This window comes from Pararhizobium polonicum, from assembly GCF_001687365.1.
Classification (GTDB): domain Bacteria; phylum Pseudomonadota; class Alphaproteobacteria; order Rhizobiales; family Rhizobiaceae; genus Pararhizobium; species Pararhizobium polonicum.
In genome coordinates this window covers 54,377-107,573 of sequence record NZ_LGLV01000005.1, presented here as the reverse complement: position 1 = coordinate 107,573, position 53,197 = coordinate 54,377, and the positions used below count along the sequence as shown (strand labels likewise).

Sequence of the window (53,197 nt, the reverse complement as noted above, 5' to 3'; positions counted from 1 at the left end):
CCCTTGTCGGCCGAAAAAAGCCGATCCGCCCGCCGGCTGCGGAAAGAACCTGTGCAAAAGCGGCTTGTATCACCGCGAAACACATCCTGGCTGCCCGGGTAAACGGATTGTTAACCACGTCGCCCTACTCTGACATGATCATTCAGCCATGATCGGCAGGGTCGACATCGCCATCGCCGGTACCAATGTTTTCAGCGCTTTAGCGCTCCTGACAGCGGCGCCATCAGCGGCGTTCGGCGATGTGCCCTCCGAGCTTTGCCTGAAATTTCGATACCCCTTCGGATGACCGGTACAACCCGGGTGTCCGAAATCGGGAATGTGGGCGTTTTGCGTGTGAGTGGGTGTATCCGTGGCGGACCGGTTTCGTGAGTTGGAAAGACCGCAGACAGGGCGGCTGAAGGATGTCGTCCTGATGGCGACCGTCACCGGTTTCGAAGGTTTGCGCCATCCCCGCAAAACCGACCTCAAGCAATTTTCCGAACTGTTCGAACCGCTGTTTTCCGCCTCCAGCGACGAGGCCCGCCGGCAGGCCGCCGCCGCCCTTTCCCAGTGTCAGCATGTGCCGCAATCGGTGGCGCTGCGGATCGGCGAGGCGCCGATCTCGATTGCCGCGATTTTCCTCACCCGCTCGGCCGCGATCGACGACGCAACGCTGCTGCAGATCATCCGCACCCAGAGCCCCGCGCACGCCACTGCCATTGCCCGGCGCGAAAACCTGTCCGTGCATCTGGTCGATGCGCTTGTCGAGCGCCGCCAGACGGCCGTCGCACCGGAAAAGGCCGCCCTGCCCGCGCCAGTAGCGCCCGCCCCGCAACAGCGCCCGACCGAGACCGCCGCCGAGGACATGACCACCGCCAAGCTGCTGCGCGAGGAAAAACTGCGCAGCGATCTGAAATCGCTGGCCCGCACCTCCCGACAGGTGCCGCCGGCCGGTCAGGCGCCACCGGCCGAACCGGTCATCGAGCCCGTCCATGCGCTGCATGCGGCGCTTCTGGTCCGCTTTGCCCGGTCCGGCGAGGCCAATCTCTTCGCCGCCAGCCTTGCCGCCGCCCTCTCCTCCAGCCTCGAGCTTGGCGAGCGCATCCTGCTCGACATTTCCGGCCAGCAGCTGGCCACGGCGCTGACGGCGATGGAGATGCCGCCGGCCGACAGCCTCTTCATCCTTTCGGCGCTCTATCCCGACCTTGCCGAACGCCTCGGCGGCGCCACGCGCGGCGATGCGCTGCTGGCCGCCCTCACCCCGCAGGCAAGCCGCGCCCGCGTTCAGTCCTGGCTGCAGGCGGAACAGGACGACAAGGCCGGCACGCGCACGCACCAGCCCTATCTGGCCCCGGATCGCAGCAACGATCCACGCCAGAGCCCCCAGCGGCAGGAGACGGCACGCAGCGCCAAGGATATCACGCAGAAACCGGCTTACGGCCGGACACACTGAGATCTGAAAGACTTAGCTGTCTTTTTCGGCCGCGACCTCGAACAGATCGCCGCGGGCATCGACCTCGATCTCCACCACCCAGCAATCCGGATCGAAGCGGATTTCGCGGGCAACCGCCTGATCGACCGCTTCGCCATCGACACCTTCGAGCCGGATCTCGAACAGCCGGCCGGGCGCCGGATCGTCGAAGAAACTCTGCGGCGCCGGGGCATAGAAGGTTTCGGTGCCGAGCCGCGAGCGCTGGCGAATGAAGATGGCGCCGGCCTCTTCGGCCCCCTTGCGCAGCACGGCCGCATAACCGCCCAGGCCAAAGACCCGGCGAACGAGGGCGGAAACGAAGATATCGGATTTCAGGCGCATGAACGGCTGATACACCGGGCGGGGCCGGGGCGCAAATCGCAAGCGGGAGGCAGGTATCGGACAGTCTTGTGACGATCGCCTCGGTCTAGGCCGACAAGGCGACATCAATCCCCATTCCCGGCCCGTCAGGTCACTTGCATACCGTATTGCAGGTCGGGCATATTGCTGAAGGGGAAATCTGTCCAACCCGTTGTGATCTACGCACTTCCTAAACAGATGAAAAGAATTGCAACTGGCTGAATTGAAATAAAAGGATACCCGCTTGAAAATAATTCGCTTTATATATTTTTCATTCGGGCTTTTGATATTTTATCTGGCCGCAACGACGGATCTTTACAAATACGGTATAGCTACGGCAATTCTCTTCTCAATCGGAATTGTAATCCTCAATATTCTGATCGCAAGAAGACGTTGAGGAGAATGAGCTTTGACATAGCCGTTGGGCTATCCCAAAGCATTGAGTGAGACGCCAAACCGGCCCAGCCCATTGCGATCTCCAGTCGCCTAAGAAAACAAGCAGAATCACAACTGGCTGACTTCACTCAACTCTTTTTCGGTCGGGCTCTCAGAGCGCGCCGATTTCCTTCATCTTCTTCAGCACCTTGTCGCTCGGCTGGCCGGTTTCGGGCAGGCGGTAGTGCTTTTCGAAATGGCGGATGGCCGAGCGGGTCTGTTCGCCGGCCACGCCGTCGATCGACACGTCACTATAGGCCAGATTGCTCAGCCCCTTCTGGATGTTCATCACCAGTTCGCTGGAGGCGGGAATATCGGCTTTCGGGATGTACTGTGGATCGATCTCGGCGTTGCGGATCGCCGCCGCCACCGGGTCGAGTTCGCCCTTGCCGCCCTTGATGTTTTCATAGGGCCGCTGGGCGGGCTTTGCCGCGGCCAGCGTGCCGGTCCGCTGATTGTTGCCCTGCTGGCTATTGCCCTGCGGCCTTGCCGTACCCTGCAGGGCGGCCAGCAGCGCATCGCTCGGCGATCCGGTTTCCGGCCGGCCCGCCTGTTTTTCGAAGCGCAGGATCGCGGCCGATGTCTTCGGGCCGGTCTTGCCGTCGGCGGGGCCGTCATAGAGGCCGCGCCGCGCCAGTTCCTTCTGGATGCCGGTCACCAGGGCCGTGCCCGTCACCGGCGGCGTTGCCGGCTGGCTTTCGGCCAGTTCGGGCACCGGTTGTGCTTCTGGCTGCTCGGTGCTTGCCGTCTGCGCCTCCGGCTCCTGCTCCTCCTCGCGCTGGATGACGAAGGTCGTCACCTTGCGCGGCGACAGGCTGTCGGCCTCCTCGGCGGCACCGAGCCGGGCGGCTTGCGGATCGGTAAACGGCAGGCGGGTGCGCAGGAACGGCGACGGATGCGCGCCATGCTGATACCACATGGCATTTCCCGCGACGAAGCTGAAAACGACGGCAAACGCAACCGAGCCGCCGAAGCTGCGCGGGTTGCGCGACGCGATACGGCCGGCAAAGGCAAGACCGCGCATCGCAAGGCCGACGGTCACAAGACCGGGGCCGCGCTGCGCTTTCTTTTTCTTCTCAGGCTGTTTTCGCTTGCGAGCCGTCATGGCCTGCACCCCCGTTCATTCCACTGGTGTTCGCCCGGCCCGTCTCCGCATGGGCCTGATCGTTTGTCTTTTCCCGAGTACGCTCCTTCAGGCGCGGAGGAAACTCCACCATTGTCTGTTCCACTGATTCCTGCTCGCCGGCAGCACGGATGCCCGAGCCGTCGAGCGGGATCGTCACCGTAATGACCGTTCCCTCGCCGGCGCGGCTGCGGATCTCGAACCGGCCGCCATGCAGCGCCACCAACCCCTTGACCAGCGACAGGCCGAGACCGGTCCCCTCGTATTTGCGGGTATAGTCGTTGTGGATCTGCACGAAAGGCTCGCCCAGCGTCGCCAGCTTGTTTTCGGCGATGCCGATGCCGGTATCGCTGATGATCAAGTCGAGATCGTGGCCTGTCACTTCCGCATCGATGGTCACCAGCCCGCCCGGATCGGTGAACTTGATGGCATTGCCGACGAGGTTGATCAGGATCTGCTGGATGGCGCGCTGATCGGCATTGACCTCGCCGACAGTGCGCATGATCCGGCTGGTCAGCTGCACGCCCTTTTCGCGCGCCTGCAGGCTCAGCATCGCTTCGCAGGCATTGACCACATCGGCCACCCGGAACGGCTCCGGGATCAGCTCGTAGCGGCCGGCCTCAATCTTGCTCATGTCCAGCATGGTGTTGACCACCGACAGAAGATGGGCGCCCGACTGGTTGATCAGCGAGACATATTCGCGCTGGCGGTCGTTTTCGAGCTTGCCGAAATATTCGCCGGAGAGGATGTCAGAAAAGCCGAGAATGGCGTTGAGCGGCGTGCGCAGCTCATGGCTGACGGCGGCGAGAAACCGGGTCTTGGCATCGTTGGCCGATTCGGCCAGCTTCGTCTTGTAGGCGGCTTCCGCGCGCAACCGCGCCTCTTCCGAAACATCGCGCGACTGGACGAGAATGGAAAGTTCTCCGTCGATTTCGCCAAGCGCGGTCATCTCGCAGCGCATATGGACGAACTGCTCGCCTTCGGCAAAGACGTTGGGCCGTTCCATGCGGATATCGATGGTTGCCTGGCGGCTGCCCTGCCGCAGAAGGTCGATCGCCTGCAGGAAGAGGATGCGGTCGGACACGTGGATCTGCTCGATGAAGCCGCGGCCGCCCGGATTGCGCATCCAGCCGAGATAGGATTCCGCATCGCGGCCGTAAACGGCGGTGACCGAGCCCCTGATGTCATGGAGGGTGACCAGACCGGCGAAGCAATCATAATGGCGCGCGCCGTTGCCGTCAGAAACTGCCGGGGCGCCTGCGACGGGCAAAACCGTCTTGCGGTTGCGCATATAGGCAATGCCGCCGACCGTCGTCATCAGCGCGGCAGCGGCGACAAGGGCGGCACCGACCGGCAGCGCCAGCGACACCGGCAAGGCAAGGGAAAGAGCCAGAGGCACCGTCGGGAAGGCAACCAGGGCCGTGGCGGCGACGGCGCGCACGACGGCGAACTCGCGGCTTGCCTCCGGCTCGCCCGCCACCGGGCGGGGCAACCACAGGCGCGCGACGTCATCCACGCGGGACGCCATCCTGCCAGCCATGTTACGCAATACGCTCAACGCTTAACCCTGTACGCTCGTTCTTTTTCCAGAACCCGTCATGGTCCCGCCTTTATATGGAAGCGCCTATCCAGAGGGCCAAGCAGGCCTTTTTGGGACAAGTGCGTCGCATATCCGAATTTCGCACCGGCGGCTTAATGAAAGGATAAATGAAATTGCCACAAATCCGGTGAAACCGTCCGAAAATCCCATTCCGGGACAAATCCCCGGGGCTTTGTCTTTTGTGGTTAATGGGGCGTAAGCGACGGATTTCAGGCGGTTTTTGCCGGCGCGTTAACCTTTGTGGCAGCGCCACCCCACTCCGAAACCCGCGTTTGCGGCCCCGCCGCGTCCCGGTCTGCCTTGAACCTTAATGGCATCCGTTAAAATACGCTGCAAATGCCATTCAAATGCCGATAATTCCAATTTTATGAAAAGACAGTGCAAATGCCATCGGTTTTGGCAAAGGCATGTTCCGAATCCGCGTCTAAGGTGTGATGACAAGGCGCCAAGGGAGCGAACCCGGCAGAGACCGGACGCAGGTTTGAGCGCCTGACCAAAGGATGGGCAAGACAATGTGGTTTCTGATCAAGGGAACATTCTGGTTTTCGCTGGTGCTGGTGCTCTTGCCGTTTCTCGATCCGTCGAGCAGCTCGACACTCGAAAAAGGCCCGAAAGTCGATGTCGGCGACACCGTGTCGGCCGCGACCGAGGCCTTCGGCTATATCAGCGCCCTCTGCACCGAGAAGCCGGATGTCTGCATCAAGGGCACGGAGACCTTCGTGGCACTTGGCCACCGGGCCCGTGAAGGCGCCCGCATCGCCTATCTGTTTCTCGACCAGCAGTTCGCCGAACCGAGCGACGCCGTAACGACCGGAACGGTCGCTGCCACGGAGCAGCCCGCCGTCGACGTCACGGCTGCCGAGCAGGTTTCTGCACAGGCCGAACCGCTCTTCAACAAGATCCCCGTACCGGAAAAACGCCTCGAGCCGAAGGCCGCGGTTGCGCGATAGACGGTTGATGGAATGCAAGACCGGCCGGAGCCCATCCGCCGCTAATTTTCCACAGCTTCGAAATCGAAGTCATCATCGAGCCGATCCGGCGGGCGCTGGCGCCCATGGCGAACAGCGAGAACCTCGATCACATCGCCCCTGATTTCGTAGTCGATCAGATAATCACCCATCACGAACCTGAAAACACCGGGGACCGGCAGTTCGTCGCTCGCCTGCCCAAGTTTGGGAAACCGGGCCAGATTGAGTTTCAGACGTTTCAGGTTGTCGCTGAAGCTTTGCGCCGCCAGAACGCTTCGCTCTCGCAGATAGGACGCCTCGGACTTTACATAGGACCGGGCATCGGGCGAGAACCGAATCCTCAAGCAGCAGCACCCTTGACGATGGCCTCGACCTCGGCGGCGACGTCATCCAGGTCAAAAGCGTCCCCTGCGGCCATCTCCTTGCGTGCTTTTGCAATGTCGAGAATTTCCTTGCCTTCCGCGGCAAGATACGATTTCAGCGCCCGCACAAACACCCAGCTGCGCGACCGCTCGCAAACCGCGGCAATTTCCTCGATTTCGACTAGGACATCCAAGGGCAGCCGCATTGTGAGAGGATCCGATAGATCTCGCTGACTGGGCATGATTTTCTCCTGAATTTGTAATACAGATTAATTCAGTACGCCGCGAACGTCAAACCATTGCCCAAACCACAATACACTTGCCCCCCCCCAACCTCGCCGGACAGAAACGTCTTCCAATCCCTTCCCGACCATCGATACGGCAAGGTTTTGTTGGAAAACCGCTTCACACCTTTCGGCATCGCGCCTATATGAACGCCATGAACCAGACCCACACACCGGCGATCACGCCGCTTGCCGAGATCATCGACAATTGCGCCTATCTGGACGATTGGCAGGACCGGATGAGCTATGTCATCGAGCTTGGCCGCAAGCTGCCGGACATGCCGGAAGACAAGCGCACATCGGAAAACAAGGTGCAGGGATGCGCCAGCCAGGTCTGGCTGGTTACCCATACGAGCGATGCCGTGAGCGACCCGATCCTCACCTTCGAGGGCGAATCGGATGCCCATATCGTGCGCGGCCTCGTTGCCATCGTGCTGTCGATCTTTTCCGGCCAGCACGCCTCCGACATCATCAAGACCGATGCGATCGACCTGTTCGACCGGATGGGCCTGATCGAATACCTGACCGCCCAGCGGGCCAACGGCCTGCGCTCGATGGTCAAGCGCATCAAGGACGAGGCTGCCCGGCAGCTGTCGGAATAGCCGTCGTCACCAGACCGCTGCCATCCGGCCGGTAACCTTCCGCTCCCCAGGCATGGCTTTGCCGCGTTGCCCCGCGCGGCGGCGGCGCATAGTGGCGGGCCAGCGCCATCAGGGCGGTGCGCAGCATCAGCTTGGCGGAGCGCGCCGGCCATTGCCGCTCCCGCTCGACAATCTCCAGTCCCTTCTGAAAGCAGCAGACGTCGAGCGCGACGCCGCAGAGTTCCGGCCCGATCGCCTCCATCGCTTTGCCGACCCGCAGGCGCGCGGCAAGCGCCGTGTCGCAGAGATCGGCGGTGCCGCCCGCCCTGCCCTTCGTTTTCGCCGACAGGCGCGGCTCGTAGCTCATGGTGAGGCGCGGCTGCAAGTGCGCCCGGGTGAAATCCGCATGCAGCCGTTCGCCGGCCGCAATCGCCTCGGGCGGCAGGAGGGCTGCGCCGGACTTCTCCTTCAGGCGGGCAGCAGCACCCAGCGGCGATTCCAGCCGGTTGACCCGGACGGTTTCGCGGATGCCCTCGACGACGACGGTACGGTTTTCGATATCACGGTGCTGCGCCTGAAACGCCTCTTCGGGTGCCAGAAGGGCGCGGCGCAGGAAGGCCGGCGCCTGCGCCGTTGCCCGAACGCCGCCCGCATCCGAAACGACGAGCCCCAGCGAGCAGGCCCGCTCGAACGTGCCCTGCGCGACCTGCCGCGATGGCCCGACCCCGCCGGGGCACAGAAGCACACCCGTTTGCGCCAGTTGCAGCCGGACCGGGGCATGGCTGGCGACATAGCGGACAAGACGGACGATGTCCTTATGGGCGGCATTCCCCGCCGCGTTACCTGTCATCGCCGCGTCACGCATGCTCGCGCCCTCCCGGTGCCCCGAAGACGGAGGTGACGACGCGCTCGAGCGAGGTGAGGAAATCGTCGAAGGCCGGATCGTCGCGGCGGTCCTCGACGACATTGCAGGCGTGGCCGACGGTCGTGCGGTCGCGGCCGAAGGAATAGCCGATATCGGTCAGCGAAATCTGCAGGACCACATGGCAGACATACATGGAGATCTGCCTGACATGGCAGTTGATACGGCGGCGGTCGCGCCGGAGCGGCACGCGCTCTCCCACCAGCATCACCATTTCCGCCGTGACCTGGCGCACGACACGGCAGCGCAGATGGGCGGCCACCGGCAGGACCGGCCCCCACGGCTCGTCCGGGCTGCCGGAGGCGAGTGGCGGTTTGGGCGGCAGCACGGACTTTGGCCGCCGCCCGCGGGCAGCGGGCGGCCGGGGCTTTTTCCGGGACGAATGCAGATACAATGTTCTGATGATTTGCATGAACACACTCCTTAAAATAGGAATTAATTCATACACCCTAGTGCAAATGCGGGGATAAAGAAAAGGCCGGCCTCGCAACCTTTCCTTGTTTTCTCGGCGTTTTTGCGAATTCTCCGGAATAAAATAGGTATATTTTCCTCATTCCGGAAACGGCATCAATTCCGGCAACGGGCATCGGACAACAAAAAACCGGCCTGACAATGCCAGGCCGGTTTTGATGTTTCATAGCTGGAACCCAGCCGTAGCTTATACCAAATCCCGGTATTACTTGGCGCGGCGCTTGCGGCGCTGGCCGAGGCCCATTTCCTTGGCCAGGCGCGAACGCGCTTCGGCATAGGCCGGAGCCACCATCGGATAGTCGGACGGCAGGTCCCACTTCTCGCGATAATCTTCCGGCGACAGGCTGTGATGTGTCATCAGGTGGCGCTTCAGCGACTTGAAGGTACCGCCGCATTCCAAACAGGTGATCTGGTCATCCTGGACCGACTTGCGGACAGAAACGGCCGGCTTCGGCTTTTCAACCACGACAGCGACCGGAGCCGGGCTGCTGGTATTGTTCAAGGCAGCATGGACGTCGCCGATCAGCGTCGAGAGTTCGGCAACCGGGACGACGTGATTGCTGACATAGGCAGCGACAATCTCTGCGGTGAGTTCAACCAGAAGATCGTGGCCCGAGCCAAGCGGTAGATCCGTCATTCTTTCTTTCTCCTATCGGAATTCGTCAAACATGCCCGCGACGGGTTTATCGCGAGCACAACCAAGACATGCTGAGAAAGTGTCCGAAAACCGTGGTTTAACGCCGAACCTGAAGGATTTACCCCCGATCACAACCGAAAACCGCGACAACCTTGTAATACTCCCAATTCCAGGGCCGGAATCTGTTGCCAAAGCGCTGGACGGATCCGGCACTTCAAAGCAACAATCAACAATCACAACCCATGCTGGAATCTCAGATCGAAGTAAAATAGAAACGGACACTTTGCCTTTACTCGATTAACATTGATCGAACAAAAGTCCAATAATATTTTATGCGAGATCTAGCCTATTGATCTTGATAGGCGGGGGAAACCGCCGTGTCGGCGGAAACATTACGATACGTCTACCGGAAAACGCTGCACTGCGCTGGAAGTCGGCGACAGTCTACTTCGAACATCCGGAAATGCTTCCGCAAACAGAAGCATCGAGCCTTCAACAGTACGCTTCCTGCCGTCTCACGACAGCTGGCCGGTTTCGTGCGAACCGCTCGGCGGCATGCTTTACGGCAGAATGCGTTCGATTAAAGGCACGGCGCGCTAAATATTGCCGGATTTCTGCTTTGACTGTGGCAATTGGTCGGTGACGGACAGATTGCTGAGCTTGTAGCCCGCCTGATGCGCGGCCTTGGCAAGGAGATGGGCCGAAATCGGCGCCGTCAGCACGAAGAAGGCAAAACCGGCCAGCGCCCGCAGCAGGATGGCCCCATCGAGCGCATGGAGACCGGCGGCGAGCAGCAGCAGGCCCGAGCCGATCGTGCCCGCCTTGGAGGCCGCATGCATGCGCGTGTAGAGATCGGGAAAGCGCAGGATCCCGAGCGCTGCCAGCAGGCTGAAGAGCGAGCCGAGCACCAGGAGGACGCTGACGGCAATGGCGGTGAGCATATCGACATCATCGGCCATCACCGGGCTCCCTTGTGCTTGCGGCGTGCAGGCTTGTCGCGGCTAGGCTTGCCGCGATTGGGCTTTGGCGCTGCCGGCACATCCTGTCCTGCCCCCTTCTGCGTTTCCGGCGACAGTCCGCGCGCCAGAATGAAGCGGGCGAAGGCGACGGTTGCCAGAAAACCGACGAGGCCGAGCGCGATGGCGATATCAATATAGAGGGTGTAGCCGCTGCGGATGGCGATGACGGCGATGAAGCCGATGGCGACAGCCACCAGCATGTCGAGACCGAGCACCCGGTCGGGCAACGTTGGGCCGCGCAGTATCCGCACGACCGTCAACAGCAGGCCGAGCGACAGGACAATCAGCGCGAAGGCGGTGGAAAACGAGAGAAGGACGGATGCGCTCATAGCGGAAAAGCCTCGCGGATGCGGCGCTCGAAGCCGCTGGAGATCGCCCGCTTTTCGGCGGCCGGATCATGGCAGTCGAGCGCGTGCACGTAGAGCGTCTTGCGATCCTCCGACACATCGACCGACAGCGTGCCCGGCGTCAGCGTGATCAGGTTGGCCAGAAGCGTGATCTCGAAATCGCGCGTCAGCGTCAGCGGAAAAGCGAAGATGCCGGGCTTCAGCCGCATGTCTGGCTTGAGAACCATGATCGCCACCTTGATCGCCGAGAGCGCGAGTTCCTTGACGAACAGGCCCACCAGCAACAGAAGCTTGACCGGGCGGACCCGGTGCAGGCTGGCCGGGAGGTGTTCGCGCACCAGCCACAGCGACAGTGCCCCGGCGGCAAAACCGAGCAGGAGATTGTGGATGCTGAAGCTGCCGGAAACGGCGGCCCAGATCAGGGTCAGCATCAGGTTGACGGCAATGAACGTCATGGCGCGCTCCCCGCCGGAAAGACGGAATTCAGATAGGCCGACGGCGCATCGAGCGTCAAGGCGGCGGTCTTGATCAGGGCCAGCAGGGTTTCGGGGAAAAGACCGATGAGGACGCTCAGCGCCGTCATTACCAGCAGCGGCAACAGGGCCGTGACCGGCAAGGCCGCCTGCTGCACGGCTTGACCTTCCGGCGCGGGCCGCCAGTAGGCGAGCAGGAACACCCGGCCGGTGGCGATCATCGTCAGGAAGCCGGTGAGCAGCAGGGCGCCCGCCAGCCAGCCGGCACCGCTGTCGAGCGCTGCCTTGACCAGCATCACCTTCGGCCAGAAGCCGGAGAACGGCGGCAGGCCGGAGACCGAGAAGAACAGCATCAGCGACAGCGCGGCAAACAGCGCATGCCCCCGGTAAAGCCCGCCGAGGGTGCTCAGCGAAAAACCGCCACCGAGCCGGGCGGCAAGCCCGACCGCCAGATAGAGCGCGGTCATCACCAGCATGGAATGCAGCGCATAGAAGATCGCGCCGCCGATGGCATCCGCCCCGCCGATGGCAATACCGGCCAGCATGGCGCCGATGCCGGAGATGACGAGATAGCCGAGCAGGCGGCGGGTATCGGTCTGCGCCAGGCTCCCAAGTGCGCCGGTCAGCATGGTCAGTGCGGCAACGATGGCGATGACGAGGCTCAACTGCTCGCGCGCAAACGGAAACAGCATGACGCAGACGCGGATCAGCGCATAGATGCCGACCTTGGTGAGCAGGCCGGCAAACAGCGCGGAGACGACGATGCGCGGCGTGTGATAGGAGGCGGGCAGCCAGAAATTCACCGGGAAGGCCGCCGCCTTCATCGCGAAGGCGAGAATGTAGAGGCCCGTCAGCGTCACCAGCGGCGCGGTGTCGCGCAGGCCCGGTGCCTTGCGGGCGATATCGGCCATGTTGAGCGTGCCGAAGATGCCGTAGAGATAGCCGGTGGCGATCAGGAACAGCGTGGTGGCGACCAGGTTGAGGAAGCCGTATTTCACCGCCCCGTCGATCTGCTCGCGCTCGCTGCCGAGCACCAGCAGCCCGAAGGACGAGATCAGCAGCACCTCGAACCAGACATAGAGATTGAAGATATCGCCGGTCAGGAAGGCGCCGCTGACGCCCGCCATCAACAGCATCAGGAAGGGATAGAAGCCATAGCGCCGGCCGCTGGCATTGATATCGTCGATGGCAGCGACAGCGCCTGCGAGCGCCACGACCGCGGCGGTGAGAGCAAACAGCGCGCCGGTCAGGTCGACCGTGAAGGCGATGCCGAAGGGCGGCAGCCAGCGGCCCATGACCATCGTCACCGGGCCGTTTCCGGCCACATGCCACAACAGCGCGGCATCGAGCCCGACGAGAACGGCAAGGGCGGCCACGGCGATCAGCGGGTGGAGCCATCCCCTGTGGCGGACCATCATCAGCACGGCGCCAATGCCGATGCACCACGCGACCGGCAGGATCACCAGCCAGTCGAGTGCTGCCACCGGCTGGAGGACCAGCGCTGCGGAGAGATCGGCGGGAGAGGAGGAAGCGGCCATGTCTGTCAGTATCCAAGCGGCGGCAGCCGGGCATCGTCCGGCTCGGCCACGCGCATCGCGTCGGTGTTGTCGGTTCCAAGGCCGCTATAGGCCCGCCAGGAGAGCACCAGCAGGAAGGCGAAGAACGAGAAGGAAATGACGATTGCCGTCAGGATCAGTGCCTGCGGCAGCGGATTGGCGGTCGGCCCGGCGGGCACGTCGAGCCCGGCACCGATGACCGGCGGCACCTCGCGCAGGATGCGGCCGCTGGTGAAGATCAGCAGATTGACGGCATTGCCGAGAATGGCGACGCCGAGCAGCATGCGGATGATGAATTTCGACAGCAGCAGATAGACGGCGACCGCGAGGAAAATACCGGTGAGAACGGCGAAAACCGGTTCCATCAATCCTCTCCCCTTTCCTCGAGCGACAGGGCGATGGAGGTGACCGCGCCGACGACGACCAGATAGACGCCGATATCGAAGGTCATGACGCTCGACAGCGGCACCTCCTCGCCCAGAATCACCGGATAGGCCCAGAGCCCGGACATGAACGGCACATGGAACAGCATCGACAGCAGGCCCGACAGCGTTGCCAGCAGCAGCCCCGCCCCCGATATCGCCAGCGGATGAAAGACGATCGCCCGGCGCACGGTTTCGACGCCAAAGGCAATGCCGTAGATCGACAAGGCGGCAACGGCGATCAGCCCGCCGATGAAGCCGCCGCCCGGCTCGTTATGGCCGCGCAGAAGCACGAAGATCGAAAACAGCAGCATGACGCCGACGATCGGCGGGGCGGCGGTGCGCAAGATCAGCGATTTCATCGGCCGGCCTCCTCCGTGTCCGGATCATTGTCGGCGATGCGCCGCATCGAGCCAGCCCGCAGCCGCACCAGCGACAGCACGGCGAGGCCTGCGATCATCACCACGGCGATCTCGCCCAGCGTATCGGTGCCGCGGAAATCGACGATGATGACGTTCACGACATTGCCGCCATGGGCGATGGTCTTCGAATACTGGTTGAAGAAATCGGTGAGCGCGGTGTTGAACGGCCCTTGCGTCACCTTGAGCAGCAGCAACGTGACGCCGAGCCCGCAGGCAAGCGCGATGGCCGCATCCGGCAGGGTCTGGCGCAGCGGGCGGCGGTCGGACGGCGACAGCCGCAGCCGCGTCATCACCAGCGCCAGGATGACGACGGCCAGCGTTTCGATCATGAACTGGGTGAAGGCGAGGTCCGGTGCCCCATAGAGCAGGAAGATGACCGCGACCGAGAAACCCTGGATACCCAGCGAGACGATCGCCGTCAGCCGGTCCTTGGCGAGAAGAACCGCGACAAGCCCGATCACCGCAATGGCCATGATGGCGAGTTCATGCAGCGGAATGGACGGGAAGATCGGCGGCCGGGCCAGCTCGCCGAACAGGAACGGCGGCACCAGCAGGACGACGGCCACCATCACGAAGGTCATGGTCATATAGGTGTCGAGCCTGCCGTTCTGCAGCCGCCGCGTCACGGCAAAGGACAGGCGAAGCAGGCCGCGGATTGCTTGGTCGAAACCACGATCCGGCCCCCAGCCGATGGCCGTGAGAACCGCTGCGATACCGGCCCGAAGGCGCGCAAGACCGAGATAGAAACCGATACCGGCAGCGACGGTGAGCGCCGAGAGGGCGAGCGGCACGCCGAGATGCGGTTCGAGCGATAGGGTGACGGTGCGCGCTTCGCCGGCAATCGCCGAAGCCATCGGCGACGAGATCAGCGCATGGACGGTGCCCGACAGCACGGCGGCGGCAAGTCCGGCAAGCGCCAGCACGGCGGGGCCAAGCCAGAGCAGCAGCGGCGCTTCATGCGCATGCTTCGGGGTCGCGACGGGTTGTCCGATAAACGGCTTCAGCGCCACGGCAAAGGCGATGGCGAACATCAGGGCATTGCCGATAACGGCAAGCGCTGCAAAGGCGATCGAACGCGGATCGAAGACCGAGAGTGCGGCATAAACCTCCTCCTTGGCGAGGAAGCCGAAGAACGGCGGCAGGCCGCCCATCGAGATTGCGGCGGCCTGCGCGATCGCGAAGGTCAGCGGCATCGCCGAGCGCAGGCCACCCAGCCGGGTGACGTCGCGCGTGCCCGTTTCGTGATCGATGACGCCGGCGACCATGAACAGCGCGCCCTTGAACAGCGAATGCGCCACGAGATAAAGCACCGCCGCCTCGATCGCGTAAGGCGCGCCAAAGCCGGTCAGCATTACCAGAAGGCCGAGCGACGACATCGTCGTATAGGCGAGCATCAGCTTGAGGTCGGTCTGGCGCACCGCCAGCAGCGCACCGATGAGAAGGGTTGCCGCGCCGAACACCGGCAGGATGATCTGCCATTCCACCGTTCCGCCGAGCACGGGGTTGAGCCGCATCAGCAGGTAGACGCCGGCCTTCACCATGGTGGCCGAATGCAGATAGGCGGACACCGGCGTCGGCGCTTCCATGGCGTTCGGCAGCCAGAAATGGAATGGGAACTGCGCCGATTTGGTAAAGGCGCCGCCAAGCACGAGGATCAGGGCGGCAAGATAGAGCGGGCTGGCCTTGACCAGCGGGCCGAGCGACGCCAGGCCTGAAAACTGGGCGACGCCGGAGATATTCCACAGCACGATCAGACCGGCGAGCAGGAACAGGCCGCCGCCGCCGGTGACGACCAACGCCTGGAACGCCGCACGGCGGGCCGCTTCACGCTGATGATCGAAGCCGATCAGCAGGAAGGAGGTGATCGAGGTCAGCTCCCAGAAGACGAACAGCATCAGGAAACTGTCGGAAGCCACCAGCCCGAGCATCGAGCCCATGAACATCAGCAGGAACGAGAAGAACCGGCCCTGATGCGGATGGCCCTTGAGGTAACCGCCGGCATAAAGCACGATCAGCGCGCCGATGCCGGAAATCAACAGGATGAAGGTCAACGACAGCCCGTCGATCAGCCAGGAAAAGCGGACATCGAAAGACGGCACCCAGGCATAGCCGCCGGTGACGGTGCCGCCGTTGGCGATCTCAGCCGAAAACCCGGTAAAATGCAGGAAGACCGCAACGGGAATGAGGGCCAGCACCCAGGCGGCGTTGTGGCCGAGCGCCCGTGTCAGCCAGGGGGCGACAAGCGCGCCCAGGAAAGGAAGGCAGAGGGCCAGAAATGTCAGATCGGTGACATTCATCGGTCCGGTCGTTCCTTTCTCATGTTGCAGCAGCGCAAAACGGGCCTGCCAGCGGCCGATGCCGTGGCTGTTCTTCGGGATAAGCCAAGCGACAGGTAAACTCAAGGTTGGGCAAGGATATACAGATTATAGGGAGCCATCCCAGGCTCAGGACGGCGGCTTCCGCCACGACAGGCTAATTTGATATCGAAAGGCTCCGGGGCTCAAACGGCGATTGCCGGATGCCGAACTCCTTCCTATATCTGCTGAAACTCGAGGAGAGACCGATGAACGACACCAGCACCTTGAAAGTGATCAAGACCGATGCGGAATGGCGCGAACAGCTGACGCCGGACCAGTACCGCATCACCCGCCAGCACGGCACCGAGCGCGCCTTTTCCAGCCCGGATTTCGATCTCAGCAAGAAGGGTGTCTATCACTGCGTCTGCTGCAACCGGCCGCTCTATCGCTCACAGGCAAAGTTCAATTCCGGCACCGGCTGGCCGAGCTTCTACGAGCCGATTTCCAGTGACGCGGTGGTGAAGCATCACGACAACTCCTACGGCATGAGCCGGACGGAAATCCGCTGTGCCGATTGCGATGCGCATCTCGGCCATGTCTTTCCCGACGGTCCGCCGCCGACCGGCCTGCGCTACTGCATGAACGGCGTCGCGCTGACATTCGAGCAGGAATGATTGGCGAGCAGGAATGATTGGCGAGCCGGCATAAGCGGGCGAACAGAATGATGCCGGCCGGGCGCGGACAGGACACCGCGCCGGCGGCCATTCAGGATGGCTGATGGGTGCTTTCGATCACCGTCTCCGGCGCCTGCGGCGTGCCGAAGACATGGGTAAACAGGGCGTAGACACAGAGCGCCAGCACGATCAGCGCCATCAGCGGCACGAAGGCGAAGACAAGGATGATCGACCAGTTGCGGCCAGACGTCTCCGCCGCATCGGCCTCGCTCCACAGGGGAACGCCCCTGTCGTCGACGCCATAATCCCCACGCCCACCGGAATCCTGACGCCGGCTTGTGCCGTTGCGGCTTGCGGAATTGCCTTGCTCTGACATTCTTCCTCCATCCCGGCGTTGTTTTTCCACCGTTTGACCCAGCATAGCGATTTTTTCGAGGGCGTGTCAAAATTGCTAATAGTTCGTTAACGGGTTGAAACGCGGGAAGCGATGCTCTCTGTGGTTATGTACGGCAAGCTGTCAGCAGGAGATGCTCTTGAGAAACGCTGCGACCTGCGAAAGGATGCAGGCGGGCGCCGCCGGGGGCTGCGCGAAACGGATACCGCCGGCCACAACGGCACCCCGTCGCGTTCGAAAAATCAGGCGGTCAGGTCGTGGCGCTACTGATGCAGGCGAGAACGGCGGAATAGTGGACGGCAGCGGCGGTGACGACGAAGCCGTGCCAGATGGCGTTCTGGTAGCGCAGCTTTTCCCATACATGGAAGATCACGCCGCAGGAATAGATGACGCCGCCGATCACGATCAGCACCAGTGTCGTTTCCGTCAGCTCCGACAGCAGCGGACCGGCGGCAAAGACGCCGCTCCAGCCCATGGCGAGATAGAGCAGGATCGCCAGCTTGTCGAACCGGCCGGGAAAGACGCATTTGATCAGCACGCCGACAATGGCGATCGACCAGATGCCGATCAGCATGCCGAACAGATAGGGATCGTCCCAGCCGCGCTGCAGGAAGGGCGTATAGGTGGCGGCGATCAGCACGAAGATCGAGGAATGGTCGAACCGGCGCAGGAACCATTTGGTGCGCGATACCGGATAGAGATTGTAGAGGAAGGAGATCGACAGCGTCGCCACCAGCCCGGCGCCGTAGATCCAGGCGGCCACCAGCTGTCCCGACGTGCTCCAGACGCTGGCATAGAAGATCAGCGCGGTGACGCCGATCAGCGCGAAGGCAAGACCGACCCCATGAACGACGCCATCGGCGATCAGTTCAGAGCGATCGTAATTCCACTTGATGCCCTTGATCTCCAAGACAGCCTCTCGATGCTTCACTTCAATTCCGGCCCGGCGGCGCTTGCCGGCAGACCCGCCGCAGTCTGCCGGCAACGTGGAGCTACGGCAAGCCTCAGAGGCACGGCAATTTGACACAGGGTTAAGGGCGGAAACAGGGCCGCAAAAATAAAGAATTGCGACAGACTGACATTTCGCCTGAGAACGATGCAAAACGGTGTGTTTCAGCACGGCGTTCAAGCGGGTCATGGGCCGTTCGCCACGGCAATATGGCCGTGGCCGCGAGACGGCCCTGCCGCCACGGCGCGGCAGAGACACGGTGGGGCCCGGCCCGAACGCATCGCCGGCTGATTGGCCGTATCAGCGGTCGATCAGCACCGCACATTTGCAATGGCTGGCGACACGGCTGGCGGTCGAGCCGATGAAATAGTCGATCAGCCCCGGCCGGTGCGAGGCGATGATCACCAGATCGCCGTTTACCTCCTCGGCAAAGGCGTTGATCACGCCCGCCGCCCCGCCGATGCGGATTTCGACATGGCCGTTGATGCCATGTTTTTCCATCAGGTCGGTCAGCGTCTTCTTGGCATGCGCACGCGAGGCCTCGATCATTTCCAGCGGAAAATCGACGATCATATAGCCTTGCGCATAGGCGTTCAGATCCTCGACGACATTGAGAAGAATAATCTCGCCGCCGTCGTCGAGCAGCGACTGGGCGCGCTCCAGCACTTTCTCGCCGTGCTCCAGCTGGTCCATGGCAATCGGGACGATGATTTTCGAATACATGACGGTCTCCTCGGGTTCGCCACGCCAGCCAGGAGGCGGGATATTCCGCCACGGGGGCCGTTGTCTTCACCAACCCTCGCTGTCTTGCGTGGCTTGATACAATATAGGTATGCCGATGGAAAAGTCACAGCCTGCCATGCCGCGTGCACACGATTGTCAACGAAGGGAGAACAGTACATCCTCAATACGGCACCTACCGTGAACGCCACACGCGCGTCATATAGGTTGGCAACAGCATTCAACGGGAGCGCGCCATGACCGGCCTCGACAGACGCACGTTCATGAAGTTTTCGGCAACGGCCCTGGTGACCGGAGCCGCAGCGACCACAGCCAAGGCAGAAAGCCCTGATATGACCGAGCAAGCCGCCACCCACGCCATCCGCATGCCCGCCTATGTCGATCACTCGCATCTGGTGGTGCGCGACCTGCCGATGGTCTCATCGTGGTACCAGACGATCATGGGGCTTTCGCCGATCGAAAAGACGGCAAGCGGCGAAACACTCGGCGTTGCCGGCCGGCCGCTTCTGACGCTGACGACGGAAGGCAATGCCGCGACTGCGCCGCGCAACGCGCCGGGCCTGTTCCACACGGCATTTCTGGTTCCCGACCGCACCGAGCTTGGCCGCTGGCTGGCCCATATCGCCCATAACAACGTGCCTTTGCAGGGCGCCTCCGACCATCTGGTCTCGGAAGCGATCTATCTCGGCGACCCCGAAGGCAACGGCATCGAGGTCTATCGCGACCGGCCGCGCGCCGAATGGAAATATGTCGATGACGGCATGATCAAGATGGCGACGCTGCCGCTCGACCTGCAGGCGCTGTACGACGAAGCCCCGAAGGACAAGTGGGAGCGCATGGCCGACGGCACCGCGATCGGCCATATCCATCTGCAGGTTTCGGATATCCCGCAGGCCAACGCCTTCTTCGGCGATGTGCTGGGGCTCGACCTGATGGCCACCTATCCCGGCGCCAGCTTCTTTGCGTCCGGCAAGTACCATCACCATGTCGGCGCCAATATCTGGAATTCGCGCGGCGCCCCGAAGCGGCAGGCCAACATGACCGGCCTTGCCGATTATACCGTGCATTTCAACGATCCGGCCAAGCTGCAGAAGGCCATCGCCAAACTCGACGAGCTGGAAATCCCGGTGACGCGCAATGGCGAGATCGTGTCCCTGATTGACCCATGGGGCATCGGCCTGAAACTGGCGGCGTAGAGCATCCACGCCGCCAGCATACAAGATTAGTGCGTTGCCCCGGAGCCGCCGACGGCGACGATGGCAAAGGGCTGGCCTTCGACGGGGATCGTCGCGGTCTCGGCAAAGGTGCCGCTGTCGATCATGCGGACAAGGCTGTGGCGCGGGTCGGTGATGGCGATGCGATCGCCGGCAACCGCCAGCCGTGGGCGCGGATCGCGCCAATGTCCGTCCTTGCTGTAGGGCTCGGTGACAGCCACTGAGCGGGTGATTTCGCCGCTGACCGTATCGAGCAGATGCAGCTTGCCGTCCTCGGTAAGGATATAGGCGTTGCGGGCATTGGCCGGATCGAGGATGAAATCGACGCGGCGGGTGGGCAGATCGATGAGATGGTAGGGTGTGGCGCTATCCGGATCGATCAGCACGACCTTGTCCTCGCCGTAATTGCCGAGAAAGAACTGCATGGACCTGCCGCCGAGCAGGGTGGAGACCTTGCCGTCCGGCAGATCATCGCCATAGGCGATCATCTCAAGCTTCGGCCCGTCGATGCCGCCCGGCCGGACAACCAGAACCCCCTCCTGGCAGCCGAAGGCGACAAGCCGCGCCGATGTCGCTTCGCCATGCAGCCCCGTGCAGGGGGCGATATCGCCGATCTGCCGGCCTGCCCTGTCCACCACGCGCAGGCCAAGCCGGGGCGGAAGCTCGTCCGGCTTCACCTCGGCCTCCATATTGGGCACGGAAACCAGAATGTTCCTGCCCATCGGCACCGCCACGCCATGATGCGGCGCTGTCGTATCGATGCTGGCGGCATCGCCCTTGCCGTCAAGCAGCGCGCTCTCCTGGAAGAGATCGGTCTTGCCGCCGCGATCGTAGAAGATGGCCACATCGTCGCCATGGGTCACGACATGGCCCGGCTTCCTGCCATTGATCATACCGGGCAGCAGTTTCGGCTCGGACACCTCGATATCGCGGTGCTCGCCATGATCGGAAAGGACGATGCCGGAGGAAATCACCTGCACCGTGTCCTTGTCCCCCTGCACGGCAAACACCGTCTTGCCGGTATCGCTGAGCGAGAGCGCGGCAAAGCCGGCGAGATCGAACCGGCCGAGCTCGCTGCCGCTGGCCGCATCCAGCGCCCGCACCACCGGCCGGGTATGATCGGCGACGAACAGCCGCCATGTTTCCGTATGGTCATCGGCGAAGGCTGGAAGGGGCGATAGCGCCGTCAGCGCCAGAAGGACGGCAATCTGCATCGGCTTGCCAAGATGGATCGACATGAAGTTCTCCTGCGGAATTAAATGTAATAACGTTACGTTTGTTATAAAGTTACGTTTTCCTTGTCCACCCTGAAAATGCGCATCGGCGGTTGCGGATCATGGGTTTCCACAGCGGCGCACGGTTCGAGGGTGCGCAGACGCGGATCAGGCTGAAACGATGGAGTTGATGGGCGTGCCACTCACAGGCAGGCGGGTTCCGTAAATACGATCAACCGCCGCAGGCCGCTGCCCGCTTGAGAAGGAAAGCCTTTTCGGGGCCATTGCGGCTGAGCGTGGCGGCCTGCTCGAAGGCGACACGGGCTTCGGCAAGGCGGCCCGCCCGGAACAGGAAATCCCCCCTCGCCGCCGGCAATGGCGCATAGCCCGCCAGGGCTCCCGCCGGATCGATCCCGTCCAGCAGCGTCAGGCCGGCCTCGGGACCGAAGGCCATGCTGTAAGCGACGGCGCGGTTGAGATCGACGACTGGCGACGGCATGACCGCGCGCAGTCTGTCATAGAGCGCCGCCATCTTCGTCCAGTCCGTTTCCTGCGCCCTGCGTGCCCGCGCGTGGCAGGCGGCCAGCGCTGCCTGAAGCGCATAGGGGCCGTCGGCGCCGCCCAGGGTGTCGGCGCGCTCAAGTGCTGCCAGCCCCCTCCGGATCAGCAGCTGGTCCCAGCGGGCGCGGTTCTGTTCGGTGAGCGGGACTGGCGAGCCGTCCGGGGCGACGCGGGCATTGAGCCGCGAGGCCTGGATTTCCATCAGCGCCAGCAGGCCGAACACCTCGGGCTCGCCGGGCAGCAGGCCGGCGAGGATACGGCCCAGCCGCTGCGCCTCGGCGCACAAGGCCGGGCGGATCAGGTCTTCGCCGGCGGTGGCCGCATAGCCCTCGTTGAAGATCAGGTAGATCACTTCCAGCACCGAGGCGAGGCGTTGCTGCCGCTCCGGCCCGCGCGGCACTTCATAGGCAAGCCCGGCCCTGCCAAGGGTTTTCTTCGCTCGGACGATACGCTGGGCAATGGTCGTTTCGCTGGACAGGAAGGCCCGGGCGATCTCGTCCGTCGTCAACCCGCCGATCAGCCGCAGGGTGAGTGCCGCGCGCGCCTCGGGCGACAGGACCGGGTGGCAGGCGGTGAAGATCAGGCCCAAAAGCTCGTCGCCAAGGTCGTCGTCCAGCGCCGCCTCGATAGCCTCGACGGGGTTTTCGCCCGCGTCTTCGAGGTCCCGGCCGATCTCGGCATGCTTGCGCGCCAGCATCTTTTTACGGCGGAACCCGTCGATGGCCCGGCGCTTGGCCGCCGCCATCAGCCAGGCGCCGGGATTGTTCGGAACCCCGGTCTTCGGCCATTCGGACAGGGCCGTGACGAGCGCGTCCTGCGCCAGCTCTTCGGCCAACCCGACATCCCGAACCATCCGGGCAAGGCCGCCGATGAGCCTTGCCTGTTCGATCCGGAAAACCGTCTCGATTGCCTGATGGGTGCCGGTTGCCGCCATGCTTCCCGATTATGGGAGGAGCAAGGGCCGCGTCAAGCCACGGCGGCTCACGGCAAGAGGACGGCTTTAACGCTTGGCGGTCTTTTCACGCAGCCGCTCTTCCTGCTGCGCGATCTCCGGTGTCACGGCATCGCCGAAATCGGCCATCTCGAAGACCGGACGGATTTCCAGCTCGCCCGGGCCCGGCATCGGGTTGGGGCAACGTTTTGCCCACTCGATGGCTTCGGCCATGTCCTTGACCTCCCACAGCCAGAAACCGGCGATCAGTTCGCGGGTCTCGGCAAACGGGCCGTCGATGACGGTGCGGCCGGGACCATCGAAGGCGATCCGCTTGCCCTTGACCGACGGGTGCAGGCCCTCGCCGGCCATCATGATGCCGGCATTGACCAGCTCCTCGTTATACTTGCCCATGGCTTCCAGAAGTTCGCTCGTGGGCATGATGCCCTCTTCCGAGTCCCTCGTCGCCTTTACAATCACCATCACACGCATCGTCTTCTCCTCTGATTGGCGAAAGCCACATCGGCCTTCCCGATCATACGACGAACGAGCCCGCCTGCGATCGACATCATCACAAAACTTTTTTCAGAAAAGATCGGGACTTGGTATGAGCCTGATCCTAACGCATCTGGACGAATACCGGCACGAGACGGACAACCAGCGGCCGCACGATCAGGACGCAGACGAAGGCGGCCGGCATGGCAAGGCTGTAGGCCTTGAGGACGCCGGATACATAGCCGGCGGAAATGCCGTCCGATGCGGCAACGATGACGCAGGACATCAGGAAGGCCATGATCAGGGCCATGAAGAACGCGAAGACGACCGGGGCGGCGCGCATCGGCAATTTGCGGCTGCGCGCTCTGGGCGCCTCGGTGGCGATTGTCTGGGGCATGAAACTCTCCATTCTGAGCGATGCGGAAATCGGCGATGGCTTTGCACTGCGTTGATCTCTAGCCGGGTGGCCACGGTGCCGGTAGACGCTTGCGGCTTCACGCAGTACCAAGCTAAACTATCGAATGGATCAAATCATTCGGGCGAAAAGATTATGGACACCCTGCGCGGCATCGAGAGCTTCATCCGCAGCGTCGAGGAAGGCAGCATCGCCGCCGCCGCCCGCAGGCTTGGCATAACCCCGGCAGCCGCCAGCCAGAACATCGCCCGGCTGGAGCGCGATCTCGGCACCCGGCTGCTGCAGCGGACCACCCGCAAACTCGGCATGACGGAGAGCGGCCGGGTCTATTTCGACCGGGTGCGCCATATCGTCCACGATCTCGAGCTTGCCGCCACCGCGATCTCCTCTTTGCAGGATACGCCGCGCGGACCTCTGAAGATCGCCGCCTCCGTCGCCTTCGGGCGGCATGTCGTGGCGCCGCTCGTCCCCGCCTTTGCCGCCCGCTACCCGGAAGTCGATATCGAACTGGTGATCACCGACCGGGTGACCGACCATATTGCCGAGGGGATCGATGTCAGCGTGCGGTTTGCCGATCAGCTCGAACCCTCGCTGGTGGCGCGCAAGCTGGCCACCGTGCCGATGATGATCTGCGCTTCGCCGGATTATATTGCCCGCAAGGGCCGCCCTGCCCGGCCGGAGGATCTCATCCATCACGATTGCCTGATCTACCGGTTTGCCGCCCACGGACGCCTGTTCCGCTGGACCTTCCTGCGCGACGGGCTGCTGTTCGAGCCGGAGGTGCATGCCCGCATCGTCAGCAACGATATCGACACGCTGACGGAAATGACAATGGCCGGCGCCGGCATCGCCCGGCTCGGCGCCTTCATCGTCGAACCCCTGCTGAAACGGGGCCTTCTCGTCCCATTGTTCGGCCCGTCCTCGGGTGCGGATACGGCGATCACCGGGCATGCGCCGTTTGATTTCTACGCCTGCTATCTGGATCGCCACGCGCAAACGCCGAAAATCCGCGCCTTCATCGATCACATGGTCCAAAACCTCAAGGGACGCTGGAGCGGCGCCTGATCCGGCCGGGGCGGCAAGCGTGGATCGGGGCATAACCGGCCTCCCTCGCCTTTCCGCTTGATCGCCACGGCATGGCTCTCTATCTCATTGTCTCCGACCACATCGACCCCGGAGACATCCTTGTCCATCTTCAAGAACCTGCCCGCCGCTCCCGTCGCCCCGAAAAAGCCGGTGACGGATACCCGCCATGGCATCACGCGCACCGACGACTATGCCTGGCTGAGGGCCGACAACTGGCAGGCGATGTTCAAGGATCCCTCGATCCTCGATCCGGACATCCGCGCGCATCTCGACGCCGAGAACGCCTATCTGAAGGCGGCGATGGCTGATACGGACGCTCTGCAAAAGACGCTGTTTGCCGAGATGAAGGGCCGTATCAAGGAAGACGATAGCTCCGTTCCGGTCAAGGACGGCCCGTTCGCCTATGGCACCTTCTTCGTCACCGGCGGCGAGCAGCCGCGCTTTTTCCGCACGCCGCGCGATGGCGGCGAGCGCAGCGTGCTGCTCGACGGCGACAAGGAAGCCGAAGGCAAGGCCTATTTCCGGCTGGGTGGCATTGATCATTCGACCGATCACAGCCGTGGCATCTGGAGCTATGACGACAAGGGCTCGGAATATTACACTTTGCGCGTCCGCGACCTCGCCACCGGCGAGGACATGACCGACATCATCGAAAACACCGGCGGCGGTGGCGCTTGGGCGCCGGACGGCAAGAGCTTCTTCTACACCGTGCTCGACGATAACCACCGGCCTTCAAAAATCTTCCACCACGTCATCGGCACGCCGCAGAGCGACGACCGGCTGGTCTACGAGGAAGAGGATCCGGGCTTCTTCATGGGCGTCGGCGGCTCGATGCTCGACGATTTCATCTACATCGATATTCACGACCACGAGACCAGCGAATACTGGCTGCTGCCGACCTCCGACCTGACGGGCAAGCCGCAGCTGGTGGCCGCGCGCGAAACCGGGCTGGAATATTCGCTCTCCGAAGGCGGCGATGTCTTCTACATCCTGACCAATGCCGATGGCGCCAAGGATTTCAAGATCATGCAGACGCCGGTTGACAAACCAGGGCGGGAAAACTGGGTGGACGTCGTGCCGCATACGCCGGGCCGGCTGATCATCAGCCACATGGCCTTTGCCCGTCATCTCGTCTGGCTGGAGCGGGAAAACGGCCTGCCGCAGATCAAGATTCGCGACCGCAAGACCGGCGAGGAGCATTCGATCGCCTTTGCCGAGGAGGCCTATTCGCTCGGGCTATCGGGCGCTGCCGAATACGATACCGACGTCATCCGCTTTTCCTATTCCTCGATGACGACGCCGAGCCAGCTCTACGACTACAATATGGTGACGCGCGAGCGCACGCTCCTGAAGACGCAGGAAGTGCCGTCCGGCCACAACATCGACGACTACGTGACGCGCCGCGTCATGGCGCCCGGCTGGGATGGCGCCGAGGTGCCGGTGACCCTGCTCTACCGCAAGGACACCCCGCTCGATGGCTCTGCCCCCTGCCTGCTCTATGGCTACGGCGCCTATGGCATCGCCATTCCGGCCTCGTTCAACACCAATTGCCTGTCGCTCGCCGACCGCGGCTTCGTCTATGCCATCGCCCATATCCGCGGCGGCAAGGACAAGGGTTTTGCATGGTACGAAGACGGCAAGATGGAGAAGAAGACCAACACCTTCAAGGACTTCATCGCGGCGGCCGACTATCTGAATCAACAGAAGTTCACATCCTACGCGAACATTATCGCCGAAGGCGGATCGGCCGGCGGCATGCTGATGGGGGCGATCGCCAACATGGCGCCGGAGAAATTCAAGGGCGTGATTGCCGCCGTGCCCTTTGTCGATGTGCTCAACACCATGCTCGACGACACGCTGCCGCTGACGCCGCCGGAATGGCCGGAATGGGGCAATCCGATCGACTCAAAGGAAGCCTACGAGCGCATGGCTGCCTATTCCCCTTACGACAACGTCTCGGAAAAGCCCTATCCGGCGATCCTGGCGCTCGGCGGCCTCACCGACCCGCGCGTCACCTATTGGGAACCGGCAAAATGGGTGGCCAAGCTGCGCGAAAAGACCACCGGCAACGAACCGATCCTGATGAAGACCAACATGGACGCCGGCCACGGCGGCGCATCCGGGCGCTTCCAGCGGCTGGAGGAAATCGCATTCGAATATGCGTTTGCGATCAAGGTGGCGGGGAAGATGTAATCGGCGCGCTGCCGCCCTTGTCAGATCAGGCTTCACCCGCTGAGAGGCGGGTGAAGATGGAATCGAGAAGGAGGGCGCCCTTCTCATCCAGCCATATCAGGCACAGATCGCCCCATTCGTTGTAGTACATCAGGCGGGTACCGGCGATGACGAGGTTCGTGTGAATGGCCTGCTCCTGCATGTCCGGTTCTGCGAAATTGCGTTGCAGAAACGCCGCCAGAACCGGCAGATCCGCCTCGTCAAACTCCAGCGAACGATTGCCACCTTCCAGTTTCAGCAATGTGAACGTCATTCGTCTTCTTCCGGTCTCGATCGGAACGCCACGGTTCCCCACTTCCGGCTGAAATTCGGCCACATCGCCTCCACGTGCAAGCCCCGCGCATGTCTTGCAACCTGATTCACCCCTGCGACCCTGCAGGAAAAATCGGCGACAGCATCAGCAACTATTACCGCCGGCAGAACGGCAGCCAGATAGCGGGCAGCGCGCCCACGGACACACCGGGGACAAGCGCGCCGCCATCGAGGCGGAAATCAAGGAGGCGATCATGCGGCAGATGGGCGGCGAAACCGGTGCGGCTGCGACGACCAGCCTCAGCGTCTGATTGCGAAACGCCGGCCGCCGTCGCCGTCACGGCGTATATCCGAGGCAGATGGCGCCGATCGTGACAATCACGCAGGCCGCGATGCGGCGGGCGGTGAGGGCTTCGGCGAGGAACAGCCAGCCGATCAGGGCGGCGAAAACCACGCTGGTCTCGCGCAGCGCCGTGATCGGACCGGCCGGCCCAAGAGCGAAGGCCGCCACCACAACCCCGTAGGCCGAAAGCGCGACAATCCCTCCTCCCAACGCTTTCAGCGTTTCCGGTGCGCGGATATCCACGCGCAGCTTTCCCCGAAAGGCAATATAGGCTGCCGGCATCAGGGCGCCGTAGAGAACAAGAACCCATGCGATGTAGGCCCCGCTATGGCTAGCCTCACGGACGCCGATCGCATCCACAGTGGCATAAGCGGCGATGATCGCTCCGGTCGCCAGGGCAAACAGGATCGATGCGGTTGCGGCCCTGCCTTTTCCAAGCGAAAGGCTCATGATGCCGAGCGCAACGAGGAGGACGCCGGTCGTCTGAAAGGCGGTGGGACGATCTGCGGCAAACAAGAACCCGCCGGCAGTGACCAGCAGCGGCACGGTTCCGCGAATGATCGGATAGACCTGACCCAGCTCGCCATTGCGATAGGCTGCGACCAGAAAGACGCTGTAGCCGACCTGAAGGACGGCCGAGAGACCCACGTAGAGCCATGCCGAAGGAGCCGGAAGCGGAAGGATGAGCGCGAAGGGGATGGCGACGATCGTGCTGGAGAAGCTCATGACCGTGACGGACCACAGCCTGTCGGCACCGCTGCGCAGAAAGGCATTCCAGGTCGCGTGAAGGATTGCGGCAAGGAGGGCAAGGCCGATGACGGTCGCGGTCATTGCGGCATTGCCGGTCTGGAGACGAGGCTCGATGCCGCCTTCCTGGCCGCGCCGATGGCAGCTTCGCCCTGCCCCATCTGCGCCATGAGGGTCGCTCCCTCGAGCAGCATCAGCAGCGCCAGCGCTGCGGCTTCGGCCTGCTCTGCGGGCATGGCGTCTTCGAGGATCCGCTGCATCCGCAATTTCAGGCCGTTTTTCTGCTCGGCAACGGCCGAGAAGACCGGATGCCCGGGATCGGCGAATTCGGCAAGCGCATGGGCGAACAGGCAGCCGTGGAAATCTGCGGCTTGAAACCAGCGTTCGTACCAGTCGAAGATTGTCGCGATCTTGCGCTCCGGCGTCGCCGCCTCGTTCGAAAGGCGGTCCAGCTGCCGCTCGAAACGGCTGGCCCGGACATTCAACACCTCCACGATCAGGCCGTCCTTGCCCGGGAAGTGGCGGTACATCGTCATCTTGGCAACATCAGCCTCGGCGATGATCCGGTCTATCCCGGTCGCGTGGAAGCCGTGGCGTTTGAACAGGGCATAGGCCGTTGCGACGATATGCTGACGCTTGTCGATTTTTTCGGACGATGGCATGAGTTTGAACCAAGAGGTGAGACAGGTCTGTATCATTACTACCTCGGCGACGGCCGGTCAATATGGCCGTTCGCCATGCGTCCAATCCTCTCCATCGGGGTACCGCGACGCAGGCAAACCGTTGGATTTTTTATTACGGCGGGTCTGGCCGTTGCCGTTTGCAACGCAAGGACCTACCTTGGGGATATGAATACGCTCTCCGCACGAATGCCGTCAGGCCCCATCCCCTTCGACAACAGCTATGCCCGGCTGCCGGCGCATTTCCATGCGCGTGCCGATCCGACGCCCGTTTCCGAGCCGTGGCTGATCACGTTCAACCGGCCGCTGGCGGCGGAACTCGGTCTGGATGCGGATGCGCTGGAGCGCGAGGGGGCGGCGATCTTTTCCGGCAACCTGATCCCCGATGGTGCCGAACCGCTGGGCATGGCCTATGCCGGCCACCAGTTCGGCCAGTTCGTGCCGCTGCTCGGCGACGGGCGGGCGATCCTTTTGGGCGAGGTGATCGACAGGAACGGCAAGCGCCGCGATATCCAGCTGAAGGGGGCCGGCAAGACGCCCTATTCGCGGCGTGGCGACGGGCGGGCAGCACTCGGGCCGGTGCTGCGCGAATATATCGTCAGCGAGGCGATGCATGCGCTCGGCATTCCCGCGACACGGGCGCTTGCGGCCGTCGTCACCGGCGAACCGGTCTACCGCGAACGGGCGCTGCCCGGCGGCGTCATCACCCGCGTGGCGGCCAGCCATATCCGCGTCGGCACGTTCCAGTTTCTGGCGGCGCGCGGCGATACCGATGGCCTGAAGGTGCTGGCCGACTATGTCATCGACCGGCACTATCCGGACATCAAAAGCAGCGAGCGCCCCTATCTGGCCTTGCTTGAGGCGGTCGTGGAGCGGCAGGCTTCGCTGATTGCCCGCTGGCTTGCCGTCGGCTTCATCCATGGCGTGATGAACACCGACAATTGCGCGGTCTCGGGCGAGACCATCGATTTCGGCCCCTGCGCCTTTCTCGATGCCTATGATCCCGCCAAAGTGTTTTCCTCGATCGATCGCGGCGGACGCTATGCCTATGGCAGCCAGCCGGCGATCGGCCAGTGGAACATGGCGCGGCTGGCCGAAACCCTGCTGCCGCTGCTCGACCCCGAACCGTCGGAGGCCGTCAATCTCGCCAATGACGTGATCGCCGGTTACGGCGCGCGGTTCCAGAACCACTGGCTGGCCGGCATGAAGGCCAAGATCGGGCTTTACGCCGAAGAAGACGGCGATCTCGATCTGGTGCAGGGCCTGTTGAGCGCCATGCACCGCAACGAAGCCGATTTCACCCTGACGTTCCGCAGGCTATGCGATGCGGCCGAAAGCACCGCCGGTGACGCAGCGCTGCGCGGCCTCTTCACCGATCCCGCCGATATCGATGCCTGGCTTGTCGCCTGGCGGGAGCGCACCGGCCGCGAAACCCTTTCGGACGCACAGACGGCGGACGCGATGCGGACAGTCAACCCCGCCTTCATCCCGCGCAACCACCGCATCGAACAGGCCATCCGCGCCGCCGAGGACGACGGCGATTTCTCGCTGTTCGAGGCGCTGGTCGCGGTGCTGGCAAAGCCATACGAGGACCAGCCGGGGTTTGCCCCCCTGGCAGAGCCGCCGCTTCCCGACGAGCGGGTGCTGCGGACGTTTTGCGGGACGTGACGAAGAACTGCTGACTTTTAATCAGCGGGTCTGGGGTTCGAAGCCCTGCGCTCTCACCACAAAATCAAAGGCTAGCCTTTAAAAATTCCAGAAAATCGCTAAATAGCCCCGCACATCTCTCGCACAGTTTCGGAACGAAGAGGTCGGAGGTTCAAATCCTCTCACCCCGACCAGTATTTCAATGGGTTAAATAGAACTCAACCCTCAAAACCTCGTGCATGTAACATTGGTGTAACCGGTTATTAAATCTGGCGTTTGAAGCTTAGGGGGCACCCCCTTGGCGTGCAGCTTGAATTGCTCATCCGCTCTACGAAAGCGTCATATTGACGTTCATGTTGGCCGGGACGTGCAGACCCGCCTGGATGTTATTCGGCAAATTGACCGTAACGCTCTCTCCTTTTTTGGCGAGGCGTAGTTTTTTCATGGCGCGCACCAAAAGGGCCATAATGGCGATTGCACCGTGGTCATCGGCTGGATTGCATTCCATAGCCCCGAAGCTGATGCTTGTCTTCCTGCCACGTTTCTCATCCCAGTGAAGCCAACCAACACCGGATTTGATGTCCAGAAAGGGCAGCCATTCGCCGGTTTTTTCATCTTTCATGCTCATCGTCGGCCATGAACTGCCAATGCGGCAACCATGCTTGAAAGCATTATAGACGGTTTTGTTGGCGAGCAGGGAAGACTGCACACGGACGAATTTCACCACATCTTCCGACAAGGGCTCTGATGCCGAGCCATATACCCAGAATTTCTGCGATAGCCACTCACCAAAATCTGTAACGCCTTTTAGCGGCAATTCCGCAGGAATTTCCTGTCGCGCAACACTTTCCACCGCGCCATTGAAACGCGGGCCAAAGTATATTCTTGCAAAGCGCGGCACCGGGCCGTGCGGGTAACTTCCCAAGAGGGCAGTGAGCAGCGTCTCGGCGGCATGGAAGCGGATGAAACGCAGCGCCGACGCTTTCATTTCCTTCATGCCTTCAAGAAAATCCTCTCCAAAATCGGTGTCTTTCGATGCGAGGCCGCCGACTTTGAAATGTTGGTCAAGATTATCAGCGTAGTAGATGCAACTCGCTTGTTTCAAATGATACAGCGGGTCCAACTGTGACCAGAAAATATCGTCAATATTCATGAATGCTCCGATTACGGACAAGATACGCTGTAGGAGCGACCTCGTATAATCCGGGTGGCCGCCGACACTGGAGATCATATTCAGCGCTAGATGGGGAAGCAAGTTGGCCGCTATCACTTAGAAGTAGCGGAAAATAAGAAAATATTGGATCATTATTGGCTGGTTTATGCTGTCGAGGATCACTCGTGAATTCCACTGCCAAGGGCAATAAGCTCGAAGACGAGTTGTTCAAATATCTGATTGATCAGAAAGATAGGGGAGATCGTGTCTATGATTTGTATCCCTCAGACCTATGCAAAATTCGCAAGAAGCCGAAGTATGATTGCCCGGAGAGAAAGAAGCCAGTCGAATTTGATGTGGTCATCGAGGTTTACCGCGAGGGCAGAAAGACGCCCCATTCCTACGTCGTGTTTGAATGCAAAAACTACAAGTCCGGCATTCCAGAAAGCCGGGTGACTGATTTCTCAGACAAAATGGGGCGCATATTCGGGCATTCGGTCAAAGGTATTCTCGTTGTGTCAACGCGCTTGCAATCGGGTGCGGAAAACATCGCTAGAAGTAGGTCAATGGGCATCGTGAAGCTCAACGACACCGGACTGGACGTTGTGGCAGATCGCCGTCAGTGGCAGACCGTCGAAAGCGCCTTTGTGAAATCTCAGATTTTTGAGGGGGAAAATGACGTCAAATCTCTGAAATTTTCAGCTTATTTTGACGGGAGATTTTTCAGCAGCATAGGCCAGTTGTTGGAATGCTTTGGGCGTGATGCAGACGGCAAGCAGTCAAGTGGGGTAAGCAGAGTTTCCGTGCCATATATTTCCCCGGACGACATCAGGGCTTTCGCCACTGAGGTTCTGGAGGGGGTCGACTACAAAGCGGGCGCAGTCGATCTCAAGGCAGTATGCGCGGCGATGTCCCTGAAACTTAAGTTCAGCCGAAAGAATGTCTTCGATGAAGATGGTATGTTGATTTTAGGTTCGGCAAATTTCGACCGCAACTCGATTGAAATCAACGCTCACGACAACGGATTTCGAGAGCGCTTCACCATCGGCCATGAAATCGGCCACTTCTGTCTTGGGCACGGATGTTATCTGCGCTCAGAGACGGTAATTGAGCGGGACTTGCTGGTAGATGCGGAGGCGTCAGAGAGTTTCGACATTACACGGTTGGAAGTGCAAGCTAATCTATTCGCATCGGAGATCATTCTTCCTGATCAGGTCTTCCGGATAGCTGTCGAGGTCGGTCGTAAAAGGCTAGATATGCGAGATATCGGTTTTGGCGGCATCTACGTTGATGACAATCCTTGGACCTATCAACCCTACAATCAGCTGATTTCAGACCTTTCCCAGTATTTTCGCGTTTCGAGAGAAGCTACGGAAATTAGATTGAAGAAACTCGGGCTTGTGAATGATCAACGCAAGTACGGCGACGCGGGCGCAAATCTGATTGGACGAATATTTGCTAATATCCAGACTTAGGGGCCAGCCCCTCGGTGCGCGGGCTTTTACTGCCCGAGTTGCCTGATCCTCAATACCATCCAACCGGAGCATTGCGCGTTGCCCGTGACCGGCTACCTCTCACACTTCACCGACCCATCGCGTGTCGCGCAGGCGGCGGTCCGCTTGCCTACGTCACCGCCGACCTGGACGCGGCGGGAAATTCCTGTAAATGGCGGAAACATGAGGAAGGTTTGCGGCAACTCCCGCTCGTCTAATCACGCAAACGTGAGCAGTTGCCAGACCGCCACGAAGGCCACTAAAGGCATCGCTCACGCGCACACAGATACACACAGTCACAACGATGATGAAATTTACTATTTAATATCAATTATTTATTACTTATCTGTTCTGACTTTTGATCAGCGGGTCTCTTTCCTAAAAACCTACTCCCAATCACCGCTGCCGTCGGCCGCCGTGCAGCCATAGGGCGGCAGGCGGTCGGCGAAATTGGCTTTCAGCTGCGCGCAGCCCCATTGGCGCAAGGGTTTCGGCATGCGCAGGTTCAGCTCGATGCCGACCTCGTCGAGCGGATCGCTGGTATTGGTGACATAGAGCAGCCAGCGACCGCCGATGACGACGGCCACCGCGATGATCGCGACCAGCAGGACAGTCAGTAATTTCTTCATGTTCAGCCTCGTTGCGATTCGGGATGCCGATCCATTATCTCATTTCGGCCCCCAGCCGAAATCCTTTCGCACCGCCCGCCCTGCCTGCCGCGCGCTAACCGCCCACCTGCCCTGCATAATTTTAATGGCTGTGCCGAAATGTGGCCATTGAAAGGCAGGCACGCTGCGTTATGTTCGGTGACGACACGCGCGGCGATTGGGTCTTTTCCATGCCGCCCGTCCACCCGACGAAGGATCACCGCGCACCAGAACGATCCGGCGCGATGGCCAGCCTGCAGACCGGAATGCCTTTCCCTGAGGCCTTGGACCCAAGTGCCACGCCGCCGGAAGCAAGATTGCTGAGCGGACGCGGCTTTCCACAACGGGAGATACTTCATGTTGATTTTCTTGACGGCCGCCGTCTTTGCACTGATCGGGCTCGCGCTCGGCGCGGGTGGGCTCTGGCTCATCGTGCTCGGCGGCAGCTGGTACTATCTTCTGGCCGGCATCGGCTTTCTCCTCACCGCATTCCTTTTGTTTGCGCGGCGTGGCGCCGCACTGACGGTCTATGCGATCGTCATTGTCGCGACGCTCGCCTGGGCGATCTGGGAGGTCGGCTTCGACTGGTGGCAGCTCGGCCCGCGCGGCGGCGTCATCATCCTGCTCGGCCTCTGGCTGCTCCTGCCGGCCATCCGCCGCCGCCTCGGCTTTACCAGCCCGTCGGGCGAGGCCTACCGGCCGAGCGCCCTGCCGCTGTCGGTGGCGGTCCTCGCCTCGATCGTGGTTGCCGGCTATTCGATGACGCAGGACCCGCTCGACCATATCGGCAACCTGCCGACCGCCGCCGCGACCGCGACGCCGGATCTCGGCGGCAACATGCCCGACGGCGACTGGCACCAATATGGCCGCACCCCCTACGGCCAGCGCTATTCGCCGCTCGCCCAGATCACGCCCGAAAACGTCGGCAAACTGGCGGTCGCCTGGCAATACCAGACCGGCGACGTGAAGAAGCCGGATGACGTCGGCGAGACCACCTATCAGGTGACGCCGCTGAAAGTGCGCGACACGCTCTATCTCTGCACGCCGCACAACTGGGCCATCGCGCTCGATGCGGCCACCGGCAAGGAAAAGTGGAAATACGATTCCAACTCCGGCATGAACCCGGACCGGCAGCACCAGACCTGCCGCGGCGTCAGCTATTATGCCGATCCGGCGGCCGTGGCCGGCAGCCCCTGCGCCGAACGCGTCTACCTGCCGACCTCGGACGCGCGGCTGATTGCGCTCGATGCGGCCAATGGCCAGATTTGCACGAGCTTTGCCGATCAAGGCACACTGCATCTGGAAGCCGGCATGAAATACAATCCGGCCGGCTATTATTACTCGACCTCGCCGCCGGTTGTCACGCAGGGCAAGATCATCGTCGGCGGTGCCGTCAACGACAACTATTCGACGCAGGAGCAGTCCGGCGTCATCCGCGCCTTCGACATCAACACCGGCGCGCTGATCTGGAACTGGGACAGTGGCAATCCGGACGTGACGACGCCGCTGCCGGAAGGCCAGACCTATACAACCAACTCGCCCAACAGCTGGTCCGTCTCCAGCGTCGACGAGAAGCTCGGGCTGATCTACGTGCCGCTCGGCAATCAGGTGCCCGACCAGCTCGGCATGAACAGAAGCGAGCATGTGGAGAAATATTCCTCCTCGATCGTCGCGCTCGACCTTGCCACGGGTGCTGTACGCTGGGTGCGCCAGACCGTGCATCACGACCTCTGGGACATGGACGTTCCGGCCCAGCCGGTGCTGCTCGACATCAACGGCAAGGACGGCCAGCCGGTTCCGGCGCTCGTTGGCCCGACCAAGCAGGGCGATCTCTACGTGCTTGACCGCAGGACCGGCGAGCCGATCATCCCGATCAGGGAAATCCCTGCTCCGACCGGCGCAATCCCCGAGGATTTCACCGCGCCGACACAGCCGATCTCCGACCTCACCTTCTCGCCGCCGCCGCTGACGGGCAAGAACATGTGGGGCGTGACGATGTTCGACCAGCTCGCCTGCCGGATCGAGCTGAAGCGGCTGAAATATGAGGGCCGCTACACACCGCCGTCGCTGCAGGGCAGCCTGATCTATCCCGGCAATTTCGGCACGTTCAACTGGGGTTCGGTCGCGGTCGATCCGGAGCGGCAGGTGATGTTCGGCATGCCGACCTATCTCGCCTTCACCTCCCGGCTTGTGCCGCGCGCGCAGATCCCGCCGAAGGGGCAGGACGAAAAGGGTTCCGAACAGGGCCTCAACCGCAATGACGGTGCGCCCTACGGCGTCGTCATGGGCCCCTTCCTCAGCCCGCTCGGCATTCCCTGCCAGGCGCCGCCATGGGGCTATGTCACCGGCGTCGACCTGCAGACCGGCCAGACCGCCTACAAGCACAGGAACGGCACCGTCCACGACATGACGCCGCTGCCCCTGCCCTTCAAGGTCGGCGTTCCCGGCATCGGCGGCCCGATGATCACCAAGGGCGGCGTTGCCTTCCTCGGTGCCGCGGTCGACAACTATATCCGCGCCTATGACCTGACCAGCGGCAAGGTGCTCTGGGAAGGCCGGCTTCCGGCCGGCGGCCAGTCGACACCGATGAGCTATGCCACCGATGACGGCACGCAATTCGTCCTGATCGTCGCCGGCGGCCATGGCTCCGTCGGCACCAAGCCGGGCGATTACGTGATCGCCTATACGTTGCCGAAGTAACGGGCTGGCGGCAAAGTCTAAGATGGCCGGTGGGGTGACCCGCCGGCCATAATCAAATGTGAAATCGGACTGCCTGCGGTGGCGATTTTGTCGCGAACCGTGAGATTTCCGCGACAATCAACGGAAAGGCATTCGTCACCGCCTCATTGGCTCGGTCCGATATTGATTACAGCGGACGAACCTACCTGAGTAAAGGAATATTCGACTGCACCTCGCTTCCACGAAGCCGATATCATTTCTATCGCGTCCTCCTTGTCGAGATTGTCGGGTGCACCAAGCCGCTGCGACAATGCATCCAGCAATCCGGCAGGTTTCCTCGCCGAATATGCACATGCTTTGTGTCCGTTTGGACCGACAGCAACCCAAAAAGACAAGGCCTCGGCTCCATCCGTATTATCACGCCGCCAGCCCACGACCTCCACGGAGCCACCATTGTAGCCAACGAAATGAGTTCGCCATTCCTCTGTTTCTGCATTGGTTAGGCGCGGCCAGCCAAGTTCATCGCCCTTCACTATCGCTGCCTGCACAGTGGGCGCTTCGCAGATATTGAGAAGGCGGTCTACCGTCATGTCCACCGGCATCGCCGTGGCAGTTCCAATATTGAAAAATCCGGCGCAAATGCCGCTGATAACCGTTATGCGCATGCACATTGCGCCTTCTTCCTCGACCTCAAAATACAACTATCTTGCTGAAACGCCGCAAAATTGGATGTTATACGACGGTCAGGCGAAGGGAATGCTTCACGGAAATATCTACAGCAAGATAAGCTGTCGGCAACGCCCGTGCCGCAACCGAACCCTGCATCAGAAGATACTTGTTTGCCACATTTCAGTTCGGGGCTGGCGGGCACTGACCGGTTATTTCTGAAATTTCGGGTAAACCCGGCGGTAAAATCCCCAGCGAAACTGAGTTTTTTGCGAACGGCTTTTGCTCGAGAAAACAGCCCCCGTTTCAGTGAGCTGCGGAGGGATCTGGCGGCATCTTGTTTACGAACCGGCCGGCAAAGAACACCGACCAGCCGTTTTCCCCTCCCCGCCTATGCCGCGACCGGCGTCACCTCGACCGTCAGATGCGACAGGCCGGTCAGTGCGGCCAGCTTTTCCTTGTAGAAGGCCGGCGGATGCGGGGTTTGGCTGGCGATGGCGACGATTGCGGCGTTGTGGCCGGGGCCGACCTGCCAGACGTGAAGATCGGTGATCGTCTCCTGCGGCGTCTCGATCCGTTCGCGGATTTCGGTCTGCAGGCCGGTGACGGCGTCGGTTGCGTCGATGAGGATCAGGCCGGTCTGGCGGATCAGCCCCCATGACCAGTGGGCGATGACCAGCGCGCCGACGATGCCCATCAGCGGGTCGAGCCACAGCCAGCCATAGATGCTGGCCGCCACAAGGGCGACAATGGCCAGCACCGATGTCAGCGCGTCCGCCATCACATGCAGATAGGCCGAACGCAGATTGTTGTCGGCGGCGGGCGCGCGAGCCGCATGACCGTGCGCGTGGTCATGATCATGGCCGTGATCGTGATGGCTGTGGGCGGCATCGTCGTGATGCGGGTGTCCGCCGGCAGGGTGCTGGTGGCTGCCGTGGTGGCCATGATGGCCATGGCCGGCATGGCCGGCATGGCCGGCATGACCGTGATGCTGATGGTCGTCCTTCAGCAGGAAGGCGGACACAAGATTGACGGCAAGACCGGCCACCGCCACGGCAATGGCCTGCGAGAAGCTGATCGCGACCGGATTGGCGAGCCGCAGCAGGCTTTCCCAGCCGATCAGCATGGCGATCAAGGCCAGCACGATGGCGCTGGCGAAACCTGCGAGATCGCCGAGCTTGCCGGTGCCGAAGGTGAAGCGTGGATTGCGGGCCTGCCGTCTCGAATAGAGATAGGCGAGCGCGGTGATCAGCATGGCGCCGGCATGGGTGGACATATGCCAGCCGTCGGCCACCAGCGCCATCGATCCGTAGAGGTGGCCGGCGGCGATCTCGGCCACCATCATCGTCGCCGTCAGCGCGATGACCAGCCAGACGCGGCGTTCATTGCGCTGGTGACCGGCGCCGAGATAGACATGTTCGTGAACCAGTTTCTCCGTCGGCAGCGCCATGGCGCGATCCTTTCAAGGTTGAAGCGCGCCGTTCAGCGCACATAGGTCCGCAGCACGGCGGACAATTCATCGACGGCCCTCGATCGCTCCGCGTCGCTTTCCGCCAGAAGCACATGCTCGCGCAGATGATCCTCCATCACCTCGCCCGTCAGCCCGTTCAGCGCACCGCGAATGGAGGAGAGCAGCTGCAGGATATCGCCGCAGGGGGTTTCCACCTCCAGCGCCCGCTCGACGGCCTCCATCTGGCCCTTCAGGCGGCGCACGCGCGCCAGAAGCTTGGTCTTTTCACGAATGGTATGGGACATGGTGATCTCGCTGATACTATAGGGGGGTATAGTATATCTTACGGGATGCGACAAGACGGCATCGGCCTACACGACCGGACCGTTGAATCAGCACAGCCGGCGGCGGTACGGGACCGGCGCCGGCTGTGTCTGGGCGTTCATGATGGTATCGAGGAAGCGGCGGCCTTACGCCATGGCGGCGATCAGCTTGCCGACTGCGGCAAAGACCGGCTCGAGTTCCCTGATCGGCTTCTTGCCCTCGGCGATGTAGACGGACGCCAGGATGGTGTGGCCGGCGCGCGGCCGCATGAAGCCGATATCGCCCGCTTCGCCGTGGCCGCTGGTGCCGGTCTTTTCACCGACCGTCCAGCCGGCGGGAAGCCCTGCCCTCAGCCGCTTTCCACCGGTCGTGTTGGCCACCAGCCAGGCAGCGAACTGATCGCGCGAGGCCGGTGAGAGCACACCCTCGAGCAGCAGCTTGCCGAGTGTGCGCGTCATCGCCGCAGGCGTCGTCGTGTCGCGCGGATCGCCGACTTTCGCTTCGTTGAGTTCCGGCTCGATCCGGTCGAGACGGGTGGCCTCGTCGCCGATCGCGCGCAGCCACGCCGTCAGCCGTGACGGGCCGCCGAAACTTGCCAGCAGCAGGTTGGCGGCCGCGTTGTCGCTATAGGTGACGGCCGCATCGCAGAGTTCGCGCACCGTCATGCCCTTGCCGACCTGCTTTTCGACGACGGGCGAATAGGACAGAAGGTCCGTCTTTGCGACGGGAATGCGCCGGTCGAGCTTTTCCGCGCCCTTGTCGACCCGCGCCAGCACGAAGGCTGCCGCCAGCGCCTTGAAGGTCGAGCACATGGCGAAACGCTCGTCCTGCCGGCGGCCGAAGGAGGCATTGCTTGCCGTATCGACGACGAAGACGCCGAGGCGCCCGCCGGTGCGCTTTTCCAGCGCCGCAAGCTGTTTGTCGATGTCGTTTTCGGCGGAAAAGGCGGCTCCGGCGCTGAAGCCGGCAGCGGGCAGCAGCAGACTGGAACCGATGATGAAGGACCGGCGATTGAGTGTGAACAGCATATGGTGACCTCTCCCAGGATGAATCCAAAAGCGCCGGCAAGTCCTTGAGCGGAATGATCAATATGAGACAATTCCAAATGACGGCGACCGGCGCCGGCGATCATCCCTAGGCAGAGATTGTGGCCGGTCTTGGCCGGAAAAGCGGCGTTCACGGATCTTGTTTCGACCATAAAAATGAATCGAGGTGCAATTTCCGATTGACAAAATCCGGGAAAAGGAGAAATTGCCCGCCATGATCAGAACCGCGAACATCAACCGTTGGTATTTTACGCTGCTCCCATAGGTGCGGCTGTCTGATCTCGTTCAAACAAGCCGCCGTCAGGCGGCTTTTGTTTTTGAACGGCACCTGATGGCGGGAAAGTCATAAGGAGCCTCGACATGCTGCAGACTGCCACCCCGACACCGCTTCTCCATCCCGCCACGCGCGCACCGATGGTCACCATCCGCACCGCCAAGCAGCGCGACCTTCCGGCCTTGCGCGAAATGATCGCCGAGCTTGCCGCCCATCACGGCGATGCCGCCGCCGTCACCCCGGAAAACCTGGAACGCGACCTGTTCGGCCGCATGCCCTGGATCACGGCGCTGGTGGCCGAAGCCGGCGGCGAACTGATCGGCTACGCCATTCTCGTTCCGCTCTACCGCGCCCAGCAGGGTGTGCGCGGCATGGAACTGCACCATCTCTATGTCCGTCCCGGCCATCGCGGCACCGGCATCGGCCGCCATCTCGTCGCCAAGGCCCGCGAGCAGGCCCGCATGGCCGGCGCCACCTACCTTTCCGTCAGCGCCGCCACCGGCAATTTCCAGGCGCACCGTTTCTACGAATCGGAAAACTTCACCCCCGGCCCGGTAACCGGCATGCGCTATCTGCAGACGCTGGCGTGAGGGAGCGCACGCCGCCTCAGCGGATGACGATGACCACACATGGAAGGTCAAGCCGCGACCAGACGCGGTCAGCAGTAATAGCCGGGGCCCGATCGGCCACGGCCAAAGCCAGGCAGGCGCGATCGGCAAAGGACAGGCCGAACTCCCGGCTTTTCGCGCGCAGGCCGGCAGCCGTCGCGGCCGCTGCGGCGTCGAAGGCCACGATTTCCAGCCCAAGCGCGCCGAGAAGAGCGAAAGCCTCCCCGGCATCGATGCCCTTGTCGATCAGCTTGGCGCCTGCTTCCGAATAATTCACGGCCGAAACGCGGCCGCCGGACAGGTGCGCAGCCGCCTGAGCGGCACCCGGCTCGGCAAACGCCATGGCCAGAAGAGCCGAGGCATCGAAGATCGCACCGCTCATTCGGCATCTGCCTCGGCACGGCGCTCAGTGATCAGCTCTTCCGAAACCAGACTGCCTGGCGTGGCCAGTCCGCGCGTCCGGCGCTGAAGCCGATGAAGTGCGCCGCGCGGTGAAACGATGCGCAACTCGCCATCGACCACCGAAATGGTCGCGCGGCCATCGCCATCCAGCAGCATGGCCCGGCGCATGTCTTTCGGCAGAACCAGATGACCTTCGGCCGAAATCGTAATGGACCGGAATGCCACCGAGCCAAGCGACGGTTCTTCCATAGCCGGATCAATCCCCCCGGCGTCATCCTCTTGCCGTTTCTGCGACAAAAACGCCTTTTTCCAATGGGAATATTGTGTGAAGCCCGTTCCCGAATGACCGCCTTCGGCAACATAGATGTCAACAACATCGCGCCCTGACGGCAGCAGGCCATTTCTGGACACAAGTTCATCGCAAATCTGCCAGATCCGCGCCTTTTCCGATCCGGGCCGGATCGAGAGATGCAGCATGTTCATCTTCCGCTCCTCATTTATCGCCTACTGAAATGATAAGTAATCGACAAAATTGGAAAGTAAACAAAAACACACGGAGATTTTCTAATTTAACGTTATATGCCGAGATATAACGTTAAATCGCCGATTTTTGCAGAATGCTTACCCCGCCAGACGATCACTTCGCCGGCACCGCCTTCAGATAGGCCGCGATCGCCTCGCGGTCGCTGGCGGGCAGTTTGGCCATGTTCTGCTGGACCTCGACCATCGAGCCGCCGGCCGAATCGAACTCGGGCGTGAAGCCGGTTTCGAGGTAATTGGCGATATCGCTTTCGCTCCAGCTCCCGATGGTTTTCGAGCCCGGGGTGATGTCGGGAATGCGGCCCTCACCCTCCGGGTTGGGCGCACCGGCCAGCCACTCAGCCGCCTCGAAGCCGCCGAGCGCATTGCGCGGCGTGTGGCATTCGCCGCAATGGCCGGGACCTTCGACGAGATACTGGCCGCGGGCGATCTTCGGATCCGACGTATCGACCGTCACCCGCGGCTTGTCGGTGAAGAACAGCAGCTTCCAGCCGCCGAGCGAGAGACGGATGTTGAACGGGAACGGCAGGTCATGCGGCGGCGCGACATTGGCGCTCTTCGGCAGGGTTTTCAGGAAACCCCAGAGGTCGTTGATATCTTTCGATGTCAGCCGGGCATAGGAGCCATAAGGGAACGACGGATAGAGATGCTCGCCCTGTTTGCCGACGCCGCGCGTCATCGCGTTGCCGAAATCGGCAAGCGTCCAGCCGCCGATGCCGGCCGTCTCGTCCGGGGAGATATTGGGGACATGGAAGGTGCCGAACGGGCTTTTCAGCGGCAATCCGCCGGACAGAACCAGCTTGGCATCGCCTTCCGATTTTGCCGCCGCGTGACAGCTGGTACAGCCCCCCGCCCAGAACAGCTGTTCGCCATTGGCGACATCCGGCGCTCCAAGCCCATCCCAATGCGCGGCCGGCCAGGGATCGGGCCTGGTCAGCCACCAGGCGGCGCCACCGGCGACGACGCCAAGGACAACCACCGCCGATACCAGCTTTCGAACACGTGCGCCCATCGCCATTTCCTCCTGTCCAGGATACGGGATCAGGCGCGCCGGCAAATGCCGGCACGCCTGATCGAATGTTTGGAATGGTGTGCCCTACCGCTATTTCTTGACGCGATAGAGCTGATGACAGTCGCCGCAACTCTTGCCGATGACGCCGAGCGCTGCGCCAACGCCGGCCTGGTCCGCCGGAAGCTGGGCGAGCACCGTATCGGCATCGGCGCCGAGCTTGGTGGCATGGGATTTGAAATCGTCCATGTTGTCCCAGATTTTCGGACTGGCCTCGGAATTGGCTTCCGATCCGGCCGGGAACTGATCCGGGAAGGCCTTGATGTTGGTGCTGATCGTCGTCAGCGCCGTCTTGACGACATCGGCATCATACGGCTTCTCGCCCTTGGCGATCCCGGCAAGCGCCCCCATCGATCCGCCGATCTGCTTCATCAGCCCTTCGCGGACCTTGACCGGATCATCCGCAGCGATGACGGCGCTTACGCCGCAGCCTGCAATCACGAGGGCCGTCAGTATCGTTTTCAGCTTCATCAAAGTCTCCAGCTCTGGCGAGGCGCCGCCGGCTTGGCGAAGCGCGCCTCTCTATCGATGCGCGGGCATGATTGCATTTTAGCGCCTCGAGGGAAGTAACATTTTTTTGAAACGGATGTCTTTTCAGTGTCGTAACCGCCTGATTAAACAAGACTATATTACTCATATTTGTGCAATCACCCGAATCCGGAGAGCGGGGCAGCGGCCGCAACGGATGCGACGATCATCTCCCGCAGCCAGCGAAGGGCCGGATCGCTCCGGCGCCTCCTGTGCGAAATCTGGCCGAAGGGAATGGTGGGAAGCGGGATCGGCGGAGGAAGAACGACCAGCCGGTCGTCCTGCAAGGTGGATTTCAGGCTGGTGCGGGCCACGGTCAGAACCAGATCGGTTCCCGCGATCGTCTTGGGCGCCACGCTCCAATGCGGGATGATCAGCGCAACACGCCGCGCATATCCCGCCGCATGGATCGCCGCATCGATTTCGGTGGACGCCTCGCCATGAACAGCCACCAGCGCATGCGGGCGGGCAAGGTAACTTTCGAAGTCGATCGACTGCGCGGATGGGGGGAGTGTCGCGCGGTCGACCAGACAGGCATAGTCATCGTTGAGCAAATGTTCCGGCAGGATCGGTTCGGGCAGTGACGGAAACACACCCAGCCCGACATCGATATCCCCATCCATGACCCCGGCGATCATTCCTTCGCGGCTCAACTGCATGACGGCAAGATCGATGTCCGGAGCAGAGCGCCGAAGCTCGCGCAACAGGTTCGGCAAGACGATCTCCGCCCCGTAGTCGGACATTGCCAGCCGGAACGTGTGCCGGGTGCGGCCCGGCTCGAAACCGTCGGGCCCCAGCACGGTGCGGATCTGGGCCAGCGCCTCGGCCAGCGGCTTCGACAGCTCCATGGCCCGGATGGTCGGCGCCAGCCCGCCGCCCTGCCGGGTCAACAGCGGATCGCCGAGAAGGGAGCGCAGGCGCGCCAGCGCGTGGCTGACGGCCGGCTGGCTCATGTTCAGGCGCAGCGCCGCGCGCGACACATGCCGCTCGACCAGCAGCGCATCGAGGACGACAAGAAGGTTGAGGTCGATTCCGCGAAGATTATTCATATGGCGCATAATATGTGAGGAAATACGAAATTCAAATGGCTGGCATGGATAGCTAGAAGGAAGGCCTGTTCATATGAGAAAGGGCTTTCGATGCAATCCATCACGTTTCTTGTTGCCGCGCTGATCTCCGGGGCGCTCGTCCCCCTGCAGGCCGGCGCCAATGCGGCCCTCGGCAGGGCCCTGGGACATCCGCTCTGGGCGACGATGATATCGCTGGCGGTGAGCGCCATCTGCGTCGTGCCGGTCCTCCTGGCGCTTCGGGTTTCAGGCCCGTCGTTTGCCGGGCTGGCCAGCCAGCCCAAATGGATATGGATCGGTGGTATCGTCGGGGTGATCTACATCACCGCGGCACTTCTGCTGGCGCCGAAGCTGGGTGCCGCCAGTTTCATGACCGCCGTCATCGCCGGCCAGATCCTGGCCTCGATGGCCATCGATTATTATGGTCTGGTCGGATTTGAGGCCAGATCGATAACCGGCCCCCGCCTCGCTGGTGCCGCTCTCGTCGTCTTGGGCGTGCTTGTCATGCAGGGGCCAGGCCTCTGGCGGCTCATCCAGTCCGGCACGCACATGTCCATCCAGAACTGAAAAAAGGAGAACCGCATGACCGATATCACTCAAACGCAAACGGCCGAATATACGCTCGGCGAAAACGCGGTGCCCGTCCAGGTGCGGATCGCCCGGCCAACCGACAAGTTCAACGATGTGATTGCCTTCTACAGGGATGGCCTCGGTTTGCCGGAACTTGCCCGCTTCGAAGCGCATAACAACTATGACGGCGTCATGCTGGGACTGCCCGGAAAGGCCGTGCATCTTGAATTCACCCATCATGGCGCCGGCAGCCCCTGCCCGGCCCCCAGCCTCGACAACCTCATCGTCCTCTACGTGACGGATATCGCCGCCTATGACCGGCTGAACGCCCGCATGCAGCGGATGGGCCATGCGCCGGTCGAGCCAGAAAATCCGTACTGGCTCGGGCGCAGCTTCACCTATGCGGATCCGGATGGCTGGCGCGTTGTCGTCTGCCGCCAAACGGGGATCTGAACGCTCAACATGCCGGGCTCAGGACCATCCCGTCCTGAGCCTATGCCAGCGTCCGCCACCCCTCCCAGGCCGTCAGCACAGCGACGATGATCAGCACGATACCGACCGTCTTGCCGACGATGGCGGTCGCACGCGGGCTTGCGACGATGACGTCACGGCTGCGGCCGGCGGCCAGCGCCAGGCCGCCATAGACGGCAAGCTGTGTCACCGAGATCATGATGGCCATGATCAGCGCCTGCGACCAGAGCGGGCCGAACTGGGGCTTGAGGAACTGCGGATAGACGGCGAACATGAACAGATAGGCCTTGGGATTGAGGATGCTGGTCAGCGCGCCGCGCCTAAAGCTCGTCCAGAGCGACAGCCGGGCACCCGGCTCGACCGAAGCAATCGCAATGCTGCTGCGGGCCAGCGACAGGCCGATCCAGGCGATATAGGCAGCCCCCGCCAGCAAAAGCACGTTGAACAGCTGCGGTACCAGATGCAACAGGAAGCCGACGCCCAGCGCCGCATAGAGCGTGTGAAAGACACCGCCCGCCATGATGCCGACCGTCGCGGTCAATCCCGATGCCCGCCCGCCGGTCAGCGCATTGGCCATGACGAAGACCATGTCCATGCCGGGCACGATGATGATGCCGAAGAGGAGCGTGAAGAAGAGCCAGAGGTTTTCCGCATAGGTCATGTCAGTTGTCCGTCTTTCCAGAGAGTGCCGCAATCGGTACAGCGCTTGTTTTTCAAGTGCTTTCGGACATGCTATAGCGCCACCCAACTGACAGGGTTCTGGCAGGAGCGTTTCGCCTGGACACGAAAAGAGACCCCATGCGCAAGGCATCGCGACTGTTCGAGATCATCCAGATTCTCCGGCTGGCGACACGGCCGGTGACGGCGGCGCAGATTGCCGAGACCCTCGAAGTGACCGTGCGCTCGATCTACCGCGATATCGCAGCGCTGCAGGCGATGCGGGTGCCGATCGAGGGCGGGCGCGGCATCGGCTATATCCTGCGCCCCGGCTTCGACCTGCCGCCGCTGATGTTCTCGATCGAGGAGACGGAGGCGATCGTGCTGGCGCTGGCGCTTCTGGAGCGCACCGGCGACGCCGAACTGAAGGATGCCGCCAAGCGCGTCAACCAGAAGATCGCCGGCGCCATGCCGGCGCCGCTGCGCCAGGCGTTGCGCGCCAACGCCCTGCATGCCTGGGGCGCCATCGCGCCGCCACCCTCCGGGCTGGACCTTGCGCTGGTGCGCCGGGCGATCCGCGACGAACAGAAGCTGGTCCTCGACTATCGCGACGAACAAGGACGCGCCAGCCAGCGCACCATCCGGCCGCTGGCGCTGATCTACTACTCAGCCACGGCCGTGGTGGTCGCCTGGTGCGAGCTGCGCCAGGCCATCCGCAATTTTCGTGCCGACAGGGTGGAAAGCTGCGAAGCCACGCAGGCGCATTTTCGCGGCGAAGGCGACGGGTTGCGGGATTTGTGGATCAGGGGATGGCAGGTGAATAGCGTGGCGGTCGGAGAGAGCGTAGAGTGATGTTGAGTCGGGTAGGCCGTTTACGCTTGCGCCGTGTTAGCCTCGGCTGAAGGTGCGGTGGCTATTTCGTGCCAATAAAGGTTCGCCGCATGGCACGCCTACGGCAATGTAAAATCGACTTTTCTGGCTCCAATATAGAAGCCACCAGCGCGAACTTCCTGGATCGTGCGATCCAAAAAACCATCACAGGCGAAATCCACATAGGTCAATCCGGCCTCCATAATGACCGCGATTCCGAAAGACACGACGATTGATGACGTCTTAAGGCGCTGTTCAAGCTTGAACTCCTCCACGTCCTGAAAATTCACGAAACACTGTCTTCGGGTCGTTTGAGGGTTGAGGTCGTCCTGACAATTCAGAACAATTTGAATATCGGGACGGGGGCCACGAGCGTAACTAATAGATATGTCTTCGAGAACGGAGTCGTTGAAGTTATCGAAGCGAAGCAAAATTTCCGAAACTGTGTTTGACATCTGCGCACCTGCTGAACATCTGAAGGCCTTTGCAACGGCAGAACACCACAGTCACTCAAGGTCCGCAACCGGCCAACAGCCGCCCCATCCTGAACCTCACGTCCCGCCCGTGTTCGCGGCAGGCCCCGGCAATATCAGCAATCACGGATGAAATCCTTTCCGGAATGAGGCAGACTGCGCGAATCTGCACTTCATTCGGGGACTGCTCTCTTGCTCCAGAATATCAAATATCGCCTCGGCGGCCTGTTCATCCTTGCCGTCGGTACAGCCATCGGATGGTATTTTCTGTACGAGCCGCTTCAGGCGGCCAAGGCCGGCGCACCGGAAGTGCGCTATTCGCTCAAAGCCTTTTTCCTGGTGCCGTTCTGCGTGGTGTTCGGGCTGGCCTTTACCCTGTTCGGCACCGGCCTCGATTACCGCGATGCGGAGCGCAATACCCTGAAGCCGCTCGGCTGGGTGCTGTTCGCCGTGGTCCTCGTCGTCACCGCCGCCGGTTTCTGGTGGTTCAAGGAACAGTTTGCCGCGTTGGGTTACCACGACGCCTGAGCCGCAGGGATCACCGTTTCCCCTCCGCTATGCGCGGATGGGAAGGATCCTGCTGTCTTCGCGGCCGAAACCCTCGATCGCGATCCGGTCTTCGAAAATCTCGACGATCGCAAAGGTGTTTTCGTGCCGTGTATCGACCATGCCCTTGAAGGTGACGAATGGACGGCCATCCACTTCGCCGACATTGCCATCGTGGTTGTGGCCGCAGAAATAGCCCTTGAAGCAGGCAAAGCCGGTGAGCAGATCGATGATCCGCTGGCTGTCCCACATATTGTGCGCGTTGGGCGGGAAGACCGGATAGTGGCCGAACACCAGAACGGCCTCGCCATCGGCCTTGGCCTTTTCCAGAACGCCGGAGAGCCAGGCAAACTGCGCGTCACTGAGCGAGCCGTTCCATGTGTGCGCGTTGATCGCGCCTTCATCCTGCAAGGCGCCTAACCGTTCGGTGGCGAGTGCATTGCGCGGATCGCCTGACGGAGTGGAAAAGACACTGACATCGCTGCCGTCGAGGACGGCGAAGCGCCAGTTGCCAATGGCAAAATCATAATAGCGGCCGGGCATGCCGAGACGCGCGGATACCTCGCCGAGATGCTGCGGCGCCACCGCGAAATCGTGATTGCCGAGCAGGAACAGCCGCTTGTGGCGCAGCGTCTCGTAGACCGGCAGGATATCGCCGAAACTCGCCCAGTCGCGATCGATGACATCGCCGAGCGTCATGACGAAATCGAGTTCCGTCGCATTGAACACCGAAACGGCTTCAGCGAGCTTGGCAAGGCTTCCCGCGTAGTATCGGTTGAGCGCCGCATTCGGCGCGATATCGGCATATTGCGGATCGGCGACGATGCCGAAGCGGAGGATGGGGGCGGATAGATCGGACATGACCGCTGCTTAATTCAGCACTGTGACGCAGCGGTGACACGGAGCCATGTGGCAATCCGAAATCCGCTCCGTGATTTACAGTCTTTGCAGCAAGGCACGGCCGATGGCTTTCGGCGGTTCGCTACGCAGGACAAGCGATGTGGTCACCGCCCCGTACCGGGCGATGGTGTCGACGATCGTTTCCAGCTCTCCCGGCGTCGGTACCAGCACCTTCAGCAGAAAACAATCCTCGCCGGTCAGGCGCAGGACCTCCATGACATGCGGCATTTCGGAAAACAGTTTAAGGCAGGCGCGGATATGCTCATGCGTGGTGCGCAGGCGGATGACCGCCATCATCCCCAGGCCGATGGCGGCGGCATCGATGCGCGCGCCATAGCCGGAGATGATGCCTTTCTCCTCCAGCCGTTTGACGCGCTCCGATGTCGCCGGCTGGGAGAGACCGACCCGGCGTCCCAGCTCCGAAATGGCGATGCGGCCGTTTTCCTGCATCACTTCGAGAATGGCGATATCGGTCGGATCGAGCATCGGCCGGTCCGTGTCTGCAATTCCCATGTTTCACCTTCAATCCATCGGCAACACGCTGTGTTTTCCGATGAATTCTCATTCCAAACCGCAGCCATGTCCATCATCTTTGCAGCGTTGACGGTATTTTCAGGAGAGACCATGACGGACATCATCATTTTGCCGGGGATCGGCGGATCGGGCGCAAGCCACTGGCAAACGCTCTGGCAGACGGCGGACGCCCGGATGCGACGCTTCCAGCCATCGAACTGGGACCGGCCGGAGCTTGAGGACTGGATTGCCGCGCTGGAGCGCGACGTCGGCCGCTCGGCAAGCCCGCCGCTGCTGGTGGCCCATAGCCTCGCCTGCCTTCTTGTCGCCCATTGGCAGAAAGTCTCCACCCTGCCCGTCGCCGGAGCGTTTCTGGCCGCCGTTCCCGATCCCCGCTCCGGGGCATTCCCGCAGGAGGCGCGGGACTTTGCCGATCCGCCGGCCGGGCAATTGCGCATGCCGTCGCTGATCGTCGCCAGCAGCAACGATCCCTATGGCACGATCGGCTATCAGAGAGAACGGGCACAGGCGTGGGGCAGCGGCCTTGTCGAGATCGGCGCGGCCGGACATATCAACGGTCAGAGCGGCCTTGGCGACTGGCCGCATGGGCGCAACCTGCTGACCGCGTTTGTAGCCGGAACTGCGGCGTCCCGCCCCTGACGGAGACGGATTTTTCCCACAAAAAACCCGGCATCGCTGCCGGGTTTGATGGTCATCGCAGGGATGAAAACCTTATGCGGCGGCTTCGTAAAGCTCGAGCACGTAATCCCAGTTGATCAGGCTGTCGACGAAGGCTTCGAGGTACTTCGGACGGGCGTTGCGGTAGTCGATGTAGTAGGAATGTTCCCAGACGTCGACGCCGAGGATCGGCGATGCGCCATGCACCAGCGGGTTCTCGCCGTTCGGGGTCTTGGAGATTTCGAGCTTGCCGCCCTTGACCGAGAGCCAGGCCCAGCCCGAGCCGAACTGGCCAACGCCGGCAGCGATGAAATCGGCGCGGAACTTGTCGTAGCCGCCGAGATCGGACTTGATGGCCGCATCGAGCTTGGCCGGAAGCTGTGTGCCGCCGCCGCCCTTCTTCAGCCACTTCCAGAAATGCAGGTGGTTGTAATGCTGGCCGGCATTGTTGAACAGCGGCTGGTTGGTGCCGTAGGACTTCTTGACGATCTCTTCCAGCGACAGGGCCGAGAGACCGGCTTCGTCTGCCAGCTTGTTGCCGTTGGTCACGTAAGCCAGGTGATGCTTGTCGTGATGATACTCAAGCGTCTCGCGCGACATGTAGGGCGCGAGTGCATCGTAGTCGTAAGGCAGGTTCGGCAATTCGAAAGCCATGATGGTCTCTCCTTTAGCTGGCGGGGTTCATGAAATCCGAATGGAATTCATGAAGGAAATCGATGAGGCGGAACATAGGCACCACGGCCCCAACAGGCAACTGCCGTCATGCCAAATTTCGCTACAGGCTTGGAAAATACTTTCGCCAAGCAGTTGTTCCTCGTGCCGTTATGGGCACAGAATGGACATGATGCACCGGCAGGGTCGCCGACTGTTTCGATCCGCAATAAGGCAAGGAAATCAGATGTCTTTTCACCGCCGCACCGCCCTGATCGCCGTTTTCGCCGCCGGGCTGATGCCTGTCGCCGCCGCCGCCTCTTCGGACGATGCATGGGATGCCCTGCGCGCCGACGTCTCTGTGAAATGCCTGGAGGCTGCAGCCGGATCGATCGAAACGCCGCAAGCCGTCGTCGATCCCTTCGGCTCGGAAAACTTCGGCTTGGCGCTGGTCAGCGGCAAGCCGAAGGGCGCGGATGGCCGGATCACGCAGATCTGCGTCTACAACAAGCAGACCAAAGCTGTGGAGCTGGGCGGCGAATTGACGGACGAGATGCTGAACGCGCCGGCAAAATGACACCCGATAAAATGATACAGGGACAATCCCGGCGTTGACCTTCGGCCGCCCAACGATCACGCTTGCCGGGATCAGTAGCCGCCTTCCAGAACCCCTTTTCCAGAACAGAGATCCGATATGCTGTTTCATGGCCTGTCCGCCTTTCCGATCACACCCGCCGACAGCCACGGACGCGTCGATACCGAAGCGCTGGGCGCCCTTCTGACGCGCATCGGCACGGCCGGGGCTGATTCCGTCGGCCTGCTGGGCAGCACCGGTTCCTATATGTATCTCAGCCGGCAGGAGAAGCGGCGGGCGATCGAGACCGCCGCCGTGAGCCTCGGCGGGCGCACGCCCGTTATCGTCGGTGTCGGTGCATTGCGCACGGACGAATCGATCGCGCTGGCGCAGGATGCCCGCGATGCCGGCGCGCAGGGGCTTTTGCTGGCGCCGGTCTCCTACACGCCGCTCGGTGACGATGAGGTGTTCACGCATTTCGCCGCCGTCGCGGAAGCGACCGCGCTGCCGCTCTGTGTCTACAACAACCCGGGCACGACGCATTTTTCCATCAGCGACGCGCTGCTGACCCGCCTTGCGGACATCCCGACCATCGTCGCGGTGAAAAATCCGGCCCTGGCGGCCGCAAGCATGCCCGCCGCCCATCGCGCAACGCAGGCTGCCGTTCCCGCCGGTTTCGCCATCGGCTACAGCGGCGACTGGCTGGCGGCGGAGGCCATCCTGTCCGGCGGCGTTGGCTGGTACAGCGTCATTGCCGGGATCTTGCCGGAACCATCCGTCAAGCTGATGCGGGCGGCCCAAGCCGGCGATCGCGCCGAGGTACAGCGCATCCATGCTCTTTTCGAGCCGTTGTGGACATTGTTTCGCGAGCTAAGCAGCTACCGCGTCGTGCACGCTGTGGCCAATCTGCTCGATCTCAGCCGCTTCGATCCACCCCGGCCGATTTTGCCGCTCACCCCGGCCGACCGGCGCAGGATAACGGCAGCGCTCGACAGCCTGTCGGCGGTCTAACGGTCAGATCATCGGGACGAATCAGGGTGTCGAGGAATGCCGGATATCCGGCAGGCGCGGCTCAGAAGTCCGCGCCCATTTTTTACAGAACGCCTATTGTACGAAGGCAATCAGAGTAGCGGCGGCACCGACAGTCAGCAGCGCCACGGCGCTCAGACGCAACAACATGGCGGTGTCTTCCCGCGCAGGAGCGGGCTGAAGATGCGCAGCCGGCGCGTTATCGCGCCCGTTAAACTGCCGCGATACGCCGGCACCATGACCATTCAGCATGAAACGAAATCCTTTTTCGGTTGGCCTGAATGCGCCGGTCCAATCGCCTCACACGGGGCGATGGTTGCCGGCACGCTGCCATTTTGCGGCGCACCCTTATCCGAATTCAATTGCACAGTCATCCCTAACATATCAAAATCCCCACGAGGTTCGCGGCCAAATGGCAATATTTCTGCCAGACAGCGGCAGGCGGCGGACGGGCTGACAGTTTCTGCGCATCGATTTTCATCACTCAGGGGGAATTTCCATGGCCAATCCGTTGTCCACGCTCGGCATCGTCCATACCGTCATCAGCATCGCGCCCATCGTGGCCGGTCTCTATTCCTTTTCGAAATACGCGGCCATCGTGCCCACATCCAGTTCGGGCCGGATCTACATCATCACGCTGATCCTGTCGGCGGTGACATCCTTCGGCCTGTCGAGCACCGGCGGCTTCAATGCGGGGCACGCGATCGGCATCCTCGCCATTCTCGCCGTCGTCTTCTCGCTGATCATGGCCAGGCTCGGCTGGTTCGGCCGCCTCAACCGCTACCTGCAGGCACTGTCGCTGTCCTTCACCTTCTTCCTGCTGATGATCCCCGGCATCAACGAAACCCTGTCACGCCTGCCGCCATCCAGCCCGATCGGCAACGGCCCCGATTCGGCCCCGGTGCAGACGGTCACGGCCATCTGGGCGGTGATCTTCCTTGCCGGCATCTGTCTTCAGGCCTGGCTGATGCACCGCCGCGCGGGAAGCGCAGGGTTGTCTGCCGGGCTGTGAGGT

62 protein-coding genes, 1 tRNA gene and 1 pseudogene are annotated in these 53,197 nt (G+C 62.0%); 20 read left to right on the top strand and 44 right to left on the bottom strand.

The genetic code is table 11. The features are described from left to right. The first annotated feature begins 412 nt into the window (after nt 1-412). Complete coding sequence (locus ADU59_RS06355; protein WP_083198148.1) at nt 413-1,432, top strand: DUF2336 domain-containing protein; 1,020 nt, start codon at nt 413-415, stop codon at nt 1,430-1,432. A 12-nt stretch (nt 1,433-1,444) separates the two neighbouring features. Here ADU59_RS06355 and ADU59_RS06350 read toward each other — a convergent pair whose 3' ends face one another. The 4 genes and pseudogenes from ADU59_RS06350 to ADU59_RS06340 form a co-directional block, all read right to left on the bottom strand. Further along, nucleotides 1,445-1,792, bottom strand: a complete 348-nt coding sequence (locus ADU59_RS06350) for a DUF1491 family protein (RefSeq protein ID WP_068952857.1) — start codon at nt 1,790-1,792, stop codon at nt 1,445-1,447. Between the two features lie 75 nt (nt 1,793-1,867). Next, nucleotides 1,868-1,989 (bottom strand): annotated as a pseudogene (locus ADU59_RS30215) (IS5/IS1182 family transposase); the annotation flags it as partial. 368 nt (nt 1,990-2,357) lie between these two features. Next, entirely contained in the window at nt 2,358-3,350 is a 993-nt protein-coding gene (locus ADU59_RS06345) for a peptidoglycan-binding domain-containing protein (protein WP_068953721.1), read from the bottom strand. Further along, nucleotides 3,322-4,908: a sensor histidine kinase gene (locus ADU59_RS06340; protein ID WP_083198147.1), complete on the bottom strand. Its 1,587-nt coding sequence runs from the start codon at nt 4,906-4,908 to the stop codon at nt 3,322-3,324. Before ADU59_RS06340 ends, ADU59_RS06345 begins: the two co-directional genes overlap by 29 nt. Before the next feature lie 572 nt (nt 4,909-5,480). Between ADU59_RS06340 and ADU59_RS06335 the strand changes: the two genes are divergently transcribed. Beyond that, a complete protein-coding gene (locus tag ADU59_RS06335; protein ID WP_068953720.1) occupies nt 5,481-5,918 on the top strand; it encodes a DUF5330 domain-containing protein in 438 nt (145 codons plus the stop codon). A gap of 41 nt (nt 5,919-5,959) precedes the next feature. On the opposite strand, the gene ADU59_RS06330 is transcribed toward ADU59_RS06335, so the two are convergent. Together ADU59_RS06330 and ADU59_RS06325 are read right to left on the bottom strand one after the other, a co-directional pair. After that, nucleotides 5,960-6,280, bottom strand: a complete 321-nt coding sequence (locus tag ADU59_RS06330) for a type II toxin-antitoxin system RelE/ParE family toxin (RefSeq protein ID WP_068952853.1) — start codon at nt 6,278-6,280, stop codon at nt 5,960-5,962. After that, entirely contained in the window at nt 6,277-6,504 is a 228-nt protein-coding gene (locus ADU59_RS06325) for a CopG family ribbon-helix-helix protein (RefSeq protein WP_083198146.1), read from the bottom strand. Before ADU59_RS06325 ends, ADU59_RS06330 begins: the two co-directional genes overlap by 4 nt. 233 nt (nt 6,505-6,737) lie before the next feature. On the opposite strand from ADU59_RS06325, the gene ADU59_RS06320 reads away from it, so the two are divergent. Beyond that, on the top strand, nt 6,738-7,184 hold the full coding sequence (locus ADU59_RS06320) for a SufE family protein (RefSeq protein WP_068953719.1): 447 nt from the start codon (nt 6,738-6,740) through the stop codon (nt 7,182-7,184). Here ADU59_RS06320 and ADU59_RS06315 read toward each other — a convergent pair. The 10 genes from ADU59_RS06315 to ADU59_RS06270 all read right to left on the bottom strand — a co-directional run bounded on the left by ADU59_RS06315 (nt 7,150) and on the right by ADU59_RS06270 (nt 15,729). After that, nucleotides 7,150-8,028 (bottom strand): DUF6456 domain-containing protein, encoded by an 879-nt coding sequence (locus ADU59_RS06315; protein WP_244506362.1) that lies wholly within the window; start codon nt 8,026-8,028, stop codon nt 7,150-7,152. The two genes, ADU59_RS06320 and ADU59_RS06315, sit on opposite strands and share 35 nt — an antisense overlap. Beyond that, on the bottom strand, nt 8,021-8,497 hold the full coding sequence (locus ADU59_RS31130; RefSeq protein WP_244506361.1) for a helix-turn-helix domain-containing protein: 477 nt from the start codon (nt 8,495-8,497) through the stop codon (nt 8,021-8,023). The genes ADU59_RS06315 and ADU59_RS31130 overlap by 8 nt, the downstream gene beginning before the upstream one ends. A 264-nt stretch (nt 8,498-8,761) precedes the next feature. Further along, nucleotides 8,762-9,193 (bottom strand): Ros/MucR family transcriptional regulator, encoded by a 432-nt coding sequence (locus ADU59_RS06305; protein ID WP_068952849.1) that lies wholly within the window; start codon nt 9,191-9,193, stop codon nt 8,762-8,764. Nucleotides 9,194-9,789: 596 nt separating this feature from the next. Next, nucleotides 9,790-10,152, bottom strand: a complete 363-nt coding sequence (mnhG, locus tag ADU59_RS06300) for a monovalent cation/H(+) antiporter subunit G (protein WP_068952847.1) — start codon at nt 10,150-10,152, stop codon at nt 9,790-9,792. After that, nucleotides 10,152-10,541 (bottom strand): cation:proton antiporter, encoded by a 390-nt coding sequence (locus ADU59_RS06295; RefSeq protein WP_068952845.1) that lies wholly within the window; start codon nt 10,539-10,541, stop codon nt 10,152-10,154. The genes mnhG and ADU59_RS06295 overlap by 1 nt, the downstream gene beginning before the upstream one ends. Then, complete coding sequence (locus ADU59_RS06290; protein ID WP_068952843.1) at nt 10,538-11,014, bottom strand: Na+/H+ antiporter subunit E; 477 nt, start codon at nt 11,012-11,014, stop codon at nt 10,538-10,540. Before ADU59_RS06290 ends, ADU59_RS06295 begins: the two co-directional genes overlap by 4 nt. After that, on the bottom strand, nt 11,011-12,570 hold the full coding sequence (locus ADU59_RS06285; RefSeq protein WP_068952841.1) for a Na+/H+ antiporter subunit D: 1,560 nt from the start codon (nt 12,568-12,570) through the stop codon (nt 11,011-11,013). Before ADU59_RS06285 ends, ADU59_RS06290 begins: the two co-directional genes overlap by 4 nt. A 5-nt stretch (nt 12,571-12,575) precedes the next feature. Continuing rightward, entirely contained in the window at nt 12,576-12,953 is a 378-nt protein-coding gene (locus tag ADU59_RS06280) for a Na+/H+ antiporter subunit C (RefSeq protein ID WP_068952839.1), read from the bottom strand. Continuing rightward, nucleotides 12,953-13,372: a Na(+)/H(+) antiporter subunit B gene (locus tag ADU59_RS06275; RefSeq protein ID WP_068952837.1), complete on the bottom strand. Its 420-nt coding sequence runs from the start codon at nt 13,370-13,372 to the stop codon at nt 12,953-12,955. The genes ADU59_RS06280 and ADU59_RS06275 overlap by 1 nt, the downstream gene beginning before the upstream one ends. Beyond that, a complete protein-coding gene (locus ADU59_RS06270) occupies nt 13,369-15,729 on the bottom strand; it encodes a putative monovalent cation/H+ antiporter subunit A (RefSeq protein WP_068952835.1) in 2,361 nt (786 codons plus the stop codon). Before ADU59_RS06270 ends, ADU59_RS06275 begins: the two co-directional genes overlap by 4 nt. Before the next feature lie 266 nt (nt 15,730-15,995). On the opposite strand from ADU59_RS06270, the gene msrB reads away from it, so the two are divergent. Next, nucleotides 15,996-16,403: a peptide-methionine (R)-S-oxide reductase MsrB gene (gene msrB / locus ADU59_RS06265; protein WP_068952833.1), complete on the top strand. Its 408-nt coding sequence runs from the start codon at nt 15,996-15,998 to the stop codon at nt 16,401-16,403. 91 nt (nt 16,404-16,494) lie between these two features. Here the strand turns inward: msrB and ADU59_RS06260 are convergent, their stop codons facing one another. From ADU59_RS06260 to ADU59_RS06250, 3 genes are all read right to left on the bottom strand, one after another. Beyond that, on the bottom strand, nt 16,495-16,779 hold the full coding sequence (locus ADU59_RS06260) for a hypothetical protein (protein WP_068952831.1): 285 nt from the start codon (nt 16,777-16,779) through the stop codon (nt 16,495-16,497). Between the two features lie 268 nt (nt 16,780-17,047). Beyond that, nucleotides 17,048-17,707, bottom strand: coding sequence for a PAQR family membrane homeostasis protein TrhA (gene trhA / locus ADU59_RS06255; protein ID WP_068952829.1), 660 nt, complete (start codon nt 17,705-17,707; stop codon nt 17,048-17,050). 339 nt (nt 17,708-18,046) lie between these two features. Beyond that, on the bottom strand, nt 18,047-18,469 hold the full coding sequence (locus ADU59_RS06250) for a universal stress protein (RefSeq protein WP_068952827.1): 423 nt from the start codon (nt 18,467-18,469) through the stop codon (nt 18,047-18,049). A gap of 350 nt (nt 18,470-18,819) precedes the next feature. Between ADU59_RS06250 and ADU59_RS06245 the strand changes: the two genes are divergently transcribed. Then, nucleotides 18,820-19,683: a VOC family protein gene (locus ADU59_RS06245; RefSeq protein WP_068953716.1), complete on the top strand. Its 864-nt coding sequence runs from the start codon at nt 18,820-18,822 to the stop codon at nt 19,681-19,683. A gap of 26 nt (nt 19,684-19,709) precedes the next feature. Here ADU59_RS06245 and aztD read toward each other — a convergent pair whose 3' ends face one another. From aztD to ADU59_RS06225, 4 genes are all read right to left on the bottom strand, one after another. Continuing rightward, on the bottom strand, nt 19,710-20,939 hold the full coding sequence (aztD, locus tag ADU59_RS06240) for a zinc metallochaperone AztD (protein ID WP_068952825.1): 1,230 nt from the start codon (nt 20,937-20,939) through the stop codon (nt 19,710-19,712). A gap of 208 nt (nt 20,940-21,147) precedes the next feature. Continuing rightward, nucleotides 21,148-22,410, bottom strand: a complete 1,263-nt coding sequence (locus tag ADU59_RS06235) for an RNA polymerase sigma factor (RefSeq protein ID WP_068952823.1) — start codon at nt 22,408-22,410, stop codon at nt 21,148-21,150. A 66-nt stretch (nt 22,411-22,476) separates the two neighbouring features. After that, nucleotides 22,477-22,899 carry a YciI family protein gene (locus ADU59_RS06230; protein ID WP_068952821.1) on the bottom strand — a complete coding sequence of 141 codons (423 nt, stop codon included), beginning with the start codon at nt 22,897-22,899 and terminating at the stop codon, nt 22,477-22,479. Nucleotides 22,900-23,026: 127 nt separating this feature from the next. After that, entirely contained in the window at nt 23,027-23,299 is a 273-nt protein-coding gene (locus tag ADU59_RS06225) for a DUF2798 domain-containing protein (protein WP_068952819.1), read from the bottom strand. 153 nt (nt 23,300-23,452) lie between these two features. Between ADU59_RS06225 and ADU59_RS06220 the strand changes: the two genes are divergently transcribed. Together ADU59_RS06220 and ADU59_RS06215 are read left to right on the top strand one after the other, a co-directional pair. After that, nucleotides 23,453-24,382, top strand: a complete 930-nt coding sequence (locus tag ADU59_RS06220) for a LysR family transcriptional regulator (protein WP_068952817.1) — start codon at nt 23,453-23,455, stop codon at nt 24,380-24,382. 120 nt (nt 24,383-24,502) lie between these two features. Further along, on the top strand, nt 24,503-26,596 hold the full coding sequence (locus ADU59_RS06215) for a S9 family peptidase (RefSeq protein ID WP_068952815.1): 2,094 nt from the start codon (nt 24,503-24,505) through the stop codon (nt 26,594-26,596). A 25-nt stretch (nt 26,597-26,621) separates the two neighbouring features. Here the strand turns inward: ADU59_RS06215 and ADU59_RS06210 are convergent, their stop codons facing one another. The 4 genes from ADU59_RS06210 to ADU59_RS06195 form a co-directional block, all read right to left on the bottom strand. Further along, nucleotides 26,622-26,888: a hypothetical protein gene (locus tag ADU59_RS06210; protein WP_068952813.1), complete on the bottom strand. Its 267-nt coding sequence runs from the start codon at nt 26,886-26,888 to the stop codon at nt 26,622-26,624. Between the two features lie 154 nt (nt 26,889-27,042). Beyond that, nucleotides 27,043-27,228: a hypothetical protein gene (locus ADU59_RS06205; protein WP_068952812.1), complete on the bottom strand. Its 186-nt coding sequence runs from the start codon at nt 27,226-27,228 to the stop codon at nt 27,043-27,045. Next, nucleotides 27,225-28,061: a DMT family transporter gene (locus tag ADU59_RS06200; RefSeq protein ID WP_068952810.1), complete on the bottom strand. Its 837-nt coding sequence runs from the start codon at nt 28,059-28,061 to the stop codon at nt 27,225-27,227. The genes ADU59_RS06205 and ADU59_RS06200 overlap by 4 nt, the downstream gene beginning before the upstream one ends. After that, a complete protein-coding gene (locus ADU59_RS06195; RefSeq protein WP_068952808.1) occupies nt 28,058-28,639 on the bottom strand; it encodes a TetR/AcrR family transcriptional regulator in 582 nt (193 codons plus the stop codon). Before ADU59_RS06195 ends, ADU59_RS06200 begins: the two co-directional genes overlap by 4 nt. 186 nt (nt 28,640-28,825) lie before the next feature. Here ADU59_RS06195 and ADU59_RS06190 point away from each other — a divergent pair, with 186 nt between their 5' ends. Together ADU59_RS06190 and ADU59_RS30520 are read left to right on the top strand one after the other, a co-directional pair. Then, on the top strand, nt 28,826-30,325 hold the full coding sequence (locus tag ADU59_RS06190; RefSeq protein WP_068952806.1) for a protein adenylyltransferase SelO: 1,500 nt from the start codon (nt 28,826-28,828) through the stop codon (nt 30,323-30,325). Next, nucleotides 30,290-30,384: transfer RNA gene (locus tag ADU59_RS30520), tRNA-Lys, on the top strand. Before ADU59_RS06190 ends, ADU59_RS30520 begins: the two co-directional genes overlap by 36 nt. 248 nt (nt 30,385-30,632) lie before the next feature. Here ADU59_RS30520 and ADU59_RS06185 read toward each other — a convergent pair. Continuing rightward, on the bottom strand, nt 30,633-31,457 hold the full coding sequence (locus tag ADU59_RS06185; protein ID WP_068952804.1) for a hypothetical protein: 825 nt from the start codon (nt 31,455-31,457) through the stop codon (nt 30,633-30,635). 185 nt (nt 31,458-31,642) lie between these two features. Between ADU59_RS06185 and ADU59_RS06180 the strand changes: the two genes are divergently transcribed. After that, on the top strand, nt 31,643-32,932 hold the full coding sequence (locus tag ADU59_RS06180; RefSeq protein ID WP_068952802.1) for an ImmA/IrrE family metallo-endopeptidase: 1,290 nt from the start codon (nt 31,643-31,645) through the stop codon (nt 32,930-32,932). A 404-nt stretch (nt 32,933-33,336) separates the two neighbouring features. Here the strand turns inward: ADU59_RS06180 and ADU59_RS06175 are convergent, their stop codons facing one another. Beyond that, nucleotides 33,337-33,579: a hypothetical protein gene (locus ADU59_RS06175; protein WP_068952800.1), complete on the bottom strand. Its 243-nt coding sequence runs from the start codon at nt 33,577-33,579 to the stop codon at nt 33,337-33,339. A gap of 375 nt (nt 33,580-33,954) precedes the next feature. On the opposite strand from ADU59_RS06175, the gene ADU59_RS06170 reads away from it, so the two are divergent. Further along, nucleotides 33,955-36,297 carry a glucose/quinate/shikimate family membrane-bound PQQ-dependent dehydrogenase gene (locus ADU59_RS06170; protein WP_068952798.1) on the top strand — a complete coding sequence of 781 codons (2,343 nt, stop codon included), beginning with the start codon at nt 33,955-33,957 and terminating at the stop codon, nt 36,295-36,297. 143 nt (nt 36,298-36,440) lie between these two features. Here the strand turns inward: ADU59_RS06170 and ADU59_RS06165 are convergent, their stop codons facing one another. The 4 genes from ADU59_RS06165 to bla all read right to left on the bottom strand — a co-directional run bounded on the left by ADU59_RS06165 (nt 36,441) and on the right by bla (nt 39,744). Then, the gene (locus tag ADU59_RS06165) at nt 36,441-36,977 is read right to left on the bottom strand and encodes a hypothetical protein (RefSeq protein ID WP_244506360.1); all 537 of its coding nucleotides are present in this window, start codon (nt 36,975-36,977) and stop codon (nt 36,441-36,443) included. Nucleotides 36,978-37,333: 356 nt separating this feature from the next. Beyond that, nucleotides 37,334-38,392 carry a CDF family Co(II)/Ni(II) efflux transporter DmeF gene (gene dmeF / locus ADU59_RS06160; RefSeq protein WP_068952794.1) on the bottom strand — a complete coding sequence of 353 codons (1,059 nt, stop codon included), beginning with the start codon at nt 38,390-38,392 and terminating at the stop codon, nt 37,334-37,336. A 32-nt stretch (nt 38,393-38,424) separates the two neighbouring features. Next, complete coding sequence (gene dmeR, locus ADU59_RS06155; protein ID WP_068952791.1) at nt 38,425-38,697, bottom strand: Ni(II)/Co(II)-sensing transcriptional repressor DmeR; 273 nt, start codon at nt 38,695-38,697, stop codon at nt 38,425-38,427. A 165-nt stretch (nt 38,698-38,862) separates the two neighbouring features. After that, a complete protein-coding gene (gene bla / locus ADU59_RS06150; protein ID WP_068952790.1) occupies nt 38,863-39,744 on the bottom strand; it encodes a class A beta-lactamase in 882 nt (293 codons plus the stop codon). A gap of 378 nt (nt 39,745-40,122) precedes the next feature. Here bla and ADU59_RS06145 point away from each other — a divergent pair, with 378 nt between their 5' ends. Next, entirely contained in the window at nt 40,123-40,626 is a 504-nt protein-coding gene (locus tag ADU59_RS06145) for a GNAT family N-acetyltransferase (RefSeq protein ID WP_068952788.1), read from the top strand. 16 nt (nt 40,627-40,642) lie between these two features. Here the strand turns inward: ADU59_RS06145 and ADU59_RS06140 are convergent, their stop codons facing one another. The 5 genes from ADU59_RS06140 to ADU59_RS06120 form a co-directional block, all read right to left on the bottom strand. Next, nucleotides 40,643-41,026, bottom strand: a complete 384-nt coding sequence (locus tag ADU59_RS06140; RefSeq protein ID WP_068952786.1) for a type II toxin-antitoxin system VapC family toxin — start codon at nt 41,024-41,026, stop codon at nt 40,643-40,645. Then, nucleotides 41,023-41,529 carry a hypothetical protein gene (locus ADU59_RS06135; protein ID WP_068952784.1) on the bottom strand — a complete coding sequence of 169 codons (507 nt, stop codon included), beginning with the start codon at nt 41,527-41,529 and terminating at the stop codon, nt 41,023-41,025. Before ADU59_RS06135 ends, ADU59_RS06140 begins: the two co-directional genes overlap by 4 nt. A gap of 154 nt (nt 41,530-41,683) precedes the next feature. Further along, nucleotides 41,684-42,598 carry a cytochrome c gene (locus ADU59_RS06130; protein WP_068952782.1) on the bottom strand — a complete coding sequence of 305 codons (915 nt, stop codon included), beginning with the start codon at nt 42,596-42,598 and terminating at the stop codon, nt 41,684-41,686. Nucleotides 42,599-42,688: 90 nt separating this feature from the next. Then, on the bottom strand, nt 42,689-43,126 hold the full coding sequence (locus ADU59_RS06125) for a c-type cytochrome (protein WP_068952780.1): 438 nt from the start codon (nt 43,124-43,126) through the stop codon (nt 42,689-42,691). A 176-nt stretch (nt 43,127-43,302) separates the two neighbouring features. Beyond that, nucleotides 43,303-44,232, bottom strand: a complete 930-nt coding sequence (locus ADU59_RS06120; RefSeq protein ID WP_202970062.1) for a LysR family transcriptional regulator — start codon at nt 44,230-44,232, stop codon at nt 43,303-43,305. A gap of 90 nt (nt 44,233-44,322) precedes the next feature. Between ADU59_RS06120 and ADU59_RS06115 the strand changes: the two genes are divergently transcribed. After that, on the top strand, nt 44,323-44,817 hold the full coding sequence (locus ADU59_RS06115) for a DMT family transporter (RefSeq protein ID WP_068952776.1): 495 nt from the start codon (nt 44,323-44,325) through the stop codon (nt 44,815-44,817). 15 nt (nt 44,818-44,832) lie between these two features. Further along, complete coding sequence (locus ADU59_RS06110; RefSeq protein WP_068952774.1) at nt 44,833-45,273, top strand: VOC family protein; 441 nt, start codon at nt 44,833-44,835, stop codon at nt 45,271-45,273. A 40-nt stretch (nt 45,274-45,313) separates the two neighbouring features. On the opposite strand, the gene ADU59_RS06105 is transcribed toward ADU59_RS06110, so the two are convergent. After that, nucleotides 45,314-45,952: a LysE family translocator gene (locus tag ADU59_RS06105; RefSeq protein ID WP_068952772.1), complete on the bottom strand. Its 639-nt coding sequence runs from the start codon at nt 45,950-45,952 to the stop codon at nt 45,314-45,316. Nucleotides 45,953-46,089: 137 nt separating this feature from the next. Here ADU59_RS06105 and ADU59_RS06100 point away from each other — a divergent pair, with 137 nt between their 5' ends. After that, on the top strand, nt 46,090-46,800 hold the full coding sequence (locus tag ADU59_RS06100) for a helix-turn-helix transcriptional regulator (protein ID WP_068952770.1): 711 nt from the start codon (nt 46,090-46,092) through the stop codon (nt 46,798-46,800). A 98-nt stretch (nt 46,801-46,898) separates the two neighbouring features. Here ADU59_RS06100 and ADU59_RS06095 read toward each other — a convergent pair whose 3' ends face one another. After that, a complete protein-coding gene (locus ADU59_RS06095; protein WP_068952768.1) occupies nt 46,899-47,273 on the bottom strand; it encodes a hypothetical protein in 375 nt (124 codons plus the stop codon). Nucleotides 47,274-47,483: 210 nt separating this feature from the next. On the opposite strand from ADU59_RS06095, the gene ADU59_RS06090 reads away from it, so the two are divergent. Next, complete coding sequence (locus tag ADU59_RS06090; protein WP_202970061.1) at nt 47,484-47,819, top strand: hypothetical protein; 336 nt, start codon at nt 47,484-47,486, stop codon at nt 47,817-47,819. A 27-nt stretch (nt 47,820-47,846) separates the two neighbouring features. On the opposite strand, the gene ADU59_RS06085 is transcribed toward ADU59_RS06090, so the two are convergent. Next, complete coding sequence (locus ADU59_RS06085) at nt 47,847-48,698, bottom strand: metallophosphoesterase (RefSeq protein WP_068952766.1); 852 nt, start codon at nt 48,696-48,698, stop codon at nt 47,847-47,849. 75 nt (nt 48,699-48,773) lie between these two features. Next, the gene (locus tag ADU59_RS06080; RefSeq protein WP_068952764.1) at nt 48,774-49,250 is read right to left on the bottom strand and encodes an Lrp/AsnC family transcriptional regulator; all 477 of its coding nucleotides are present in this window, start codon (nt 49,248-49,250) and stop codon (nt 48,774-48,776) included. Between the two features lie 111 nt (nt 49,251-49,361). Between ADU59_RS06080 and ADU59_RS06075 the strand changes: the two genes are divergently transcribed. Beyond that, the gene (locus tag ADU59_RS06075; RefSeq protein WP_083198175.1) at nt 49,362-49,910 is read left to right on the top strand and encodes an RBBP9/YdeN family alpha/beta hydrolase; all 549 of its coding nucleotides are present in this window, start codon (nt 49,362-49,364) and stop codon (nt 49,908-49,910) included. 72 nt (nt 49,911-49,982) lie between these two features. On the opposite strand, the gene ADU59_RS06070 is transcribed toward ADU59_RS06075, so the two are convergent. After that, complete coding sequence (locus tag ADU59_RS06070) at nt 49,983-50,582, bottom strand: superoxide dismutase (protein ID WP_068952762.1); 600 nt, start codon at nt 50,580-50,582, stop codon at nt 49,983-49,985. Nucleotides 50,583-50,826: 244 nt separating this feature from the next. Here ADU59_RS06070 and ADU59_RS06065 point away from each other — a divergent pair, with 244 nt between their 5' ends. Further along, nucleotides 50,827-51,156, top strand: a complete 330-nt coding sequence (locus ADU59_RS06065) for a hypothetical protein (RefSeq protein ID WP_068952760.1) — start codon at nt 50,827-50,829, stop codon at nt 51,154-51,156. 117 nt (nt 51,157-51,273) lie between these two features. Continuing rightward, nucleotides 51,274-52,164, top strand: a complete 891-nt coding sequence (locus ADU59_RS06060; protein ID WP_068952758.1) for a dihydrodipicolinate synthase family protein — start codon at nt 51,274-51,276, stop codon at nt 52,162-52,164. 93 nt (nt 52,165-52,257) lie between these two features. On the opposite strand, the gene ADU59_RS30575 is transcribed toward ADU59_RS06060, so the two are convergent. Continuing rightward, nucleotides 52,258-52,434 (bottom strand): hypothetical protein, encoded by a 177-nt coding sequence (locus ADU59_RS30575; protein WP_158515702.1) that lies wholly within the window; start codon nt 52,432-52,434, stop codon nt 52,258-52,260. Nucleotides 52,435-52,681: 247 nt separating this feature from the next. Between ADU59_RS30575 and ADU59_RS06055 the strand changes: the two genes are divergently transcribed. Further along, complete coding sequence (locus tag ADU59_RS06055; RefSeq protein ID WP_068952756.1) at nt 52,682-53,194, top strand: hypothetical protein; 513 nt, start codon at nt 52,682-52,684, stop codon at nt 53,192-53,194. Nucleotides 53,195-53,197 lie beyond the last annotated feature (3 nt).

What these genes read in the sequence shown, in the direction of transcription:
- ADU59_RS06315 (WP_244506362.1), bottom strand. Translation starts at nt 8,028, where the DNA reads ATGCGTGACGCGGCGATGACAGGTAACGCGGCGGGGAATGCCGCCCAT.
- ADU59_RS06210 (WP_068952813.1), bottom strand. Translation starts at nt 26,888, where the DNA reads ATGACGTTCACATTGCTGAAACTGGAAGGTGGCAATCGTTCGCTGGAG.
- ADU59_RS06285 (WP_068952841.1), bottom strand. Translation starts at nt 12,570, where the DNA reads ATGGCCGCTTCCTCCTCTCCCGCCGATCTCTCCGCAGCGCTGGTCCTC.
- ADU59_RS06225 (WP_068952819.1), bottom strand. Translation starts at nt 23,299, where the DNA reads ATGCCCCAGACAATCGCCACCGAGGCGCCCAGAGCGCGCAGCCGCAAA.
- ADU59_RS06350 (WP_068952857.1), bottom strand. Translation starts at nt 1,792, where the DNA reads ATGCGCCTGAAATCCGATATCTTCGTTTCCGCCCTCGTTCGCCGGGTC.
- bla (WP_068952790.1), bottom strand. Translation starts at nt 39,744, where the DNA reads ATGCTGTTCACACTCAATCGCCGGTCCTTCATCATCGGTTCCAGTCTG.
- ADU59_RS06060 (WP_068952758.1), top strand. Translation starts at nt 51,274, where the DNA reads ATGCTGTTTCATGGCCTGTCCGCCTTTCCGATCACACCCGCCGACAGC.
- ADU59_RS06220 (WP_068952817.1), top strand. Translation starts at nt 23,453, where the DNA reads ATGGACACCCTGCGCGGCATCGAGAGCTTCATCCGCAGCGTCGAGGAA.
- ADU59_RS06305 (WP_068952849.1), bottom strand. Translation starts at nt 9,193, where the DNA reads ATGACGGATCTACCGCTTGGCTCGGGCCACGATCTTCTGGTTGAACTC.
- ADU59_RS06185 (WP_068952804.1), bottom strand. Translation starts at nt 31,457, where the DNA reads ATGAATATTGACGATATTTTCTGGTCACAGTTGGACCCGCTGTATCAT.
- ADU59_RS06175 (WP_068952800.1), bottom strand. Translation starts at nt 33,579, where the DNA reads ATGAAGAAATTACTGACTGTCCTGCTGGTCGCGATCATCGCGGTGGCC.
- msrB (WP_068952833.1), top strand. Translation starts at nt 15,996, where the DNA reads ATGAACGACACCAGCACCTTGAAAGTGATCAAGACCGATGCGGAATGG.
- ADU59_RS06190 (WP_068952806.1), top strand. Translation starts at nt 28,826, where the DNA reads ATGAATACGCTCTCCGCACGAATGCCGTCAGGCCCCATCCCCTTCGAC.
- ADU59_RS06070 (WP_068952762.1), bottom strand. Translation starts at nt 50,582, where the DNA reads ATGGCTTTCGAATTGCCGAACCTGCCTTACGACTACGATGCACTCGCG.
- ADU59_RS06195 (WP_068952808.1), bottom strand. Translation starts at nt 28,639, where the DNA reads ATGCCATCGTCCGAAAAAATCGACAAGCGTCAGCATATCGTCGCAACG.
- ADU59_RS06065 (WP_068952760.1), top strand. Translation starts at nt 50,827, where the DNA reads ATGTCTTTTCACCGCCGCACCGCCCTGATCGCCGTTTTCGCCGCCGGG.
- ADU59_RS06260 (WP_068952831.1), bottom strand. Translation starts at nt 16,779, where the DNA reads ATGTCAGAGCAAGGCAATTCCGCAAGCCGCAACGGCACAAGCCGGCGT.
- ADU59_RS06075 (WP_083198175.1), top strand. Translation starts at nt 49,362, where the DNA reads ATGACGGACATCATCATTTTGCCGGGGATCGGCGGATCGGGCGCAAGC.
- ADU59_RS06340 (WP_083198147.1), bottom strand. Translation starts at nt 4,908, where the DNA reads ATGGCTGGCAGGATGGCGTCCCGCGTGGATGACGTCGCGCGCCTGTGG.
- ADU59_RS06135 (WP_068952784.1), bottom strand. Translation starts at nt 41,529, where the DNA reads ATGAACATGCTGCATCTCTCGATCCGGCCCGGATCGGAAAAGGCGCGG.
- ADU59_RS06335 (WP_068953720.1), top strand. Translation starts at nt 5,481, where the DNA reads ATGTGGTTTCTGATCAAGGGAACATTCTGGTTTTCGCTGGTGCTGGTG.
- ADU59_RS06120 (WP_202970062.1), bottom strand. Translation starts at nt 44,232, where the DNA reads ATGAATAATCTTCGCGGAATCGACCTCAACCTTCTTGTCGTCCTCGAT.
- ADU59_RS06250 (WP_068952827.1), bottom strand. Translation starts at nt 18,469, where the DNA reads ATGTATTCGAAAATCATCGTCCCGATTGCCATGGACCAGCTGGAGCAC.
- ADU59_RS06355 (WP_083198148.1), top strand. Translation starts at nt 413, where the DNA reads ATGGCGACCGTCACCGGTTTCGAAGGTTTGCGCCATCCCCGCAAAACC.
- ADU59_RS06095 (WP_068952768.1), bottom strand. Translation starts at nt 47,273, where the DNA reads ATGTCAAACACAGTTTCGGAAATTTTGCTTCGCTTCGATAACTTCAAC.
- ADU59_RS06130 (WP_068952782.1), bottom strand. Translation starts at nt 42,598, where the DNA reads ATGGGCGCACGTGTTCGAAAGCTGGTATCGGCGGTGGTTGTCCTTGGC.
- ADU59_RS30575 (WP_158515702.1), bottom strand. Translation starts at nt 52,434, where the DNA reads ATGCTGAATGGTCATGGTGCCGGCGTATCGCGGCAGTTTAACGGGCGC.
- ADU59_RS06085 (WP_068952766.1), bottom strand. Translation starts at nt 48,698, where the DNA reads ATGTCCGATCTATCCGCCCCCATCCTCCGCTTCGGCATCGTCGCCGAT.
- ADU59_RS06125 (WP_068952780.1), bottom strand. Translation starts at nt 43,126, where the DNA reads ATGAAGCTGAAAACGATACTGACGGCCCTCGTGATTGCAGGCTGCGGC.
- ADU59_RS06320 (WP_068953719.1), top strand. Translation starts at nt 6,738, where the DNA reads ATGAACCAGACCCACACACCGGCGATCACGCCGCTTGCCGAGATCATC.
- ADU59_RS31130 (WP_244506361.1), bottom strand. Translation starts at nt 8,497, where the DNA reads ATGCAAATCATCAGAACATTGTATCTGCATTCGTCCCGGAAAAAGCCC.
- ADU59_RS06110 (WP_068952774.1), top strand. Translation starts at nt 44,833, where the DNA reads ATGACCGATATCACTCAAACGCAAACGGCCGAATATACGCTCGGCGAA.
- dmeR (WP_068952791.1), bottom strand. Translation starts at nt 38,697, where the DNA reads ATGTCCCATACCATTCGTGAAAAGACCAAGCTTCTGGCGCGCGTGCGC.
- ADU59_RS06145 (WP_068952788.1), top strand. Translation starts at nt 40,123, where the DNA reads ATGCTGCAGACTGCCACCCCGACACCGCTTCTCCATCCCGCCACGCGC.
- ADU59_RS06200 (WP_068952810.1), bottom strand. Translation starts at nt 28,061, where the DNA reads ATGACCGCGACCGTCATCGGCCTTGCCCTCCTTGCCGCAATCCTTCAC.
- ADU59_RS06325 (WP_083198146.1), bottom strand. Translation starts at nt 6,504, where the DNA reads ATGCGGCTGCCCTTGGATGTCCTAGTCGAAATCGAGGAAATTGCCGCG.
- ADU59_RS06170 (WP_068952798.1), top strand. Translation starts at nt 33,955, where the DNA reads ATGTTGATTTTCTTGACGGCCGCCGTCTTTGCACTGATCGGGCTCGCG.
- ADU59_RS06105 (WP_068952772.1), bottom strand. Translation starts at nt 45,952, where the DNA reads ATGACCTATGCGGAAAACCTCTGGCTCTTCTTCACGCTCCTCTTCGGC.
- aztD (WP_068952825.1), bottom strand. Translation starts at nt 20,939, where the DNA reads ATGTCGATCCATCTTGGCAAGCCGATGCAGATTGCCGTCCTTCTGGCG.
- ADU59_RS06230 (WP_068952821.1), bottom strand. Translation starts at nt 22,899, where the DNA reads ATGCGTGTGATGGTGATTGTAAAGGCGACGAGGGACTCGGAAGAGGGC.
- ADU59_RS06295 (WP_068952845.1), bottom strand. Translation starts at nt 10,541, where the DNA reads ATGAGCGCATCCGTCCTTCTCTCGTTTTCCACCGCCTTCGCGCTGATT.
- ADU59_RS06270 (WP_068952835.1), bottom strand. Translation starts at nt 15,729, where the DNA reads ATGAATGTCACCGATCTGACATTTCTGGCCCTCTGCCTTCCTTTCCTG.
- ADU59_RS06100 (WP_068952770.1), top strand. Translation starts at nt 46,090, where the DNA reads ATGCGCAAGGCATCGCGACTGTTCGAGATCATCCAGATTCTCCGGCTG.
- mnhG (WP_068952847.1), bottom strand. Translation starts at nt 10,152, where the DNA reads ATGGCCGATGATGTCGATATGCTCACCGCCATTGCCGTCAGCGTCCTC.
- ADU59_RS06080 (WP_068952764.1), bottom strand. Translation starts at nt 49,250, where the DNA reads ATGGGAATTGCAGACACGGACCGGCCGATGCTCGATCCGACCGATATC.
- ADU59_RS06275 (WP_068952837.1), bottom strand. Translation starts at nt 13,372, where the DNA reads ATGAAATCGCTGATCTTGCGCACCGCCGCCCCGCCGATCGTCGGCGTC.
- ADU59_RS06280 (WP_068952839.1), bottom strand. Translation starts at nt 12,953, where the DNA reads ATGGAACCGGTTTTCGCCGTTCTCACCGGTATTTTCCTCGCGGTCGCC.
- ADU59_RS06290 (WP_068952843.1), bottom strand. Translation starts at nt 11,014, where the DNA reads ATGACGTTCATTGCCGTCAACCTGATGCTGACCCTGATCTGGGCCGCC.
- ADU59_RS06055 (WP_068952756.1), top strand. Translation starts at nt 52,682, where the DNA reads ATGGCCAATCCGTTGTCCACGCTCGGCATCGTCCATACCGTCATCAGC.
- ADU59_RS06235 (WP_068952823.1), bottom strand. Translation starts at nt 22,410, where the DNA reads ATGGCGGCAACCGGCACCCATCAGGCAATCGAGACGGTTTTCCGGATC.
- ADU59_RS06140 (WP_068952786.1), bottom strand. Translation starts at nt 41,026, where the DNA reads ATGAGCGGTGCGATCTTCGATGCCTCGGCTCTTCTGGCCATGGCGTTT.
- dmeF (WP_068952794.1), bottom strand. Translation starts at nt 38,392, where the DNA reads ATGGCGCTGCCGACGGAGAAACTGGTTCACGAACATGTCTATCTCGGC.
- ADU59_RS06245 (WP_068953716.1), top strand. Translation starts at nt 18,820, where the DNA reads ATGACCGAGCAAGCCGCCACCCACGCCATCCGCATGCCCGCCTATGTC.
- ADU59_RS06115 (WP_068952776.1), top strand. Translation starts at nt 44,323, where the DNA reads ATGCAATCCATCACGTTTCTTGTTGCCGCGCTGATCTCCGGGGCGCTC.
- ADU59_RS06345 (WP_068953721.1), bottom strand. Translation starts at nt 3,350, where the DNA reads ATGACGGCTCGCAAGCGAAAACAGCCTGAGAAGAAAAAGAAAGCGCAG.